The organism is Streptomyces sp. NBC_00075 (genome assembly GCF_045041225.1).
GTDB classification, from domain to species: domain Bacteria; phylum Actinomycetota; class Actinomycetes; order Streptomycetales; family Streptomycetaceae; genus Streptomyces; species Streptomyces adonidis.
Window position 1 is genome coordinate 7,747,164 of record NZ_CP108243.1, and the last position, 57,671, is coordinate 7,804,834.

Here is a 57,671-nt window from a genome sequence, read left to right on the forward strand (position 1 = left end):
TGCGGCTCCGCCGCGCGGGCGCGACCAGCCACAACGCACCCGCACCCAACACCCAACCGCCTGACCCGAGCTCCTAGTCGGTACTCATCCGACAGCCCGCGGCAGCCGCACGCTGAGCAGAGTCGTCAACACAATGCCCCCCAACTGCACCACCAGCGTCGTCACCAACGCATCCCCCATCCCCATCCCCGGAGCCAGCGAAAGAAACAACGTCCCCAACGTAGCCACCCCCAACGCCAGAGCCGACTGCTGAGTCGTGATCATGACCCCGCTCCCCACACCCGCCCGCGCAGGCTCGATCTCCGACAGGATGATGCGGAACAGCACAGGCAACTGAAGCGCCTGCCCCGCCCCCGCAACCGCCGCCCCCGGCAACAACTCCACCAGCCCCAGATCCGGCCAGGACCGCCACGCCGCGACGGCGATGAGACCCACCCCCACCCCCTGGATCAGCCCACCGACCGTGACGACCCGCGTGCCGTACCGGGTCACCAGCCGAGGCCCAGCGAGGGACACACAGAAGAACGCCACCGCCATCGGCGCCAGCGCCAACCCCGCCTGCACAGGCCCCAGCCCCGCACCCCGCTGTAGAGCCACCGCGATCACGAACATGAACCCGCTGAAGCCGATCGAGAACGGCACGATCATCACCAGCCCCCGCCGCAACGACGTCAGCGCGAAGAGGGTCGGCGGCACGAGCGGAGTACGCCCCTTGCGGTCCGCGCCGCGCTCGACCGCGTAGAACGCCGCCGCCGCGAACGGGAACGCGGCCAGCGACAGCCAGGTCCACAGCGGCCACCCCGCCGCCCGGCCCTCGGTGAGCGGTGCGAGCAGCGTGATCAGGGACACCGCGAGGAGGAACGTGCCGGGCACGTCCACCGGCTCGGGGTGCTGCGAGCGGGTCTCCGGGACCGTCCGGGCCGCCAGGACCAGACCGAGCAGCACGACCGGCACGTTCACCAGGAACACCGAGCGCCAGCCGGTGCCCGCGCCAAAAAGAAAAGACAAAGGAGTGGCGGCGACGAGTACGCCGCCCAGGATCTGGCCCGCCACCATCGACAGGCCCGCTGTGGCCCCGTACAGGCCCATCGCCCTCGCGCGGCGCGGCCCCGCCGTCGCCGACTGGATCGTCGCGAGCACCTGCGGCAGCATCGCCGCCGACGCCGCGCCCTGCGCGATCCGGGCCGCCACCAGCGTCCAGGCGGTCGGCGCGAGCCCGCAGGCCAGCGAGGTGATGCCGAAGGCCACCATGCCGCCGATGAAGAGCCGACGTCGGCCGAAGAGGTCGCCGAGCCGCCCGCCGAGGACGAGCAGGACGGCGTACGCGACCCCGTACCCGGCGACCACCAGTTCGAGGACGGACTCGCTCGCCGCGAGGTCCCGGCCGATGGTGGGCAGGGCGACGTTGACGATGAAGAAGTCGATCAGGGGGAGTGCCGCACCGAGCAGCACGGTGAACAGGCCGAGCCCGCCGAGTACGGGTGACCCGGCGGGGGAGCGGACGGAGGCGGTGGGTGAGGTGCTTGTTTCGGTCACGTCGACCAGCGTCCGCCTCTCCTGAGAGGGGTACCAGAGTGTCTTTATCCTGGTAGTAGGAGTACCTGGAAACAGGGTCCGTGCGGAGAGAGAGTGGAAAGGTGACCACCATCGCCCAGGAAACCATCGCTCGGCAACAGCAGGAGCAGCACCGGCAGGGGCAGCGGCCGGGCGGGCGCGGCTCGGAGATCCGGCGCCATGAACTCGCCGTCTTCCTGCGCAGCCGCCGCGAGCGCATCACCCCCGAGCAGGTCGGCCTGCCGCGCGGCAGGCGCCGCCGTACGCCGGGTCTGCGCCGCGAGGAGGTCGCCCAGCTCTCCGCCGTGGGCGTGACCTGGTACACCTGGCTCGAACAGGCCCGCGCCATCCAGGTCTCCGAACAGGTGCTCGACGCCCTGGCCCGCACCCTCCTCCTCGACCCGAGCGAACGCGCCCACCTCTTCCAGCTGGCCGGAGCCGTCGACCCCACGCCCGCCGCGAGCTGCCCGACGATCACCCCCGCCATCCGTGAACTCCTGCGCGCCCTCGACCCCATCCCGGCCTGCATCCAGAACAGCCGGTACGACATCCAGGGGTACAACCGCACGTACAGCCGGCTCATGGGCGACCTGGACGCCGTACCGCCCGAGGACCGCAACCTGCTGCTGCTCGTCTGCACGAACGAGGAGTGGCGGCAGTCGGTCGTCCTGCTCGAAGAGACACTGCGCGTGATGGCGGCCAAGCTCCGGGTCCAGCAGGCGGCCCATCTCGGCGACCCCGCCTGGAAGTTGATGCTGAGGCGGCTGCGCGCGGAGTCCCCGGAGTTCTGCGAGATCTGGGAGCGGTACGAGGTGATCAACGTCCGCGGCAAGACCAAGCAGTTCCGCAATCCGTACGTCGGTCTGCTCACCGTCGACCACACGGACCTGTGGCTCGCCCCGGAGCTGGGCACCCGCCTGGTGACGATGGTCCCGTCGGACGCGGAGACGCGCGAACGCCTGGAGAAGCTGTACGAGATGTTCGCGGACGGGGAGTAGTCGCGAGGGGACGGAAGCTGATCCATTCCGGTCGGGCATCCGATCGCGAATGGTCAATTCCGTTCGTAATGAGGGGCGTTGGTGGTGGCGGCGGTGGTGCGCGCAGGCGTGTCCCTACCGTCGTACTGAGTGGATCATCAGCACCTGGGGAGGCGCCCTCGATGACGGAGCACGGACCTGAGCACGCACACGCAACTGCCCGAAGCGTCCCCGTGGAGGCGTTGCGACCGGGTGACCATGCCTGCCTGGACGTGCCCGACGCGCAGGCCCACTGGCAGGTCCTGACCGCCTACACCCGCACCGGACTGACCCGGGGCGAGCGGGTGATGGTCGTCCTCGACCCGGCCGACGTGAGCGACGACGACGCCCTCGCCCGGCTCGACGGCGGCACCGGCCAGGCCGAAGACGCCTGGCGGAGCGGCCAGTTGGAGATCGTACGCAACACCGCCGTGTACGTCCCCGACGGCAGCTTCTCGAAGGAGCGCCAATTCCGGCTCTACTCGGACGAGTTGGAGCGGGCACGGACCGAGGGGCTGACCGGGCTGCGGGTCGGGGCCGACATGGCCTGGGGGCAGCGGACCGGCGTCAGCGACGACCAACTCGTCGACTACGAGGCGTTCATGGAGCCGCTGTTCGTGGATCCCCGCCTCACCGCGATGTGCTGGTACAGCCGGCACCAGTACACCGACCACCTGGTGGCCGCGATGCGGACGGTCCACCCACTCCAGGTGATGACCCACCTCGACGCGCTCGAAGTGACCCGCACCGACGGCGGCGCACGGATCGCGGGCTCGGCGGAGCCAGGCACCCGCGAGGAGTTCACAGCCACCCTCCGCGCCCTGCTGACCCGCCGCTCCGGCATCGGCTCGGCCCCCCTCCGGTACGAACTCGACCTGACCGACCTCTTCTACATGGAGGCCCACGCCGCCTGGCAGCTCATCGGCTTCGCCCGCGGCCTGCCCGACGGCGACACCCTCGACGTCCGCTGCGGCCCGATCCTGGAAGCGGTCCTGCGGGGCCTCGGCTCCGACGACGTGCGCCAGCTGAGGCTCCGCACAGAGACGGGCAGGGAGACGGAAACAGTCACCGGGAGGGCGGCCCACTGAACCAGGCCGCCACCTGACTCCGGCCCGCGAACCCCAACTTGCCAAGAATCCGCTGAACATGCCCCTCGGCCGTACGCCGAGAGATCACCAGCCGCTCGGCGATCTGCCGGTTGGTCATACCCAAGGCGATCAGACCAGCGACTTCCCACTCACGACGGGTGAGGCCGGTGTCGGGGGGTACGGGTGGTGCGGTGCGCACCGGGGGAGCGGCCCGCACGACGCGCCGGGCTGCCGGTGCGGGGCGCCCGCCTTCCGATCGGGCGCGCCCGTTTCCGGCGCGGGTGAGTCCGAGTCCTGTTGGGGCGTCCCCGGCTCCTGGTGCGGTGCGTCCGGTTCCTGATGTGCCGCGCTCGCTCCCTGCCGGGGCGCGCCCGCGTCCCACAGCGGTGCGCCGGGCTCCTGATGCGCCGCGCTCGTTTCCCGCTGAGGTGAGTCCGGGTCCTGCGGCGGCGCTCCCGGTTCCTGGTGTGGTGCGTCCGGTTCCTGGTGTGCCGCGCTTGTTCCCTGCCGAGGTGCGTCCGTCTCCCGCCGAGGCGCGTCGGGTTCCCGGTGCGCCGCGCTCGCTGCCCGATGTGTCGCGCCAGGGTTCCGCTGCGGCACGTCCGGCTCCTGGCGTTTCGCCCCCGGCTCGCGATGCGTCGCGCTCGTTCTCCGCCGAGGCGCGCCAGGGTTCCGCTGTGGTGTGTCCGGTTCCTGGTGAGGTGCCCCCGGCTCCTGGTGTGCCGAGCCCGTTCCCTGCCGGGGCGCGCCCGGGTTCCATTGTGGCGCGTCTGGCTCGCGATGCGCCACGCTCGCTCCCTCCTGAGGTGCGCCAGGGTTCCGCTGCGGTGCGTTCGGCTCCTGGTGAGGCGCTCCCGGCTCCTGGTGTGCTGAGCCCGTTCCCCGCCGAGGTGCGCTCGTTCTCCGCCGAGGTGCGTCTGAGTCCCGATGCGGTGCGCCCAGCACCCGATGCGCCGCGCCTGCTTCCCGTCGCGGCGCGCCCGGGTTCCGCTGCGGCGCGTCTGTTCTTTGCCGAGGCGCGCCTAAATTCCGCTGCTTCGGTGTCCGCCTCGCCCAGCGCGTACGTGAGTGCCTCCTCGGCCGACAGCTCGTAGCCCCGTCGGTGGGCGTCGCCGTCGTACCCGTACCGGTCGTTGTCGGGTGTCTCGTGGGCCTGGGGTTCGGTTGTCGGGAGGTGTGCCGACTGGCGTTGGCCGGCCAGTGGGTCGTGGCCGAGGTCGTACCAGATGCGGTGTGCCGCGCCCCGCAGCACGGCGGCCCGTTCGGCGTCGCCGTGGGCGGCGGTGGCGACGGCGAGTATCTCCAGGGCGCCGCCCACGGCGTGCGGCTCGCCGGTGACGTACGGCAGCCGCAGACAGCGGCGGGCGCTCTCGGCGGCGGCGTCGTGCTCGCCGAGGGCCCAGCGGGCGGTGGCGAGTGCGCCCAGGACGTACGAGCGCACCCACTGCTCGCCGTGCGCCTCGCACACGGCGAGGGCGTCCAGGCACAGCGGGACGGCGAGTTCGGGCCTGCCGTGGAAGGTGAGGGTCGTCGCCATCTCGACGCGGCTGAGGACATGGAAGGAGAGCAGCGGTGCCGTGTCGTTCCCGGTGTGTTCGGCGAGGATCTCGGCGAGTGGTCTGACGTCCGGTATCTCGTGCGGGGCCAGGGTCGGGGTGTGCGGGGTGCCGGCCAGGAGGACGGCGTTCGTACGGCTGCGGACCAGCGGGATCAGGGCCGCGGCCCAGTGCGCCCGGGTCAGCTCGGGCGACGGGCGCCCGCCCTCGCGCAGGGCGAGCCGCTGCCACCAGTGCCGCAGTTCCGCCCAGGCGCCGCGCGCGATCCAGTAGAACCACAGGCTGCCGACCAGACGCTGCCCGCGCGGGGCCTCGCCGGGGGTGGTGAGACAGAAGTCGAGCGCCGCCCGCAGATTGTCGTGCTCGGCACGCAGCCCGGCCAGGGTGCCCGGCTGGTCCGGCCCGAACCAACGCCGCTCGTGCTCCTCCGCGACCCGCACGAAGTGCGCGCACAACCGACGCCGCGTGTCCTCGGCCCCTCCGAGCGCCTCCAGCCGCTCCAGCCCGTACTCACGAAGCAGGGCAAGCATCCGATACCGGCTGCCGGTCCCGTCTCCCCCCTCCTCCCTGACCAGCACGGACTTCTCCACCAGCCCGGTCACGGCGGCCAGCACAGCGACTCGGGCGTTCCCTGCTCCGGCCCCGACAGCGCCCACTCCGGCCCCGGCAGCCCCCACTTCGGCTCCGTCGCGGGCCGGTGCCCTGCCGCCCATGCGGGCTGTCCCCGCCCGGGGCGGCCCTCCAAGCGGGCCGCCCGTGTCCGGGCGGGCTGCCCGGCCTGTGACGTGGTCCGTGTCGGCTGGGCCGGATGTGCCGTCGGCGTGGTCCGTGTCGGCTGGGCCGGATGTGCCGTCGGCGTGGTCCGTGTCGGCTGGGCCGGATGTGCCGTCGGCGTGGTCCGTGTCGGCTGGGCCGGATGTGCCGTCGGCGTGGTCCGTGTCGGCTGGGCCGGATGTGCCGTCGGCGTGGTCCGTGTCGGCTGGGCCGGATGTGCCGTCGGCGTGGTCCGTGTCGGCTGGGCCGGATGTGCCGTCGGCGTGGTCCGTGTCTGCCGGGCCGGACCTGCCACCGGCGTGCCCCGCTCCCGTCGGATCGGCTCCGGCCCCGGAACGGCACTCCTTCCTCCCGCCCGACCGCCCCGCGAAGGACTCGCACACCGCCTCCGCCCCCGCCAGGTCGAAGCTGCCGGTGAAGACCGACAGGTGGGACCAGGCGAGTTGCTCCTCAGGGGTGCAGAGGTCGTAGCTCCAGTCCACCGCCGAGCGGAGGGTCTGGTGGCGGGGCGGTGCGGTCGGGCTGCCGGACGTGAGGAGGCGGTAGCGGTCGCCCAGGCGTTCGCCGAGACGCTCGTCCAGTTGCTCCACACCCAGCGCGTGCATCCGTACGGCCGCCAGTTCGATCGCCAGCGGGAGGCCGTCCAGGCGGTGGCAGAGACGGGCCACCGCCGCCCGGTTGTGGTCGGTGATCTCGAAACCGGGCGCCACCGCCGCCGCCCGGTCGGCGAACAGGCGCAGTGCGGGGAAGTCCGTCCCGGGGAGGTCGTCCCCGGGGGCCGGGGTGGCCAGCGGGGCCACCGGGAGCAGCCGCTCCTCGGGGAGACCGAGCCGGTGGCGGCTGGTGGCCAGGACGCCGACCCCCTCCGTCGCCGAAAGCACGGCGGCCACCACCGAGGCACACGCCTCCGCCACGTGCTCGCAGTTGTCCATGACCAGCAGCAGTCGCCGGGTACGCAGATGCTCGACGACCGTCTCCAGCGGAGCCCGGCCCGCCTCGTCCCGGATGCCGAGCGCGTCCGCCACCGCGTGCGGCACCAGCGTGCCGTCCTGTACGGCGGCCAGCGGCACCAGCCACACCCCGTCCGGGAAACCCCGTACCGCCCCCTCCGCCACCCGTCCCGCGAGCCGGGTCTTGCCCACCCCGCCGGGACCGGTGAGCGTCAGCAGCCTGGTGGCCGCCAACAGCCGCCTGGCCTGCGTCAGTTCATGGCGCCGGCCCACAAAACTCGTTCCCGTGACGGGAAATCCGACCGTCCGCCGCGACCCGGCTGCCCCCAAGATCGGCCACGCCCTCTTCGAGTTCGTCGAGTTGATGGTGCCCTTGCGTCTTCCCCAACGGTGATCATCAGCAATGGGTTACAACAACGGCTCACATCGAGGTGCGCGCCCCCGCGGAGCCCCGCAAGCCCTTCTCCCCGCCCCCACCCTCACGGGCCCCACCTTCACCGGCCCCACTCCCGCTGCCGCCGCCCTCGATCTCCAGGCGCTCCGCCGTCCGCTCGGCGGTCCGCCGGGCCCAGCCGCCGGTCGTGACGGCACCCAGGACCAGTACGGCCAGACCGCAGCCCGCGATGATCCACCAGCCGGGCCGCGCCGCGGCGGCGAACACCTCCTCGTACGGACCCGATCCGATGCCCGACGCCAGCGCCGCGCCGATCACCGCCACCCCGAGCGTGCCGCCGGTCTGCCGGCTGGTCGAGGCGATCGCGGCGGCCACCCCGGCCTGGGAACGGGGCATGCCCGAGACGGCCGTGTTGGTGATGGGCGCGTTGACGAAGCCGAAGCCGAGGCCGAACAGGAAGTACCCGATCACCAGCGTCACGTTCGACGTCTCCCCGTCGAACCCCGCGAACAGGACCCCGCTCGCCGTCATCGTGACCCCCGCCGTGAGCAGCGAGAACCGTGGACCCCGGCTGCCGACCAGCCGCCCCGATATCGGCGCGCACACGAAGCACATCACCGCCATCGGCAGCATCCACAGACCGGCGTGCAGCGCGGACAGCCCCCGCACGTTCTGTAGATACAGCGTCGACAGGAACAGGAACCCGCTCAGCGCGGCGAACGCGCTCACCGCGACCACGGTCGCCCCACTGAACGGCACCGACCGGAAGAACCGCAGGTCGATGAGGGGTTCGGTGCGCCGGGGCTCGTAGTACAGCAGCCCGAGCAGTGCGGCCAGGGCGACCGCCCCGAAGGCGAGCGTGTGGGTGACGGGCGAGTTGGGCGCCTCGATGATCGCGTACGTCAGCGAGCCGAGCAGCGCGATGACCAGGACCTGGCCGACCGGGTCCGGACGGCGGGCCTTCGGCGCCCGGGACTCGGGGACGTACCGCCAGGTCAGCAGGAGCGCGACGAGGCCCACCGGCAGGTTGAGCCAGAAGATCGAACGCCAGCCGACGGAGTCCACGAGCAGGCCGCCGACGATCGGGCCGGCGGCCATGGATATCCCGACCACCCCGCCCCACACCCCGATCGCCCGGGCCCGCTCGCGCGGGTCGGTGAAGGTGTTGGTGATGATCGACATGGCGACCGGGTTGAGCATCGAGCCGCCGATCGCCTGGATCATGCGGAACACGATGAGCGAGTCGAGGTTCGGGGCGAGCGAGCAGAGCACCGAGCCGAGGGTGAACAGCACAAGGCCGGTCTTGAAGACCCGGCGACGGCCGATCCGGTCGGCGGTCGAGCCCGCCAGCATCAGCAGCGAGGCCAGCACCAGCGTGTACGCGTCGAGCGCCCACTGCATACCGGCCACGCTCGCGCCCAGGTCCTTCTCCATGGAAGGCAGCGCGACATTGAGCACGGTGACGTCGAGGCTGACGATCAGCAGGCTCATACAGCAGATCGCCAGCACCAGCATGCGGCGGCGAGGACTCAGCTCGGACATGCGAACCATAGTACGGCTAACTAACGACTTTGGCTGTACTCCATTCGGTGCGAGAGAATGACCCAATGTCCACGCCCACGACCTTGCTCGCCGGCCCGCTCTCCGTCGGCCCGCACACCGTCACGCCGCCCGTCGTCCTCGCCCCCATGGCCGGGATCACGAACGCCCCCTTCCGCACCCTGTGCAGGGAGTTCAGCGGCGGCAAGGGCCTGTTCGTCAGCGAGATGATCACGACCCGGGCGCTGGTCGAGCGCAACGAGAAGACCATGCAGCTGATCCACTTCGACGCGACGGAGAAGCCGCGCTCGATCCAGCTGTACGGCGTGGACCCGGCGACCGTCGGCAAGGCCGTCCGCATGATCGCGGAGGAGGGCCTGGCCGACCACATCGACCTCAACTTCGGCTGCCCGGTCCCGAAGGTGACGAGGAAGGGCGGCGGGTCCGCCCTCCCGTACAAGCGGAACCTGCTCCGCGCGATCCTGCGCGAGGCGGTGTCCGGCGCCGGGGACATCCCGGTCACGATGAAGATGCGCAAGGGCATCGACGACGACCACATCACCTACCTCGACGCCGGCCGGATCGCGGTCGAGGAGGGCGTGACGGCCATCGCCCTGCACGGCCGCACCGCCGCCCAGCACTACGGCGGCACGGCGGACTGGGACGCGATCGCCCGCCTCAAGGAGCACGTGCCGGAGATCCCCGTACTCGGCAACGGCGACATCTGGTCGGCGGAGGACGCGCTGCGGATGGTCCGGGAGACGGGCTGCGACGGGGTCGTGGTCGGCCGCGGGTGCCTCGGCCGCCCGTGGCTGTTCGCGGACCTGGTGGCGGCCTTCGAGGGCCGTACGGAGGCCATCGCCCGCCCGACGCTCCGCGAGGTCGCCGACATCATGGTCCGGCACGCCACGCTGCTCGGCGAGTGGATCGGGGACGAGGCGCGCGGGGTCATCGACTTCCGCAAGCATGTCGCCTGGTACCTGAAGGGTTTCGCGGTGGGCAGCGAGATGCGGAAGCGTCTTGCGATCACGTCGTCGTTGGCGGAACTCCGGTCTGGGCTGGACGAGTTGGACCTCGACCAGGCCTGGCCCCTGGGCGCCGACGGTCCTCGGGGGCGTACGTCCGGCAACAACCGGGTGGTGTTGCCGGACGGGTGGCTGAAGGATCCGTATGACTGCGCGGGTGTGAGTGAAGACGCGGAGTTGGATACGTCCGGGGGATGAGTTCTTTGTCCGCGGGTGCGCTGTGGCTGGTCGCGCAGTTCCCCGCGCCCCTTTGGGGCGCTCCTCCAGCCCGTCCGGCGTTTGAGGACGAGGCCGTTCAGGCCGACAGCGGGGGTCTGGGGGCGCAGCCCCCAGAAGGATGGGACGGGTAGGGGCGGCGGGGGCGAGAAACACCCCACGCCGGCTCAGCCCGCTCACGGATGGGGCGTCGAGCCGTACGCCGTGAGGAACTTGTCCCGGAAGGAACTCATCTTCCAGACCGGGGCGTCGTGGGCCGGGCGCAGGCCGTCCGTCCAGTTCCAGTCGGCGATCTTGTCGAGGATCTTCGGGTCCTTGGCCACGACCGACACCGGGACGTCGCGGCTGGCGTTGCTGCCGCTGACCCGGGACATGGGCTGGTGGTCGCCGAGGAAGACGAGGACGGTGTCGTCGGTGCCGTAGCGGGTGAGCCAGTCGACGAGGCTGGTCACCGAGTACTGGATCGACTTGCCGTACTCCTGCTTGGCCGCGGTGCCGTCGTACAGCACGTCCTTCGGGTCCTTGCCCGCCTTCTGGATCGAGTCGAACACCGAGCCGTCACCGAGCTGGTCCTGCGGGACGGTCTTCGGAAGGGGCGCCCAGGGCTGGTGACTCGAGGTGAGGATGATCTCGGACATCAGCGGCTTGGCGCTCTTCTTGCCGTGCTCCAGGCGCTGGAAGGCCTCCAGCGTGTACTGGTCCGGCATGGTCGACCAGCTGAACTTCGGTCCCTGGTAGCCGAGATCCTTGGACGAGTAGTTCTTCTCCAGGCCGTAGAACTTCGACTCCGGCCAGCCCTTCTGTACGCCCGGCATCACACCGACCGTCCGCCAGTCGCCGGTGCGCCGGAAGACCTCGGGGAGGGTGAGACGGTCGCTGTTGACCAGGGTGTTGTAGCGCTGCTGGTTGTTGATCCACAGGCCCGACAGGAACGTGGAGTGGCCGAGCCAGCTGTTGCCGCCGAACGTGGCCGACGTCAGCCAGCCGCTCTTCGCGGCGAAACCGGCGTCCGTCAGGGCCTGCGTGCTGTCCGCGAGCGTCTGGTCGACGCCGGGCGACATGATCGGGTCCTCGATCGCGCTGCGGCCGTAGCTCTCGATGAACGTGAAGATGACGTCCTTGCCGCGCAGGTCCGGCACCAGCTGGTCACCGGGCGTCTTGGCGAAGGGGTCGTTCTTGGCGAACTTCTCGAACGCCGCCTCGTCGCGGAAGGTGTCGCTCGCCCGCCGCAGATGCACCTTCACGACGCCGGCGGTGTGGTCCGAGGCGATCGGCACTCCGCCGATGCTGAGGCCGAGGGACATGCAGGTGATCCATACGGTGCCGGCTATGAGCGTGGCCTTGGTGGCGACGGTGTTGTTGCGGGCCAGGAGGTTGCTGAGCCGTACGCAGGCGAGGGCCGTCCCGATGGGCAGGAGCAGCGTCAGCAGGATCACGAGGAGGGTGACGACGATCGAGCCCGTCGTACCGATGGCGTCGGAGATGTACGACTGGGCGTCGTCCAGCAGCACCCAGTCCAGCACGACGTTGAAGTGCCGGCCCAGGAACTCGACGAACCCCATGTCCAGCAGGTTCAGCACGGTCAGCGCACCGAGGAACACGCCGATGCACGCCGCCGTGATCACCCGGGGCCGGCGCGGCATCGCGAGCAGCACGACGGCCGCGACGATCGCCTCCGCGGGGAGTCGCAGGAACTCCGTGATCCGGAAGTTGCCCACGGTGTTCGGCATTTGGAGGGCGAACAGTACGAGGAGTACGGAGAGGGCGGTTGCCGCCCGACTGAGATTCCGGGCGGTGGTGGGACGCCGGGTTCGCCAGTTGGGCTTGGTGGGCTGGGCCGGCTTCTCGGCTGAGTCCGAGTCCGAGTCAGGGTCGGTTGAAGTGGCCGAGTCCGCCGGTAGTGGTCGGCTGTCCGCCGTGGGGGCTTCTCGCGCAGTTCCCCGCGCCCCTTCGGGGCCCGTCTCCGTGACCGGGGTTTCCTCAGCAGGCGTCGCCTCAGCCGCCGTATCCGTCGATGGGTTGATGCGCGTGAACAGAGGCACCCCGAAGGTCCTTCCGTGTGGAGCCCGTGCAGGAGCGGCGGACCCGGGCGCGGGAGCCTGGGTCCGCCACCATCCCGTACGGCGGGCCCTCGGCCTCCGTTCAGCCTCCGCGTCCAAGCACCCGGCAAACACCGGGCAAACGCCTCACCAAGCGACCGGACTCACACTCCCTCAGGCGCCCCCGACCGCCGTGAGCAGCGCCAACGGGGCCGCCGCCGAGCGGGATTCGCGTACGCACGCGTGTGGGTACGGCACCGGCTCCCCGTGGGTGTCGCGGCCGTAACCGGCGAGGACCTCGGGGAGACGGTGACCGGTGGCGGTCGCCGCGTCGACGAGGGCGTGGGCGACCGTACGGGCCTCGTCGTGCAGGCCGTACCGCGAGAGGCCCAGCGTGATCAGGGCGTTGTCGTGCGGCCAGACCGAACCCCGGTGGTAGGACAGGGGGTGGTAGGCCGACTGGCCCGCCGCCAGCGTCCGTACGCCCCAGCCCGAGAAGAAGTCCGGCTCCAGCAAGCGGCGGCCGACCTTCTCTCCGTACTCCTTGTCGAGGAGTCCCGACCAGAGCAGATGGCCCGCGTCCGAGGCCAGCGCGTCCACCTGGTTGCCCTCGCCGTCGAGCGCCAGCGCCGGGAAGGAGTGCTCCGGCATCCAGAAGTCCCGCTGGAAACGGTCCCGGAGGTCGCCCGCCGCCTGTTCCAGGAGGGCGGCGTACGTCTCGTCCTCCCACACCGTGCGCGCGATCCACGCCGTGCGGCGCAGCGCGTCGTACGCGTACCCCTGGGCCCCCGCCGCCATCACCGGGCCGCTTGCGCGGGTGCCGTCGGCCGAGCAGATGGCGCCGGGGGAGTCCTTCCAGTTCTGGTTGGCGAGGCCGCCCTGGTCGGCCCGGTACACCAGATAGCCGCGTGACGTCAGGCCGCCGTGGTCCAGCATCCAGCCGATCGCCGCGCGGGCGTTCGCCTCCAGACGGCGGGCCAACGTCGTGTCGCCGGTCTGTTCGACGTACGCGCCCAGGAGGACCAGGAACAGCGGTGTCGCGTCCACCGAGCCGTAGTAACGCCCGTACGGCACCTGCCCGAAGTGCGCCAGCTCGCCGTGCCGTACCTCGTGCACGATCTTGCCCGGCTGGGCGACGGAGTCCGGGCCGACCTCCGTTGCCTGGGTCGCGGCGAGCGCGGGCAGTGTGGCGGCGGCCAGTTGGGGGCGGTACGGGAGCGCGAAGAGGGAAGTGAGGAGTGCGTCTCGGCCCAGGAGGGTCAGGAACCAGGGGGCTCCTGCCGCCGGTACGCGCAACTCCTCGCCGTCCGGGCCCGTCGCGGGGACCTGGAGTGCCGCCAGGTCGGAGAGACCGCGTGCGCAGGCCGCCGCCAACTCCGGCCAGCCGGTGGGGAAAGCGACGCCCTCGACGAACTCACCTTCGAGGGCCAGGAGTTGGTCGTTCGCGGCGGCGGGGGACGCGGGGACCTGCGGTTCCTGGGTCGCGCCGTGCGGGCGGGCCGCCACGCGCAGCGCCAGCTCCGCCGAACCGTGCGGCTCCAACTCCAGTGTCCAGACCAGGCGTCGGGCGCCGGTGCCGGTCTCCTCGACGCCGTCGGGGGCGGGCTCCGCCGTGACCGTCGTACAGGAGCGCCACTCACCGCGCCGGTAGCTGAACTCGACGCCGTCGTCCAGGATTTCGCGCTTGCGGACGGCGCCGGACTTGACGTACGTACGGTGGTCGGAGCGCAGCTCGAACTGGTCCGTGAAGTCGGCGTCCGCCGTGACCGCGATCCGGACCGTCGTCGGCGTCGGACGGTTGCTGGTCACCCGCAGCGCCTCCACGAACCCGCCGTCCCCGACGGCCTGTTCACGGAAGAGCGTGTACGCGGGCGGCTCCTGCCGGCCTCCGCGCGGTACGAGCACACAGCGCGCGGTGTCCCCGTCGGCGACCGGGCTGAGCGTCTCGGGCACGGCGCCGTCGACGGTGAGCTGCCAACGGCTCAAGTGCCGTGCGTCGCGTACGAATAACCCGTCGGGGTGGCTGCCGCCGCGTACACCGCTGATGTCCCCGCCGTCGCCGACGGCCGCGAACGTCCCGCCGTGCACGAGCAGATGATGCCGGTCCGTCATCGCCGTTCCCCTCCCTTGTCACTCATGTCGCTCATGTCGAACGCGCCGACGGCACTTATGTCGGCGATGGGCTGCTGGTGGAGCAGATCGAGAGTCAGCGCGGCCGTCCAGCCGAAGTCGAGCGCCCCGCAGGCCTCTGAGGTGAACGGATCCACGTACTCCGCGAAGTCGGTGGCGTCGGCGGTCTCCAGCAGCGCCGTACGCAGCGCGTCGGCGTGCGCCCGCTCGCCGTGCTGCCGCAGCCCGCGCTCCACCAGCCACCCGGTGTTGAACCAGGCAGGACCGCGCCAGTAGCGGTGCGGGTCGAAGGCCTCGCCGAGCAGGTCGTAGGACGGTACGAGGCGGGCGGCGCCGCCGAGTTCGAAGTGCGGCCCGCGCGCCGTACGGACGAGGGTGTCGGCGATGTCCCGGGGGAGCGTGGGGAGGAGGAGCGGGATGAGGCCGGAGACGCTCCGCTCGGGGATGAGCGAGCCGTCCCGTACGTCGCGGCAGAAGAACATGCCCTCCGCCGGGTCCCACAGCCGCTCCACCAGCGCCGCCGTCAGCCGTTCCGCGCGCGCGTGCCGGGCCGTCCCCGTCGCGCCCAGCTCGCGGGCGATCCGGGCCAGCGCGTGCTCGGAGGCGATCAGCAGCGCGTTGAAGGAGGGGTCCTCGACGGCGAACTCGCTCGCGCCGTCCTCATAACCCCCGTCCCTGTAGTCCGTCGCCAGCCGTACGTACCGTCCGTAGTCCAGGTCCGTCGGGCGGTCCTCGGCGGCGCCGTGGTCGAGGTCGGCGCGGCGGAAGGAGCGGGCCGGGGCCGGGGTGATGCGGCTCAGCGGGGCGTCCCAGCAGGGGCTGTTGTCCATACCCTGTTCCCAGGGGTGCACGACCGACGCCAGGCCGCCCCCGCCCAGGTCACGGCGGTGCAGCAGATAGCGGTGCCAGGCGGCGAGCCGCGGGTAGGCGCGGGCGAGGAAGCCGCGCGAGCGGGACAGCCCGGGGTCGGCCTGGTGCACCAGCCAGACGGCCAGCGCGTGCACCGGTGGCTGCACGATGCCGGACGTCTGTACGGTGCGCGGGGCGCCCGCAGCGCGCCCCGCGGTCGAGGAGCGCCAGAAGTCGGGGCTCGGGAAGTACGCGTCGAGCGGGACGGAGGGGTTGAAGACGATGTGCGGGATGCGTCCGTCGTCCCACTGGGCCGACAGCAGCGTCTCCAGCTCCGTCTGCGCGCGCAGGGGTGAGAGGTGGCGCAGGCCGATCGCGATGAACGCGGAGTCCCAGGACCACTGGTGCGGATACAGACCGCGCGAGGGGACCGTCGAGCTGCCGGTCCAGTTGGCCTCCAGTACGTCCGCCGCTCTGACGTGCAGGGAATGTGTCGTAACGTCCGGTTCGTATACGACGGAGTGCGTCGCGGCGCGGGCGGTCAACTGGGCAGTGCGATCCACTCGGGGCTCCCCGAAGACGTTCGGCCTGACCAGTTCGGTCGCGGCCACCTTAGAGTTACGTCTATTTAACACGCAGAACTCAATATGTAATGCAAGCTTGAGAAACACAAGGGGGTGCGCATGAGTGGTCGTGCTCAGACGAGCGCGGGCGATCTGCTCGAACTGGTACGCAGTGGGCGCGCCACGACTCGCGGTGCCCTGCAACAAGTGACGGGTCTCTCACGTGCGACCGTCGGCCACCGTCTGGACCGGCTGTTCCGCGCGGGCTGGCTGCGCGAGGGAGCCTCGGGCCCGGTCGACTCGCCGCTCGGCGGACGCCCCTCGATCACTCTGGAGTTCGACGACGCCCACGCCGTCGTCCTCACCGCCGACCTCGACACCCGTCACGCCCGCGCCGCCGTACTCACCCTCACGGGTGAGCTCCTCGCGGAACACTCGGGTGTGCTGGCCGTCGACGACGGCCCCGACGCCGTACTCGGCGAGATCGGCCGCTGGTTCGCGGAACTCCTCACGAAGGCGGGCCACGGCCCGTCCGAGGTCTGCGGCATCGGCCTCGCGGTACCGGGCCCGGTCGACACGGACGCCGGCCGCGTCGTCCAGCCGCCGATCATGCCCGGCTGGGACGGCTACGACATACGTGCCCGCCTGGCCCGCGCCCTCGCGGAACAGACGGGGGAACCGGCCGCCGCGAACGTCCCGGTCCTGGTCGACAACGACGCCAACCTCATGGCGTACGGCGAACAGCGCACCGGATATCCGGGCTGCTCGGCCTTCGTCCTGGTCAAGGTCTCGACCGGTATCGGCGCGGGTGTGGTGGTGGGCGGTTCGGTCTTCCGGGGCATCGACGGCGGCGCCGGGGACATCGGGCACATCCGGGTTCCGCAGGGCGCCGAGGCGCTGTGCCGGTGCGGGTCGTACGGGTGTCTGGCCGCCATCGCGAGCGGTGGCGCCGTCGCGCGCCGGCTGGCCGAGACCGGGGTGCCGGCGGCGTCGGGCTCGGACGTACGGGACCTGCTCGCGGCCGGGCATCCGGAGGCCGTCGCGCTCGCGCGGGAGGCGGGCCGGAGCGTGGGGGACGTACTGGCGACGGTGGTGACGCTGCTCAACCCCGGCGTGCTGATGATCGCCGGCGACCTGGCAGGCACACCGTTCCTGACCGGCGTACGGGAGTTGTTGTACCAGCGGGCGCTGCCGCGCTCGACCGCTCATCTGGACGTGGTGACGTCGAGGCTGGGGGAGCGGGCGGGGCTGGTGGGGGCCGGGGCGATGGTCGTCGAGTACCTGTACGCACCTGAGCGGGTGGAGGAGCGCTTGGCGGCGCTCGGCGTGTGAACCGCGTCAACGGCTGAAGGTGCCTGTGACGGGGGTGTTTCCCTTTTGGGTCGGCGTCCGCATGGTGAAATCCCGTCGCTGGATCGTGCGTGATTCTCGCCACCCTTGATAGGGGTTGCGCTCAGATGAGCGGATCATGGGCGACTGCACTTCTCAAAGGGTGGCACTGAGTGCCACCCTTTGATCGTTCATCGATAAAACTCAGACGTGTTGCCTGCTGCTCATGTGAGCGACAAAATGGGCATGTGCCTGCCGTTGTGTTCAAGAAGTGAAAACATGACGCTTCCACTGCTTGCCAAGCCTTGACTTTGGATCTGCTGGCGGACGGCTGGTTACAGGCGCATGACACGCAAGTGGACGTACCCAGACGCCTTCGATCTGGGTATGTTCCTCGCCGTCAGGGCAGCCACCGCGTCCCGAGGGAGTCGAGACCCGTGTCGGAAAACAAAGAACCCCACGTAGTCAAGTTCGTTTACGACTTCACCGAGGGAAACAAGGACCTCAAGGACCTCCTTGGTGGCAAGGGTGCGAACCTCGCCGAGATGACCAACCTGGGACTCCCCGTTCCTCCCGGCTTCACCATCACGACCGAAGCCTGCAAGACCTACCTCGACAGCGGCGACGAGCCGGCGGCACTGCGTGACGAGGTGAGCGCGCATCTCGCGGCCCTCGAAGAGGCCATGGGCAAGAAGCTCGGCCAGGCCGACAACCCCCTCCTCGTGTCCGTCCGTTCCGGGGCGAAGTTCTCGATGCCGGGCATGATGGACACGGTGCTGAACATCGGGCTCTCCGACAAGTCGGTGCAGGGCCTCGCCAAGCAGGCCGGCGACGAGCGCTTCGCGTGGGACTCGTACCGCCGTCTCATCCAGATGTTCGGGAAGACGGTCCTCGGGGTCGAGGGCGAGCTGTTCGAGGACGCGCTGGACGCGGCGAAGACGGCGAAGAAGGTCACGGTCGACACGGAGCTGGAGGCCGCGGACCTCAAGAAGCTCGTCACCAAGTTCAAGAGGATCGTCAAGACCGAGGCGGGCCGCGACTTCCCGCAGGACCCGCGCGAGCAGATGGACCTCGCGATCCACGCGGTCTTCGACTCCTGGAACACCGACCGTGCGAAGCTCTACCGCCGCCAGGAGCGCATCCCGCACGACCTCGGTACGGCGGTCAACGTCTGTTCGATGGTCTTCGGCAACCTGGGCCCCGACTCGGGCACGGGCGTCGCGTTCACCCGCGACCCGGCCTCCGGCCACCAGGGCGTGTACGGCGACTACCTACAGAACGCGCAGGGCGAGGACGTGGTCGCGGGCATCCGCAACACGGTCCCGCTCGCCGAGCTGGAGCAGATCGACAAGAAGTCGTACGACCAGCTGATGAAGATCATGGACACGCTGGAGAACCACTACAAGGATCTCTGCGACATCGAGTTCACCATCGAGCGCGGCCAGTTGTGGATGCTCCAGACGCGCGTCGGCAAGCGCACGGCGGGCGCGGCCTTCCGTATCGCGACGCAGCTGGTCGACCAGGGCCTGATCGACGAGGCGGAGGCGCTCCAGCGCGTCAACGGCGCCCAGCTGGCCCAGCTGATGTTCCCGCGCTTCGACGAGGAGTCGAAGGTCGCGCAGGTCGGCCGTGGCATCGCCGCCTCCCCGGGCGCGGCGGTCGGCAAGGCGGTGTTCGACTCGTACACCGCGGTCAAGTGGTCGCGTTCGGGCGAGAAGGTCATCCTGGTCCGCCGGGAGACCAACCCCGACGACCTCGACGGCATGATCGCGGCGGAGGGAATCCTGACGTCGCGGGGTGGCAAGACGTCCCACGCGGCGGTGGTGGCCCGGGGCATGGGCAAGACGTGTGTGTGCGGCGCGGAGGAGCTGGAGGTCGACACCAAGAGGCGCCGGATGACGGTGCCGGGCGGTCATGTCGTCGAGGAGGGCGACCTGATCTCGATCGACGGTTCGAGCGGCAAGGTCTACCTGGGCGAGGTCCCGGTGGTCCCCTCCCCGGTGGTGGAGTACTTCGAGGGCCGGATGCACGCGGGCGCCAACGACGCCGACGAACTGGTCGAGGCGGTCCACCGGATCATGGCCTTCGCGGACCGGAAGCGTCGCCTGCGGGTCCGGGCCAACGCGGACAACGCCGAGGACGCCATGCGGGCGCGGCGGTTCGGCGCGCAGGGCATCGGCCTCTGCCGTACGGAACACATGTTCCTCGGCGACCGGCGCGAGCTGGTGGAACGCCTGATCCTGGCCGACACGGACACCGAGCGCGAGGAGTCCCTGAAGGCGCTTCTCCCGCTCCAGAAGCAGGACTTCGTAGAACTGTTCTCGGCGATGGACGGCCTCCCGGTGACGGTCCGTCTCCTGGACCCCCCGCTGCACGAGTTCCTGCCGGACATCACGGAGCTGTCGGTACGAGTAGCCCTGGCCGAGTCCCGCAAGGACCCGCACGAGAACGAACTGCGCCTGCTCCAGGCGGTGCACCGGCTGCACGAGCAGAACCCCATGCTGGGCCTGCGCGGGGTACGCCTCGGCCTGGTCATCCCCGGCCTGTTCACGATGCAGGTCCGTGCCATCGCGGAGGCCGCGGCCGAACGCAAGAACGCGAAGGGCGACCCGCGCGCGGAGATCATGATCCCGCTCGTCGGCACCGTCCAGGAGCTGGAGATCGTCCGCGAGGAGGCCGACCAGGTCATCGCCGAGGTAGAGGCGGCGACGGGCACGAAGCTGAAGCTCGCCATCGGCACGATGATCGAGCTGCCGCGAGCCGCCCTGACGGCGGGCCAGATCGCGGAAGCGGCGGAGTTCTTCAGCTTCGGCACGAACGACCTGACCCAGACGGTCTGGGGCTTCAGCCGCGACGACGTCGAGGCCTCCTTCTTCACGGCGTACCTGGAGAAGGGCATCTTCGGCGTCTCCCCGTTCGAGACGATCGACCGCGACGGCGTTGGCGCGTTGGTCAAGTCCGCAGTGGAGGCGGGCCGCGCGACCCGCCCCGACCTGAAACTCGGCGTCTGCGGCGAACACGGCGGCGACCCGGAGTCGGTCCACTTCTTCCACGAGGTCGGCCTGGACTACGTCAGCTGCTCACCGTTCCGGATTCCGGTGGCGCGGCTGGAGGCGGGGCGGGCGGCGTCCTCTTCGGCGGGGAGTGATCACCGGTAGGCCACAGGGCCCGTGTGCGCGGGCCTGTTGATCTCCGGGGCTGTCGTCGGTCAACCCGACCCTCGCGACCGACGGTGGCTCCGGTGTACGAGAAGAGGCGGCACCCCTGTGCGGGGGGTGCCGCCTCTTTGCGTGGCGGACGCGGTCCGTGCCGCGTCACGGTTCGACGGGGCCCGTGGCTGCCGGGGCGGTGTCGGACGGTTCGGTCGGGCGGCGTTGGGCGGGGAGGCCGGGGGATTCGGTGAGGTGGTGCTGGATGCGGGCGTGGCGGAACTGGTGGACGGGGCCCACCTGGCGCAGGACACCCAGTCGGTGGGCGTCCGTCAGGAAGGACTGCAAGCGCCAGGGCAGCCGGGTGCGGGCGGCGAGGACCAGTCTGGCCGCGAGGTAGTGCGGCCAGGAGGCGGCGGCCAGGGCCAGGACCACTCCCAGCAGGCCGACGGAGACGCAGTGTGGTTGTACGGCCGCTTCCATGACCGTGGGGAAGCCGGGTGGTACGGGCCTGTTGAGGAAGAGGGTCACGGCGGCGGCGAGGACGCTCAGCAGCAGAGCGGCGTAGGCGCCGTGGAGCAGAGTGATCCGGCGGTCGCCCCGGATCGACGACGGGGGTGTGGTGACGTCGTTGACGGTCACCGAGTTCCTGGTCCACTGAAGGGCGGCCAGTCCGATGCCCACGACGAGGCCGATCGGGAGACTCGCGCCCCAGACGGCGGCCAAGGCCGGGCGCTCGTCGTCGAAGAGCCAGTAGACGTTGAACGCCGCGCCGACGAGGAGGGCGACCCCGCAGGTACGGGCGGCGGCGTGGAGGAGCCGGCGGCGCCAGCGGCGGGTGGTGAAGGACGCCCGGCTGGGGGACGACGGCGGCACGGGCGGGCCGGTGGTCAGGAGGACGACCAGGAACACGAACGTCCCGTCGAACAGGCCGTCCAGCAGGTCGGAGGGCACGTCTGCGAGCCCCAGGTCACCGACCGTCGCGTACCAGGTCTCCAGGACCACAGCGCCGGCCAGGGCCCCGCACACCGCCGTGACGCATGCCGTCGGGATGCCCCGGCGAGGCAGGGCCGACGCCACGCACACCATGCAGAACGCCATGGCGGCGAACGTGGAGACGTAGTCCGCACCGGGGAACGGCGCGTTGTCCGTCAGCCCCTCGCTGAACTTCTCGGCCGTGGTCCACAGCAGCGGCACGGCGCTCGCGACCGCCGCCGCCAGGCTCCACAGGAGCGCCCGGCTCCAGGTTCTGGTCAGTACGGGTACCGAGCGGTACAGCTGCCACCAGGCAAGGTCGTGCGTGCCCTGCGCGGTCAGACACCGGGCGAGGTGGGTGAGGTAGCGCTGGGCCCGGTCCGGGTCCCAACGGCGGCTGCCGGGGTCGGCGGCGTGGGCGCGCCCGTAGAGCGCCGGGACGAGTCTGTCGAGGAGGTGGTGCTCGACGGCGGCGGAGGTGGGGAAGCGGGCGGGGTCGGCGAGTTCCGCAGGATCGGCGCCGGCCGCGTCGGCGTACACCGACCGGGCCAGGACGACCATCAGCGGGCTGGTCAGGGCCTGGGCCACCGGGCCTTCGGGGTGGTCCCGCAGATGGTCGGCGAGGATCGTCCAGCGGTGGCCGCGGCCGGGCGGGGCGGCGAGCCGCAGCAGGGCGACCGCGTCGTCGTGGCGGACCGGCGCGGGCTCGATCACGGCGCTGCCCGCCAGCACGCCGGCCTGTGCCACGGCACTGACGTAGTTGGCGGTACGGCAGGTCAGCACCAGCGGGGCGTCCGTGGCGAAGCCGTGGTTCAGTGCCGTGAGAACCGCGGCCTGGCCGGCGGCCGGGAGTTCGTCCAGTCCGTCGAGTACGGGCAGGATCCGGCCGTCGGCCAGCAGATCCCGTACGGCCGTCGGCCCGTAGGCCTCTGTGTCGGCCAACGCCGAGCAGTCCGCCGTGATCCTGCGGCGCAGCCATTCTCCCGGGCCTTCCCGCGCGGGGTCGAACGACGCGAGCGAGAGCAGGACCGGCACCGGGTCGCCCTCCGCGCGGGAACGCAGCAGCCCGAGCGTCAGCAGGACGGCGAAGGTGCTCTTCCCCGACCCGGCCGCACCGATGACGACGAGCCGACGGCGCGGCAGCGCACGAAACGCGCGGGCCAGGTTCTCCGGTTCGTCCGCCCGGCAGTCGACGGGGTCACCCACCAGCTCCCGATGATCCCCCACACCGGGCAGCAAGCTGTCGGACCAGGCCACCGGGAGCGGCGCCGGATCGAACAGCTGGCGCAGCGTGGCTTCTTCCTCCCACTGGCGCAGCACCAGGCGTGCCAGATCCTTCGCGGCCTCGTCCACCTGGTCGGCGCCGCTGTGGGCCCGCCCGTTGCGCCGGGCCCACGCCGCCAGCAGCGCGATCACGCCGACGGAGCCCAGCACGGAGGCGGCGTTCCCCGCATCCGAGACACCCTTCAGCCACCACAGCAGACCGAGCCCGGCCACCAGCCCGGCGCCCAGCACCCACACCAAACCCCAGCGCCACCGCACCCATGCCCCCGTCGTCCACGCACGACCTGCCCCGCACGAAGAGCAACGACCCACCACCTACGCCGGTCACCGGCGGTGGCCGGGGCTTGGGGCACAAGGCGCAAACGCCGTCGCGTGTGAGCGGGCGCATGAGCCTTGCGCCGCCAGGCATCAACGGGGGAGTTGTCCAGTGGCCGTTGGGTTCTCACCCGGCGCGAGTCAGGAGATGGCTCGGAGCGTGCCGTGTCGGGACTGGTGGGCGAGCTGGTCCACGGCCTCGGCGGTCTGGTCGTCCGCCGGCAGGAAGATGATCAACTGCTGTGCTTCCGCGGTGAATTCGAGTGTCTCGCGGAGCAGCCGGAGGTTGTGTCCGGCCGGATGGTCGATGCGGAGGACGCCGCGCTGTGGGACCACGTGCCGGTTCAGGCGCCGGGTCAGGTCGGGGCCGGCCAGGGGTGTGAGGTCCGAGCGGAACCACTCGGAGTTCTCGGCGGAGGGGGCGAGCCACAGGTCGAAGGCCTGCTCGTCGGCGACCTCGTCCCAGTCGGAGAAGAAGGTGTGGGCGCGGGGGTCGGTGAAGACGTACCGGGTGAGGTTCGGGGACTCGGTGTCGAGCAGGCCGCTCGCGTTCATCACCGCGTCGTACGCGGGAGTGTGGGCGAGGATGTCGCCCAGCCGGTTGGTCACCACGGCGATGCCTGGTTCCAGGAGGCGGAGTGTCCGCAGGACCGCGTCCCGTACCTGCCGGGACGGGGGTTCGGGGCGAGGGTGCATGACGCATTCCCCGCCGGAGATCTTCGTGAGGTAGCGCAGATGGGCGCGCTCGGACGGGGAGAGGCTGAGGGCGTCGGCGAGGGCGTTGACCACCGCCACCGAGGGATTGCGGTCACGGCCCTGCTCGATACGGGTCAGGTACTCGACGCTGATGCCCGCGCGCGCCGCGAGATCCTGGCGTCGTAGCCCCGGTGAGCGGCGGCGGCCCCGGTCCGGCAGGCCGAGTGTCCCCGGCTGGATGCTGTCGCGCTTGGCCCGGATGAAGTCCCCCAGCGGCGTACCCATGCCTTCGAGGATAGGGCGGGCCCGGCCGGTCGCGATGGGCTCAGGCTGGCCCTGCGGGGGCCAGCCTGAGCCCGGTCTGGCTGCGGCCCGGGGGCGCCCCGATCGTGGTGGCCATGGACAACAACGTGGACAACAACCAGGACAGCAGCACGCACAACAACCCGCACAGGCTGGTGATCGTCGTCGGGAGCGTCCGGGAGGGACGGTTCGGGCCCGTCGTCGCCTCCTGGGTCGCCGAACAGGCCCGTCTGCACGGCGGGTTCGACGTGGAGGTCGTCGATCTGGCCGGTTTCGAGATCCCGCTGTCACTGCCCGCGGCCTCGCCGAAGTACGCCGGCGACGACTACCCGCGCCCGGCCGGGATGCGGCCGCTGACCGCCGCGCTGGAGAGCGCGGACGCGTTCGTCGTGGTCACGCCCGAGTACAACCACAGCTATCCCGCCTCCCTGAAGGCGGCCGTCGACTGGCACTTCACCCAGTGGACGGCCAAGCCCGTCGCCTTCGTCAGCTACGGGGGCGCGGCGGGCGGCCGTCACGCGGTCCTGCACCTGGAGAACGTGCTGACCGAACTGCACGCCGTGACCATCCGCGACGGCCTCGCCTTCCCGAACTACTTCACCGCGTGGCAGGACGGTCGTCCGGTCGACCCCGAGACTCCCCGGTACGCCAAGACGTTGCTGGAGCAGCTGGCCTGGTGGGCGGGCGCGCTCAGGACCGCACGGGCGGCCACTCCCTACCCGGCATAAAGGCTGGGGCCGGCGGCCGTCAGTGGCCGTCCACGAACGTCACCGTCTCCGCGAGCGGTGCCCGGCCCGTGCGCGGCTGGTCCACCGTGGCGTCCTCGAAGCCGATCGACATGCCGCAGAAGAGCAGCAGCTCCTGCGGCGGTGACACGACCTCCGCGACGGTCCTGTGGTACTTCGCCCACGCCATCTGCGTACAGCTGTGCAGCCCCTCGGCGCGCAGCAGCAGCATCACCGTCTGGAGGTACATGCCGACGTCGGACCACTGGGCCGGGCCCATGTCGCGGTCGATGTAGCAGAACAGGGCGGCGGGCGCGCCGAAGCAGTCCCAGTTCGCGGAGGCCGCTCGCTGGCGTGCCTCCAGGTCGCCGCGCGGGATGCCGAGTGCGCCGTAGCGCTGCTCGCCGAAGGCGGAACGGCGGTCGCGGTAGGGGGACTTCAGGTCGGGCGGGTACTGCTCGTACTCCGGCTCGTCCCAGGGGTCGCCCGAGGCCACGCGTTCGCCGGCGCGCTTCTTGAGTTCGGCCAGGGGCGCGTCGGTCGCCACGTAGACGTGCCACGGCTGGAGGTTCGACGCGGACGGGGCCCAGGCCGCGTCGGCCAAGACGCGCTCCAACACCTCCCTCGGGACCGGCCGGTCGGTGAATCCGCGTACCGCTCGTCGGCTGCTGACCGCCTCATGGACGTCCATGATCGTCTGCCTCTCGTTTGCTCGACGTGTTCAGCTCCGTTGCGATCGCGACGGTATCATTCGATACCTTTCTTGTGTTTAACTATGGGTGAGAACAAGTCACATCGCCTATCCGCAGGAGAAAGTCATGGCCACGCTGCTGCACATCGACTCGTCCGTGTTCCCGGGCGAGGCGTCCTCGTCCCGTTCGGTCGCGGCCGCCTTCCGGGAGGTCTGGGAGGAGCAGCACCCCGGCGGCACGGTGATCTACCGCGACCTCGCCGTCGACCCGGTCCCGCACATCACCGCCGACGCCTGGAGCGCCGGTTTCGCCGCGCCGGCCGCGCGTACGCCGGAGCAGGCCGCCGCGTTCGCCGTGCGCGAGACGCTCATCGGGGAACTGGAGGGGGCGGACGCCGTCCTGATCGGCGCCCCCATGCACAACTTCTCGATCCCGTCGACCCTCAAGGCGTGGGTGGACAACGTGTACATGGTCGGCCGCACCGCCGGCGAGACCCCGTCCGCCAAGGGCACCCCGGCCGTCGTCGTCGCCAGCCGGGGCGGCTCCTACGCGCCCGGCACGCCGCGCGAGGGCTTCGAGTTCGTACAGAACTACCTGGAGGCCGTCCTCCGCGACACCTTCGGCCTGGACCTCGAGTTCATCGTCCCGGAACTCACCCTGTCCACCCGCGTCCCGGCCATGTCCGACCTGATCCCGCTGTACGAGGCCTCCCGCGAGCGCGCCTTCGAGGAGGCCGCGAAGAAGGCCAAGGAGGTCGCGGAGCGCGTCGCCGCCTAGTAGTGCTTCGTTAGGTTCTGGTTCTGCGTCGGCGTGTGGTGAGGGGGCGGCCGCAGGTGGTGCAGGTGCCGCTCCAGCACCGCAGCAGGTCCTGTAACGCGTCGAGGACTTGGTAGAGGGTCAGGCTTTCGTGCGGGCTTTTGGGTCGTAGCGCCGCAGAGTGAGGAAGGCCTGGGCGGCGGTGACGAGGGTGACGTGGTGGTGCCAGCCGCGCCAGGTGCGGCCCTCGAAGTGGTCCAGTCCCAGACCGTGTTTGAGTTCGCGGTAGTCGTGCTCGATGCGCCAGCGCATCTTGGCGAAGCGCACGAGATCGACGATCGGTGTGGTGGCGGGCAGATTGGTCATCCAGTAGCCGGTGGGTTCTGGCGCCGTATCGGGCTGTTCGACCAGCAGGGTCCGCAGCGGCAGCTCGCCGTTCCACCGGCTGCGTCCGCCGGCGTGTTCCTGCGCGGTGCGGGTGGCTTCCTTGCCCGAGGGCCGCACCTCGAGCACGGCAAAGCGTGAGGTCATCGGTCCTTTGCTGCCCTGGCGCCAGGTGACGGTTTCGAAGCAGGTGCCCGCATCGATCAGTTGATGCAGGGGGCGGGCGGGCTCGCGGTAGCGGGGCAGCGTGGGCGGGCCCAGGCCCTGGTAGGGAGGCAGATGCGGCGCGGCAGCGGCCGGGCGGGCGATCTCCTTGGGCTCGACGGCCATGACGTAGGACCAGCCACGTTCCTCCAGGGCCAGGCGGAAGGAGACACTGCGGCCATAGCCGCAGTCGGCCACGATCACCGGCACCGACCCCAGCCAGCCCGCCAGCCTCTCCAGCAGCCCCAGAGCCAGACGGGGCTTGGTCACATGCCCGACCTCCTCGGGCACGCCCGCAGCCGTGCGGCGCCGGCTGTCGTGGGCCCATTCCTCGGGCAGGAACAGCTCCCATTCCAGTGGGCAGGAAGCAAGATCGGTGGCCGCGTGCACACTGACGGCGACCTGGCAGTTGGCCCGCTTGCCCAACGCCCCGCAGTACTGCCGGGCCACCCCGACCGAGGACCGCCCGCACTTGGGAAACGACACATCGTCGATGACCCACACCTCGGGCCTGACCACCTGGACCAGCCGCTCGGCGATCCGCCGCCGCACCGGCGTCCACTGCCACGGCGACTGGCTGACGAACTGCTGCAAGGCCTGCATGTTCCCGTCCGGCAGCCGCTGGGCCATCGGCTGGATCGACTTGCGCCGGCCATCCAGCATCAGCCCGCGCAGATAGCACTCGCCCTTGGCCCGCTGATCCTTGCGCGGCACCGAGGCGAACACATCGGCCACGAACAGCCCTAACGAGGCCCGCAATCGGTTCACTTCATGCGTGTCCACCTAACCAACATGCTCTTGATCAGCGACAACGACTAGACCTAACGAAGCACTACTAGGCCATGTCGGCCGGATCACCGCAGACGGGCTCGCCCTCGGCGTCATGCCGAGGGCGAGCCCGTCTGCGGTGGCGACGGTGGTCAGGAGCCGGCCGCCGCGTCCCACAGGTCGCAGTGGTGCGCCTTCCCGGTCCCGGAGGTGGCCGCGTTGCCGCCCCGCGAGGCCGTGCGCAGCTGAAGCACGGTGCCCGGGGCTGACTTCTGGTCCGGCATGACGGGCCGGCCGGGGGCGCTCGGGGCCGAGCCGTGGATGAAGGACGCCCAGTAGGCGGTCATCTGGTCGGCGAGCGCGCGCTGTTCGGTGTCGAGGCGGGCGCCGATGCCGTACGGCTTGAACAGGTAGTTCAGTTCGGCCGCGTGCGTGGCGCCGAAGTCGAAGTCGGCGTCCTGGGGGAGTGACGCGAACAGGGGCGAGGTGCGGTCGGCGAACTCGTACGAGTAGACACGGCCGCGCTGGGCCAGGCGGGTGTCGGCCCGCAGGGCGGGGCAGGCGAAGAGGAAGTCGCCGTAGGCCGCGGCATAGGCGTAGCCGGGGCGCTCGTAGGCGCCGAGCGGGTAGCGGGCCAGGGCCCTGGCGCCGATCGTGTCACCGAAGGCCGAGGTCAGCGCCTTGGGGTAGGCGTCCGCGGTCAGCGCGTTGCCCCAGCGGTCGAAGCTGTCGTACGCGAAGACCAGACCCTCGTCGCTGGTGGCGCCGTTCATCACGGGGACGCGGGAGGCCCGGCCGGAGGTGAACGCCTCGGCGGGCTGCACGGGCAGTTCACGGCCCCCGACGGTCGCATTCCAGGTCTCGGGGCCGGTGCCGTTCTGGGCGTCGAGGATCGCCTTGGCCGGCTTGGCCCGCAGACAGGCCGCCGCGGTGGCGGCGTCGGTGCAGCCGAGCTTCTTGGCGAAGGCCAGCCCGGTGCTCTCGGCCTGGGCGCGGGTGCTGCCCCCGCAGTCGAAGTAGGCGCCGCTCTCGATGATCGCCGCCCGGAACAGGCCCCGGCCGGCGGGGGAGGCGAGCTGGGCGCAGACCGCGCTGCCGCCGGCCGACTGACCGGCCAGCGTGACCCGGCCGGCGTCTCCGCCGAAGGCCCCGATGTTCGAGCGCACCCAGCGCAGCGCCTGCTGCTGGTCGAGGAGCGCGAAGTTGCCGGTCGTACCGGGCAGGGTCAGGAAGCCGAAGGCGCCGATCCGGTAGTCGACCGTCACCACGATGCTGTTCGTACGGCGGGCGAAGGTGTCGGGGACGATGTCGCGGGCGTCCCCGCCGATGTTGGCGCCGCCGTGGATCCAGACCAGGACGGGCAGCCCGGCCGCGCGCGAGGCCGTGCGTGAGGTGGCGGGCGGTGTGTAGACGTTGACGTCCAGGCAGTCCTCGGTGGTGTGCTGGGTGCTGTATCCGGGGGCCCAGTAGGTGTTCTGCGCGCAGTAGTCGCCGTATTCGGTGGCGTCCCGGACGCCGCGCCAGTCGGCCGGGCGGCGGGGGGCCTGCCAGCGCAGGGCGCCGGTGGGCGACTGGGCGTAGGGGATGCCGAGGAACTGCCGTCCCTCGGTGGTGGCGGCCCCGCGCACCACGCCGTTGGCGGTGCGGACGAGGAGGGAGTGGGCGGCGCCTGCCGTGGATCCGGGATGACCGACGGGGCTCGCCTGTGCGGAGGTGAACGCGACCGCCAGGGCGGTGACGGTGACGGGGATCAGAGTCCGGCGCACCGCGCGCAGGAGTCTTCGGGCATGGGACATAGGGTCTCCCGGGAATGGGCGGCCCGGCGGGACGACTCGGGCACCATGGAGACTAGGGGCAAAGTGCCATAGGTGACTAGTGGCATATGTTTCAACGAGGGAAAGGTGGCGAAGCCGGCACATGAAGCTGGAGCACGTACTGCTCGGAATGGTGGCCATGCGTCCCTGCACGGGGTACGACCTGAAGCGGTGGCTGGACAGCGAGATGGGCCGCATGGTCCGCCTGCGCACCCAGCAGAGCCAGGTCTACCGAACGCTCAACCGCATGTGCGCCGACGGCTGGGTCAGCTTCACCGTGCAGCACAACGAAGGCCGCCCCGACGCCAAGGTGTACGTCGCCACCGACGCCGGCGAGCGTGAACTGCGCGACCGCCTGGCCGTGCCGTACGCGCCGTCGCCCGACTTCAGCGACCCCGAGTTCCTGATCCGCTGCACCCTCGCGATCTTCCTGGAACCGGAGGAGCACGTCCGGCTCGTACAGATCGAACTCGACGCCCGCCGGGCCCAGTTGGACCGGTTCCGGGCCCGGGAGATCCGTGAGGAGCCCTGGCTGTCCGGGATCGACCGGGCCCGGATGTCACAGATCCTGGATCACGTCCACGACTACAAGGACCGGGCTCTGGAAACACACGTGCGCTGGCTGGAACAGGTGCTGGCCGAACTCGCCGGGACCAGTCACTGATCCTCGCCTACGCCTCGCCGCCCGAGGGGTGTGCGAACCGGGTCAGGAGGTCCGCCAGCTGCTCGGCCTCGCCGGCCCCCAGCTCCGCGACCATGCGCTCGGCCAGCGGCTGCGCCGCCACATGGGCCGCGTCGAAGAGTTCGACGCCCTGGGGCGTGATCTCCACCGCCCGTACCCGCCGGTCGCCCGGGACGGACTTCCGTACGGCCAGTCCCTTGCGCTCCAGGTCGTCCACGACCCGCATGATCCCCGCCTTGTCCGAGCCCGTCGCCGCCACCAGGTCCCGCTGGACCGTGGGGCCGCGGTCGGCCAGCACGATCAGCACGGCGAAGTGCCGCAGCTCGATGCCGAGCGGCCGGAGCGCCTCCTCCATCACCGAGGCGGCCCGCCAGTGCGCCCGGCGCAGCAACAGACCGAGCGCGAAAGGCGAGGCGTCCCCGGGGCGGTCGGTCACCCGTGAGGGGGAGGAGGCGGTTCCGTGGGGAGCATCGGCGGTCATGGGGTCACATTACAGCCAATCGGCTCATTCGATACGGTCTCGTTTGAAATGAAATGACTGGCGGGAAGGATGGGGTCGGCGGGTGGGACCGGCTGGTGTGATCGGTGAGGTGGACAGGTCACCGATCGCGTCCCCTCCCCTCCCCTCCCCTCCTCCCTCAACAGCAGTCCGGCAGCGCACCTCCGCTCGTGCCGCAATGAGGCGGCCACGTTCAAGGAGCACCGACGTGAGACAACAGCACCCCGCAGCCCTGCTACTGGCGGCCGCCGCCCTGGTCGTCACGGCGATCCCGGTCTCGTCGGCCGTCGCCGAGCCCGGCGCCTCGGCCACCGCCGTCAGCGGTACGCGGCCCTATCTCGACTCCCGCCTGCCGGTGAAGCAGCGGGTCGCCGATCTGCTGGGCCGGATGACCCTCGCGGAGAAGGTCGGCCAGATGACGCAGGCCGAGCGGGGGTCGGTCGAGAGCGACAAGACGCAGATCACCAGCCTCGCCCTGGGGTCGCTGCTGTCCGGTGGCGGCTCGGTCCCCACGCCCAACACCCCCGAGGCGTGGGCGGACATGGTCGACGGCTACCAGTCGCACGCGCTCGCGAGCCGGCTGCGCATCCCGATCCTGTACGGCGTCGACTCCGTGCACGGCCACGGCAACCTGGTCGGCGCCACGATCTTCCCGCACAACATCGGCATGGGTGCCACCCGTGACACCGCGCTCGTCCGCGAGGCGGCGCACATCACCGCCACCGAGACCCGCGCCACCGGCCCGCAGTGGGTGTTCGCGCCCTGTGTCTGTGTCACCCGCGACGAACGCTGGGGCCGCTCCTACGAGAGCTTCGGCGAGGATCCGCGGCTCGTCTCCCGGATGACCACCGCCGTCGAGGGTTTGCAGGGCGGCAGCACCAAGGATCTCGCCCGGAACGACCGCGTCCTGGCCACCGTCAAGCACTACGCGGGCGACGGCGACACCACCTACGGCACGTCGACCACCGGCGACTACATCATCGACCGCGGCATCACGAGGACCAGCCACAGGCGCTTCGCCGAGATCGACCTGGCCCCCTATGTGACCGCCGTCCAGGTGCACGACGTCGGCAGCGTCATGCCCTCGTACTCCTCGGTCCAGTGGACCGACGTGCCCGGCAGCGAGCCGATCAGGATGAGCGCCCACAAGGAACTGCTCACCGACGTCCTGAAGCAGAAGATCGGCTTCGACGGCTTCCTCATCAGCGACTGGGACGCCATCGGCGAGATCCCCGGCGACTTCGCCACCCAGGTCCGCACCTCCGTCAACGCGGGCATGGACATGTTCATGCAGCCGTACAACGCGCCCCAGTTCATCCAGGCCCTCACCGCCGAGGTGCAGGCCGGGCGGGTCAAGACGTCCCGGATCGACGACGCGGCCTCCCGCATCCTGAAGGCCAAGTTCGAACTCGGCCTGTTCGAGCACCCGTACACCGACCGCTCGCACATCGACACCATCGGCTCGGCCGCCCACCGCTCCGTGGCCCGCCGTGCGGTCGCCGAGTCCCAGGTGCTGCTGAAGAACGACGGCAAGGCGCTGCCGCTCAAGCCCTCGCAGCGGCTCTACGTCGCCGGTGTCAACGCCGATGACCTCGGCAACCAGGCCGGCGGCTGGACCGTCACCTGGCAGGGGCAGTCCGGCAACACCGCCTTCCCCGGCACCACCATCCTCCAGGGCATCCGGAAGACCGCGAAGAACGTCACCTACAGCGCGGACGCCAGTGCCCCCACCGCCGGTCACGACGTCGGCGTCGTCGTCATCGGCGAGACCCCCTACGCCGAGGGCGTCGGCGACGTGGGTGTCGGCGGCCACACACTGAACCTCTCCGCGACCGACCAGGCGAACATCGACCGCGTCTGCTCGGCCATCAGAACCTGTGTCGTCCTCGACGTGGCAGGGCGCACCCAGATCGTCACCGACCAACTGCCCAAGGCCGACGCCTTCGTGATGTCCTGGCTCCCCGGCAGCGAGGGCGACGGAGTCGCGGACGTCCTCTTCGGCAAGCGCCCCTTCACCGGGAAACTCCCCGTCAGCTGGCCCCGCAGCGAGGCCCAGGAACCGATCAACGTCGGCGACCGGAACTACGACCCGCTCTTCCCCTACGGATACGGCCTGACGACCCCTTAGGAGTGGATCTAGGAGTAGATCATCGGACATCCGCGTCTGAGTGAGTGCTGTGCCGCACGGAGGTACAGCGCCACGTAGAAGGACGCGTCCAGATCCTCGCTCCAGGGGCCCGGCGCGGCGGCGGACAGTTCCTTCGCCGCGCCGTCCAGGAACCAGCAGGTCAGCTCCAGGTTGTCGCACATCTCCGGGACCTCGGACAGCGGCAGCGCGACCGCCGCCGCCAGCTTCTCGGCGATCACCAGCACCTGCGGGGCGCCGGCTATCACCGTCGACTCGGAGTACGACGACTCGACCGGCAGCTCGATCTCCTCGTCCAGGGACACCGGCACCAGCACGGACCAGCCGCAGAGCAGCTCTGTCTCCGCGTCCGAGAGCCGCGCCCGGCACAGTGCCAGGAAGCTCTCCATCGACGGGACCATCTTCTCCTCGAAGGACTGGCCCGAGCCGCGCACGAACTCCGCCGCCACCGGCACGGACTCGTACGGTGGCAGCCCACGCCGGACCAACTCCGTGTTCAGCCCCGCGGCGATCTCCGCGTGCCCCTCCTCGTCCTCGTCCTCACTGAACCACTCCTCCGCACCGACATCGACCAGGTAAATGCCCATGACCGCAACGTACTGCGCACCACTGACAACGCCGGTGCGCAGTACGAAACGTATGAACGTATGACCGGCGGCTATGACCGGAACGGGCCCGTCACCTCGTACGTGATCCCGCCCGAGGAACTGCCGCTCGTGCCGCGCTGGCTGGAGAAGTACAGACGGCTGCCGTTCGGGGAGAACGCCGGGCCCGTGATCTCCGAGGCCGGCTGGCCGTCGACGCGCAGGAACGGGGCGATCACGTCGTCCGGTGTGATCACACAGATCTCCATGTTGCCGCCGTCCTCGGCCACGAACAGGTCGCCGGAGGAGGTGCCGGTGATGTTGTCGACGCCGGTCAGCGGCGCCGTGCCCGAGGTGACGAGGGAGTCGTCGTACGCCAACTCATAAGTGCTCGTAAGGAGGTTGAGCTGCCAGACCCGGTTGTCGCCCTTCGTGGTGAACCAGACCTTGTCGTCGGCGTAGTAGCAACCTTCGCCGCCGTTGAAGGACTTGGAGCCGGAGACCTGGGTGCGCGTGGTCGTCGGGGAGCCGTCCGGGTCGGGGACCGTCGTCCAGGTGTACGAGCCCGAGGTCGCCGTACCGGCCACCAGGACCTGGAGGGTGCCAGCCGACAGATCGCCCCAGGTCGTGGGAACGAAGCGGTAGAAGCGGCCGTTCGTCTCGTCCTCCGTGAGGTAGACGACCTTGCGCACCGGGTCAGCTGCCGCCGCCTCGTGCTTGAAACGGCCCATCGCCGCACGCTGCGTCGCCGCGCTCGTGCCCCACGGGTCGGTCTCGTAGACGTACCCCAGCGACACCTCCTCGCAGGACAGCCAGGTGTTCCAAGGGGTGCGTCCGCCCGCGCAGTTCTGGCGGGTGCCGGAGAGGATGCGGTACGCGGAGGTGACGGCTCCGGTCGACGAGAACCTGACCGCGCTCGCGCCGCCCGACGGGTTGATCTCCGAGTTGGAGACGTAGATCCAGCCCGTCCCGTCGGCGTAACAGGCCCCGCCGTCAGGGGCGTTGTGCCAGGTGTACGACGTTCCGCTGACCGTCTGGCCCGAGCGGGCGATCACCCGGCTGGTGAAGCCGGCGGGCAGTCTGATGCCGTTGGCGTCGGCCGCGGCGAGCGCTCCGTACGGGCCGGTGCCCGGCTGGGCGGGGGCCGCGTGGGCGGCGCCGCGCCACAGGGTGCCGCCGAAGACGGCCGCCGAACCGCCGATGACGGCGGCGCGCAGAAGGGTACGGCGTTCCACGTGTGCGTTGACTCGTGCGTCCACTCTCGCTCCAAGGGGGGTGGCGTGACGTGCCGTGACGTCAGGGACCCTAGGGCGACGGGGTGGAATTGTCATGTACGCGCGATGTCTCGTCGGTGGTCGTACGGGACGCACCGGCCGCCGGGAGTTCGCCTCGAGGGAGGTGTCCGGCGGGGTTCGGTCCGGCGGGGTTCGTCCTACGCCCGCAGTGCCGACGTCTCCCGTCGTCGTACCCCCGCCCCCGAATCCCTGCCGCCGAACGCCTGCCCCTGCATGGCGTGTTGGGCCGACGGCAGCCGAACCACCGCGTCCAGGCCGCCCGTTGCCGCCGCCCGCAGGCTCGCCTCCCCGCCACTCGCCAGCGCGAGCCGCTGTACGAGGGCCAGGCCCAGGCCCGTACCGCCCTTGGGGGCGCCGGGCGCACGCCAGAAGCGGTCGAAGGCGCGGGCGCGTTGGTCCGCCGTCATGCCCGGGCCCTCGTCCGTGATGTGCAGGTCGATCCAAGTGGCCCGGTTCTCACGGTGGTTGAGATGGTTGAGGTGGGGACGGCGAGGGTGGAGCGGAGCGACGGAACGCAGTTCCATGGCCACCGTGCTGTTCGCGGGCGAGACCCGCAGGGCGTTCGACAGAAGATTGTCGACGATCTGCTCCACCGCCCCCGGCAGCGCCAGCGCCGGACCCACCGGTCCCGTGCCGCCCGTGAACAGGACCAGCGACACACCCTGTTGCTCGAACAGCGGGGCCCAGGTGCCGTGCCGCTCCGCGCAGACACCGGCCAGATCGACCGGGCCGGGCGGCGCCGCGTCCTCCTCCAGGCGGGCCATCGCGAGCAGCCCCTCGACCATCCGGGCCAGCCGGTCCGTCTCCGTCATCGCGGCGGTGAGACTGCCCCGGGCGTGCTGGGCGATGTCCGGCTCCAGGTTCTCCAGACGCAGCCGCAGCGCGGCCAGCGGGGTCTTCAGCTGATGCGAGGCCTCGCCCGCGAACGCCCGCTGCGAGGCGAGGAGATGGGCGAGCCGAGCGGCCGTACGGTTGAACGCGGCTGCCAGACTGCGGACTTCGGGCGGACCCGACGTCACCGCGACCGGCGTCGCCGCACCGCCGTCCGCCAACTCGTGTGTGGCCCGCTCCAGTTCACGGATCGGGCGCCCCGCCCAACGCGCGCACGCGAACGCCACGACGGCCACCGCCGCCAGCACCGCGAGCCCGACCGCGGCCAACAGCAGCCACACCTGGTGGACCCGGGACTGCACCATCTGTGTGGGCAGCGTGATCCGTACCGCGCCCTTCACCTGGCCGGCCCCGTGTCCGACCGGCGACGCCACGGACAGATACCGCACCCCGCCGATCGTGGACGTACTGACATGGGTCGTCGCCGTACCGTCGAGCGCGGCCGTCACCTCCGGGCGCGAGGTCAGCTCCTGCTGCTCGGCGCCCGTCAACTGGTGTGACGCGGCGATGAGTCGGCCGCTCGCGTCGACGATGAACACCTGGCCGCCGATCCGGCGTGCGCAGTGCGCGGCGCGGGCCGCCAGCTCGTCCGGACGCCCCGACGCCAGGGACAGCGCGGCGTACGCCGACACCGACTCGGCCTCCTCGTTGGCGGAGTTGACGATCCGCTCCCGCTCGGCCCGTGAGTAGACGATGCCCAGCGGGATCTCCAGGCCGAGCAGGACGAGGGCGGCCAGACTGAGGTAACTCAGCAGCAGACGGCGGGTCATGAGGCCGCGGCCCTGGGTGCGCCCGGGGTGCGTACGGCGAGCCGGAAACCGACTCCGCGCAGCGTCTGGATCCACGCCGGGTCGCCCAACTTCCGCCGCAGCGTGGCGACATGGACGTCCAGGGTCTTGGTCGGCCCCTGGTAGTGGGTGTCCCAGACCCGGGTGAGGATCTCCCGCCGCGAGTACACGGCCCCCGGGTCCTCGGAGAGCAGCGCCAGCAGCTCGAACTCCTTGGGCGTGAGCGCGACGGGCACCTCGCCGACCCACACCTGACGGGTGCGGCGGTCGACGACGAGGGGACCGGGGGCGGGGGTGGCGGGGGCCGGCTCGGGTGTGTGGGGCGCGTCCTGCGAGACGTACGAGGCATGCGAGGTGTGCGAGTTGTGCGAGGCGTACGAGTCGAAGGATTCGTACGCCTCGTACGAGGTCGGTGGGGGAGCGGGAGGCGTGTACGCGGGAGCCTCGTACGTGACAGCCGGTTCCTGAGCTGTCGGGTACGGGTCGTGCGCGTAGGGATCAGGACGTCGCACGCGCCGGGTCACCGCCCGTACCCGGGCGACCAGTTCGCGCAGGCTGAAAGGTTTCGCCAGGTAGTCGTCGGCGCCCAGTTCCAGGCCCAGCACCCGGTCGGCCTCCTCGCCGCGTGCGCTGAGGATGATGATCGGGACCTCGGAGGTCTGACGGATGCCCCGGCACACGTCGATGCCGTCCATGTCCGGCAGGCCCAGGTCGAGCAGGACGACGTCGCCGTGCGGTCCTCTCAGGCCCTCGGACCCGGTGGCGACGTGCACGACCGTCAGCCCGAAGTTCCGCAGGCCCTCGGCCAGCGGTTCGGCGATCGTCTCGTCGTCCTCGATGAGCAGCACCCGTACGCCCATACGTCCTGTCTCCCACTCCCACGGCGTCCATGAATTCCTGAAGTAGACACGCTGTGATGACACGTTACAAGACGTCCGAATGCCGTGCCGAGCGAATCCAGGTCAATGTGAAAAGCCCCTCACGATAACCCGGTTCCGAAACCTGGCCTCGATTTAGTGTTCCTCTAACCTTCCGCTGGCCGTCCCCTGGGCAGCGCTCCTCTAGCGTTCTTGGTGGCAGGAGTAACCCCATGTCAAGCGCCATCTGGAGGGGTCATGAAGGCATTGCTGGACCGCGCCCGGTCGTTCAAGCGGCATGTGGATTTCGAGAGCGGCGAATACCGGAAACTGGCCCAGGGGCAATGTCCGGAGGCATTGTTCATCACCTGCTCGGACTCGCGGGTGATACCCGCACTGATCACCGGGGCACGGCCCGGCGAGATATTCGAGCTGCGGAATGCGGGCAATATCGTCCCGCCACACAGCGCGTACGGGGCGGCTTCCGGTGAGGCCGCCACCATCGAGTACGCACTGGAGGTGCTCGGCGTTCAGCATCTCGTCGTGTGTGGCCACTCCCACTGCGGGGCGATGGGCGCCCTGAAGTCCGGCGACGACCTGTCCGCGCTGCCCGGCGTGGACGCCTGGCTGGAGCTGGCCCGCCCTGAACTGGCCCCGGTGCTCACCAAGTCCTCCGACGACCCGGCGACACTGCCCGAGGTGGCGCAGCGGAACGTCGTCAACCAGCTTGCCGTGCTGGGCAGTTACCCGGTGGTGCGGCAACGGCTCGACTCGGGCCGGCTGCGGCTGCACGGCTGGTACTACGAGGTCGACACCGGCCGGGTGTACGAGCTGGACGAGGACGACCGCTTCCGGGTGCACGCGGCATGAGCGGCCAGCACGCCCGCCACGCACAGGGCACCCGTACGCGTCCGAAGGCACCGGTTCCCACCACCCCGTTGCGCAAGCCGACTTCGGCCCCGGGAGGTACCAAAGGCGGCGATGCCGGACGGGCCAAGGGCGGCGGCACCGGACGCACCGACCTCGCCACGGAGATCACCGCCTCCCTCGTCGTCTTCCTCGTGGCGCTGCCGCTCTGTATCGGTGTCGCCGTCGCGTCCGGGGTGCCCGCCGAACTCGGCATCATCTCCGGGGTCATCGGCGGGCTGGTCGTCGGGGCGGCCCGGGGCAGCACCCTCCAGGTCAGCGGGCCCGCCGCCGGACTCGCCGCCCTGGTCGCGGAGACCGTCCTGGAGTACGGCGTCGCCTCGCTCGGCGTGATCGTCCTCGGCTCCGGGATCCTCCAGATCATCCTCGGCCTCGTACGGCTCGGCCGGATGTTCCAGGCCATCTCGCTCGCCGTCGTCCAGGGCATGCTGGCCGGCATCGGACTCCCGCTGATCTTCAGCCAGTTGTACCCGATGTCCGACTCCAAAGCCCCCGGCACCCCGCTGGAGAACATCGCCGGCGTGCCCGGACTGCTCGCCGCCACCCTGGCCGACCGGCAGGCGATGACCGCGGCCCTGCTCGGCGTCGTCACCATCGTCCTCAGCTTCCTGTGGAAGAAGATGCCGGGCCCGGTGAAGAAGATCCCGGCCGCGCTGGTCGCCGTGGGCATCGGGATCGGTGTCGCGGCGCTGCCCGGCGTGGACGTGAAGACGCTCCAGGTGGGCAACCTGCTGGCCGCCGTGGACGTGCCGGGGCCCGAGCAGCTGGCGGGACTGGCCGACGTAGGAATCCTGACCGCGATCCTCACCTTCACCGTCATCGCCTCGGCGGAGAGCCTGTTCACGGCGGCGGCGGTCGATCGTATGCACAGTGGCCCGCGCACCCGCTACAACGCCGAACTCGTCGCCCAGGGCGCCGGGAACACGGTCGCCGGGCTCCTCGGCGCACTGCCCATCACAGCGGTGGTGGCACGCAGTTCGGCCAACGTGCAGGCGGGCGCGAAGACCCGTATCTCCCGTACGCTGCACGGCCTTTGGCTGCTCGCCTTCGCGCTGCTGCTGCCGCAGGTGCTCGCGCTGATCCCGATCTCGGTGCTCGCGGGAGTCCTCGTACACAGCGGCTGGAAGCTGTTCGCGCCCGAGGAGTTCCCGAAGATGTGGCGCCAGGACCGGGGCGAGTTCGCGGTCATGACGGTCACCACGCTGGTCATCGTGGCGACCGCGCTGCTCGAAGGAGTCCTCATCGGACTGGCCGCCGGGGTCGTCCTGGCCGCCCTGCGCATGTCCCGGACGGTCATCCGCCAGGACGTCGAAGGCGATGCCGACGTCGCCCAGGTCGTCATGGCGGGCAACGCGACCTTCCTGCGGTTGCCGCAGGTCATCGAGGCGCTGGAGGCGTCCGCCGCGTCGGGCAAGCCGCGCATCCGCCTCGACCTGACCGGCGTGACCCACCTGGACCACGCCTGCCGCAGCCAGGTCGAGGAGTTCACCGCGCAGCAGCGGGGCCTGGGCACAGAGGTGGAACTGCTGATGCCGGGCGCGGAGAAGCCCTCTCCCGAACCCATCGAGGGGAAGCTGATGCCGCCGGTCCCGGGCCCCGACGCCGAGTGGTTCTACCTGGACACGACCGCATATGGCCAGAACCCTACGGTGCGTGAACGCGGATCTTCACAACTCCCCGGCGGAGCGCATGAGTTCACCTACGTTGGTCCCGGATGATCAGCACCGGAACTCAGGAGGCCCCGCCGTGTCGGACGACGACCCCACCCCCACCCCCTCGACCGAGACCGGAACAGGTACGGGCGCCCGCCCCCGCACCCGTATCGACACCACCAAGCCGCACTCGGCCCGCTTCTGGAACTACTTCGTCGGCGGCAAGGACAACTACGAGGTCGACCGGGAGATCGGGGACCACATCAAGGAGATCTTCCCGGGTCTCGTCGACGTGGCCGTCACCAGCCGGCACTTCTTAGGCCGGGCCGTCCGCTACCTCGCCGACGAGCAGGGCGTACGTCAGTTCCTGGACGTCGGCACCGGCCTGCCGACCGCCGACAACACCCACGAGGTCGCCCAGCGCGCCGCCCCCGACGCCAGGATCGTGTACGTCGACAACGACCCCATCGTCCTGGCCCACGCGGACGCCCTGCTCGCCGGCACCCCCGAGGGCCGCACGGTCTATCTGAACGCCGACCTCTACGCCCCCGAGACCATCATCAAGGCGGCGTCCGAAACCCTCGACCTCTCCGAGCCGGTCGCCCTGATGATCCTCAACACCCTCGGCCACGTCGCCGACCACGACCAGGCCCGCGACCTGGTGGCCCGCCTGATGGCGGGCCTGCCGTCCGGCAGCCACCTGGTGATCAGCGACAGCACCGCCACCAGCGAGGGCATGATCGCCGCGTCCGAGGCGTACAACGCGAGCGGCGCCGTGCCGTACTACGTCCGCAGCATCGGCGAGATCGCCGCATTCTTCGGCGGCCTCGACCTGGTGGACCCGGGCGTGGTCCAGGTACCCGAGTGGCGCCCCGACCACCGGGACCCGGCCGCCCCCGCCTCGGCTGTCGACGCCTACTGCGGGGTGGGGCGCAAGCCCTGACATACGGGGCGTGGAACTGGCCATCGGGGCACTTCCGGCGCACTCTGGGACTCAGGCCTGGATCTACCGGGCACGACGAGATCCGCCGGACGCACCAATGGAGGGACCCGGACATGTCGGGCTGGAACACGCAGGACATCCCCGATCAGAGTGGTCGTACGGCCGTCGTCACCGGTGCCAACAGCGGGCTCGGGTACGTCACCGCGCGGGAGTTGGCGCGCAAGGGGGCCCGGGTGGTGCTCGCGTGCCGGAGCGAGGCGCGCGGGAACGAGGCGGTCGGGCGGCTGCTCGGTGAAGTGCCGGACGCCATCGCCGAGTTCTGGCGCCTTGACCTCGGAGACCTGGGCTCCGTACGGGAGTTCGCGGCCGGGCTGCCGTACGAGCGGATCGATCTCCTCGTCAACAACGCGGGCGTGATGGCGCTGCCGTACGGGACGACCGCCGACGGGTTCGAGACGCAGTTCGGGGTCAACCACCTCGGGCACTTCGCGCTCACCGGGCTGCTCTTCCCGGCGCTGCTCAGTACGCCCGGCGCCCGGATCGTGAACCTCTCCAGCGGTACCCACGCGTACGCCAACATCGACATCGACGACCTCAACAGCGAGCGCAAGTACCGGCGTTGGATCGCGTACGGGCGTTCCAAGACGGCCAACCTGCTCTTCACGCACGAGCTGGCGCGCAGGCTTTCCGCGATCGGTTCCGATGTCGTGGCCGCCGCCGCGCATCCCGGGTACGCCGCCACCAACCTCCAGACGGCCGCGCCGAAGATGCAGGGCCGCAAGAGCGCCGAGCGGTTCATGGAGATCGGCAACCGGTACTTCGCCCAGTCCGCCGACGCGGGCGCCCTGCCCACGCTGTACGCGGCCACCGCCCCCGACGTACGGCCCGACGCGTTCATCGGCCCCAGGTTCCTGGGCATGCGCGGCGCGCCCGCGAAGTCATGGCGGGCCTCCTGGACGCTCAACGACCGTGCGGGGGAACGGCTTTGGGCCGCCTCCGAGCAGCTCACCGGGGTGACGTACGAGGGCCTGAAGGCGTGAGGGGTGCCCCGGCCGATGGCTGGGGCACCCCTCACGATCACTACGTCCGTGCTTCAGGCGGTGCGTACCTCGTACACCGTCACACTCACCGTCTCGTCGTCCAGGCACTGGCCCGACCGCAGGTCGAAGCGCTGCTTCAGGAGCGGGGAGGCGACGAACGGGCGGCCCTGGTGGGTGCCGGTCAGGCCGCGGGAGAGGACGGCGGCGCCGCCGAACGGGTCGCGGTTGTCGATGGCGTACAGGGTGCCCGCGCGGTCGCGGAAGATGGCCGCCTGCCGGCCGTCCGGCAGCAGGGCCGCCACACCGCGGCCCGGGAGCAGGACGTTCAGGTCGCAGACCGTGAACCAGTCGTCGTTCAGGCGGAGTTGGATCTTCAGGTCGGTGGTCTCGGGTGCCAGGGTCATCGCTGGGCGGATCCTTCCAGGACGTCGTCGGCGGGGCGGAGGCCGATGGACAGCAGCGGCAGGTCGGGCTTGATCTGGTCGCGCTCGGGGACGAAGCCGACGACCGGGTCGGGGGTGTCCGGCGCGTTCACGAAGGACACGAACCGGGCGAGCTTCTCGGGGTCGTTGATGGTGTCGGCCCACTCGTCGCGGTAGTGCGCGACATGCGCGGTCATCAGCGACTCCAGCTCCTCGCAGATACCGAGCGAGTCCTCCACGACGACGTCGCGTACGTGGTCCAGGCCGCCGGGGATGCGCTCCAGCCAGGTCGACGTACGCTCCAGACGGTCCGCCGTACGGATGTAGAACATCAGGAACCGGTCGATGAGCCTGATGAGTTCGGCGTCGTTCAGGTCCTGGGCCAGCAGGTCCGCGTGGCGCGGGGTCGCGCCGCCGTTGCCGCCGACGTACAGGTTCCAGCCGCCCGAGGTGGCGATGATGCCGAAGTCCTTGGACTGGGCCTCGGCACACTCACGGGCGCAGCCCGACACCGCCGACTTCAGCTTGTGCGGAGACCGCAGCCCCCGGTAGCGCAGCTCCAGGTCGATCGCCATCCGCACGGAGTCCTGGACGCCGTAACGGCACCAGGTCTGGCCGACACAGGACTTCACCGTACGGAGGGACTTGCCGTAGGCGTGCCCCGACTCGAAGCCCGCGTCCACCAACCGGGTCCAGATCAGCGGGAGTTGCTCGACGCGCGCGCCGAACATGTCGATCCGCTGGCCGCCGGTGATCTTCGTGTAGAGGCCGAAGTCGCGGGCGATCTCGCCGATGACGATCAGCCCCTCGGGGGTGATCTCACCGCCGGGGATGCGGGGGACGACCGAGTACGAGCCGTTCTTCTGGAGGTTGGCGAGGAAGTGGTCGTTGGTGTCCTGGAGGGTGGCCTGCTCGCCGTCCAGGACGTAGACGTCGGCGCCGATCGTCGGGGCGAGGGAGGCGATGATCGAGGCCACGGCGGGCTTGCAGATCTCGCAGCCGTCACCGCCCCGGGCGTCCTCGCGGCCGTAACGGTCGAGCAGGTCCTGGTACTTGTTGATGCGCAGGGCGAGGACGATCTCGTACAGCTCCTCGCGGGTCTGCGAGAAGCAGCCGCACAGGCCCTTGTCGACGACGACGCCGCTGGCCTCCAGCTCGGCGGTGACGAGCTGGCCGAGCACCTTGACGCAACTCCCGCACGTCGTACCGGCCTTGGTGCACTTCTTGACCTCGGGCACGGTGGTGCAGTTGTGCTCGGTGACCGCGCCGCGGATCGTGCCCTTGCGGACGTTGTTGCAGGAGCAGATGATCGCGTCGTCCGGCAGCGCGGACGGGCCGAGCTGGACGGACTCCCCGGCACCGGCCGGCAGCACGAGGGACTCGGGCGAGACGGGCGGCACCGAACCGGTGAACGCCTTCAGCGTGCCGTAGGCCTCCGCGTCGCCGACGAGGATGCCGCCGAGCAGTGTGCCGTCGCGGCCGATGACGAGCTTCTTGTACAGGCCCGAGCGGGAGTCGGAGTAGACGACGTCCAGGCAGTCGGCGGTGGCGCCGTGCGCGTCGCCGAAGGACGCCACGTCCACGCCGAGGAGCTTGAGCTTGGTCGAGAGGTCGGCTCCCGTGAAGGACGCCTCGTCGGCGGCGATGGTCGCGGCGGCCGTCTCGGCCTGCTCGTAGCCCGGGGCGACCAGGCCGTACACCCGGCCGTCGGAGGCCAGCGCGCACTCGCCGATCGCGAAGACGTGCGGGTCGTTGACCGTACGGCACTGCTCGTCGACCGCGATGCCGCCGCGCTCACCGACCGACAGGCCGCAGTCGCGGGCGAGTTGGTCCCTCGGGCGGACACCGGCGCTGAACACCACCAGATCGGTGGCGAGTTCGGAACCGTCGGACAGCTTCATGCCCGTGACCGCGCCGTCCTCGTCGACGACGATCTCCTGCGTGCCCACACCGGTGTGGACGGACAGGCCCATCTCCTGGATGGTCCGCAGCAGCGCCGCGCCACCGCCGTCGTCGACCTGCACCGGCATCAGGCGCGGCGCGAACTCGACGATGTGGGAGGTGAGTCCGAGCCCCTTGAGCGCACCGGCAGCCTCCAGACCGAGCAGCCCGCCGCCGACCACGGCACCCGTCGTACGGGTACTGGCGTACTCCTCGATCGCGAGGAGATCCTCGATCGTGCGGTAGACGAAGCAGCCCTTGGCGTCCTTGTTGGGGACCGGCGGCACGAAGGGGTAGGAGCCGGTGGCGAGGACGAGGATGTCGTAGTCGACGACCATGCCCGAGCGGGCGGTCACGCGCTTCGCCTCGCGGTCGATGGTCTCCGCCGGGTCACCGACGTACAGCTCGATGCCCTCCTTCTCGATGAACTCCATGTCGGTCATCGAGAGGTCCTCGGGTGTCTTGCCCGAGAAGTACGAGGTCAGCGCCACGCGGTCGTATGCCGGACGTGGCTCCTCGCACAGCACGACCACGCGGTGCGCGGCGGTCAGACCACGGTCCGCGAGGGCTTCGAGGAAGCGCTGGCCGACCATGCCGTGGCCGACGAGGACGATCGTGGGGGTGGCCCCATCAGTGGCGGGCATTAGGAGCCTCCATCGTTGGTGAGCAGGTGGAGCAGCGGGCCGCCGTCGGTGGGGAGCGGCTCTGCTCCCTCCCAGGCGCGCGCGAGGGCGCCGACGGTGCCGAGTTCGCCGACGAGCACCCCGCCGACCAGCCGGTCGTCACGGACGACGACCTTGCGGTAGGTGCCCCGGGTGGCGTCGGCGAGCTGGATGACGTCGTCGCCGGGGCGGGGGGTGGTCTCGCCGAAGGCGGCGAGATCGAAGGGGTTGCCGACGCCCCCGTTGTTGCCGGTGTCGCCGGTTTCGGCGGTGAAGTCGGTGAGGGTGAGCCGGGTGAGGGCGCGGGTGCCGGTGTAACGGGCGCCGGAGTCGCCACCCTCGTTGCCCTCGTGGGCGATCAACTCGGCCAGGACTTCGGCCTGTTCGAGCGCGGGAGTGGCCAGACCGTAGACCGTCCCCTGGTGCTGGGCGCAGTCCCCGAGCGCCCGGATGTGCGGGTCGGAGGTGCGCAGTTCGTCGTCGACGAGGATGCCCTTGTGCACGGCGAGCCCCGCGTCGCGCGCGAGCCCGACCCGGGGGTGGACCCCGCAGGCCAGGACGACGAGGTCCGCGTCGAGGGCGTAGTGGTCGGCCAGTTCGACGGACCGGACCTTGCCGCCCACGCAGCGCACATTCCGTACCCGGCACTCGGTGTGCACCTCGACGCCCAGCTCCTTGAGGTGCCGCAGCACCAACTCCGAGGCTCCCGGGTCGAGCTGACGTTCCATCAGCCGTTCGCCCTGCTGGGCGAGCACGACCTGCGCACCGCGTACGGCGAGGGCGCGCGCGGCGGAGACCCCGAGGAGCCCGCCGCCGATGACGACGGCCCGAGCCCCCGGACGTACGTCCTTGGACAGCCCGAGACAGTCGTCCATGGTCCGGAACGCGTGGACGCCCAACGGGAGTTCGTGATCGGGAGTGAACAGCCCACGCAGGGGCGGGAGCACGGGGTTCGACCCGGTGGCGAGAACCAGTGTGTCGTATGCGATCGAGGACCCGTCGGAGCAGCGCACGATGCGCGCGGCACGGTCGACGGACTCGGCGCGGGCCCTGACCAGCCGGTCCGGCGACGGCAGGGCGATCACCTCGGGGGCGTACCGCCCGGCGAGGACTTCGGCGAGCAGCACCCTGTTGTACGGGCGGTGCTCCTCCTCGCCGACGAGCACGACGTCCGAGGCGGACATACCGAGCTCGCCGAGTCGCCGGGCGAGCCGTACGCCCGCGAGCCCGGCGCCGATCACCACCACACGCGTATTCGAGGTCATGTACGGCAGCGTGCGTTGCCGGTGTTACCCGGCCGCATCACGTCTGTTTCCCGGGGGGCACGCTTCCCTCAGCGGGGGCGCGGAGTGGGTGTGAGGGTTCGGTGGGCGTGCGGGGGATGCCTGTGAGGTGCGTGAACGATACGGCGGATGGGCGCCCGACCGCTACTGCCACCATCACCCCGGTTCCCACGGTGAGCTGCGGAACCTCTGAAGATCCTCAAGGTTCCGGAAATCCTTGGTGTCCGCACCTATCGCGTCCATAAGCTCGCGATCATGCCCGACATATCGCTGCCCCTGATCGCCGCCCTCTGCGCCGCCGCCCTCGCGGCCGGCTGGATCGACGCGGTCGTGGGCGGCGGCGGCCTGCTGATGATGCCGGTCCTGCTGCTGGGCCTGCCGGACACCTCGTCGGCGGCGCAGTACGCGCTCGGCACCAACAAGGCCATGGCGATCGTCGGCACCACGGGCGCGGCGGTGACGTACACGCGCAAGACGCCGGTGGACGTGCGCCTGGCGGTACGCGTCGGCCTGGCGGCGGTCGCCGGGTCGACGGCCGGGGCGTTCGTCGCCGCGGGCATGAGCACGGACACCCTGAAGCCGGTCATCATGGTCGTCCTGCTCGGCGTCGGCGCCTTCGTGATCTTCCGGCCCGCCTTCGGTACGGCCCCGGCGACCACCCCGGTCTCCGCGCGCCGCGTCCTCGCCGCGATCGGACTCGCCGGCCTGGGCATCGGCTTCTACGACGGTCTCATCGGCCCCGGCACGGGCACGTTCCTCGTCCTCGCGCTCACCGCGCTGCTCCACCTCGACCTGGTGACCGCCTCCGCCACCGCCAAGATCGTCAACTGCTGCACCAACGCCGGCGCCCTCGCGATCTTCGCCTGGCAGGGCACGGTGTACTGGCAGCTGGGCGCACTGCTGGCCGGGTTCAACCTGGTCGGCGGGACGGTCGGGGCGCACACGGCACTGAAGAAGGGGAGCGGGTTCGTACGGGTGGTGCTGCTGGTGGTGGTGTTCACGCTGGTGGCGAATCTGGCGTACCAGCAGTGGGTGGCGTAGGTGGCGGGTCCGGCCTGTCCTGCCTGTCCGACTCGTCCGTCCTGTCCGGCCGGGGGGCTCAGGAGAGCGGCGGCCAGTTGCGCAGGGCTGCGTCCGCCATCGTCTGGAGTTCGTCGCGGCCGATGCCGCTCGCGGCCTGCACGGAGATGCCGAAGGCCATGGTGGTGAGGTAGCGGGCCAGTAGCCCGGGATCGGCCTCCGGAGGCAGGTCGCCCTCGTCGACGGCTCGCTGCAACCGCTCCTGGATGGAGGCGCAGCCGTTGTTGCGCCAGTCGGCGAGGAGATCGCGGACCGCCTGTCCGGCGTCGCTTGCGGTCAGGGCACCCTGGACGCCCAGACAGCCGTGGGGGTGGGCCGGGCGGGTGCTGGTCCGGACGGCACCGGTCAGGATCGCGGTGGCGACGCCATGGGCGGTCGGCTCGTCCAGGGCCCGGGTCACGTAGGCGCTCGGGCCTTCGGTGTAGCGCTCCAGGGCCTTGCGGAACAGCTCCTCCTTGTTGCCGAAGGCCGCGTACATGCTGGTCGTGGAGATGCCCATCGCGCTGGTCAGGCTCGCCAGGCTGGCGCCTTCGTAGCCGTGCTCCCAGAAGAGCAGCATGGCGCGTTCGAGAGCCTCGTCGGCGTCGAAGCCGCGCGGTCGGCCGATCGGGCCGTTCTGTTTGCTCTGTCTGGTTACCACTCCCGCAGTCTACCCCTTCCGCATCGATCGATACGGAAGTGCTATGGTCGACTTCCGCATCGATCGATGCGGAACTCGAAGGAGGCTGTTCACATGGGACTGGGACAAGGACTCGGACTGCTTGAGGGGAAGACTGCTCTCGTCACCGGGGGCGGCACCGGAATCGGCCTGGCCAGTGCCGTACGGCTGGCCGCCGAGGGTGCGCATGTGTTCATCACCGGCCGGCGCAAGGCCGAACTCGACGCGGCCGTCGAGACGATCGGTGCTTCGGCGGCCACCGGGGTGATCGGCGACATCGCGGACCTGGCCGACCTGGACCGGCTCTACGAGACGATCGGCAGCCGGGGGCAGGGCCTCGACGTCCTGTTCGCGAACGCCTCCGTCGGCGAGTTCGTGACGCTCGATCAGGTCACTGAGGAGCACTTCGACACCCTCTTCGGGATCAACGTCCGGGGCACGCTGTTCACCGTCCAGAAGGCGCTGCCCCTGCTCAACGACGGTGCCTCGGTCATCCTGAACGGCTCCACCGCCGTGGACTCCGGCGCGGAGGCGTTCGGCGTGTACGCGGCGACCAAGGCCGCCACCCGGTCGTTCGCCCGGACCTGGGCCAACGAACTCAAGGGCCGCGGTATCCGGGTCAACGCCATCACGCCCGGCCCGACCGACACCCCTGGCGTGTCGGGGCTCGCCCCCGACGAGGAACAGGCCGCCGACCTCAAGCGCCAACTGGCCGCGCAGGTACCCCTGGGCCGGCTCGCGCGCCCGGAGGAGATCGCCGCCGCCGTGGCCTTCCTCGCCTCCGGGCAGAGCAGCTTCATCACCGGTTCGAGCCTGTACGCCGACGGCGGCCTGAACCAGATCTGATCGAAGTCGACGCTCAGCGGCCGCTGTTGAGGCTTCGGCCGCTGCCGGTCAGGTGGGCGAAGACGACGACGTTCCCCTCGTACCCCGCCCCGGGCGTGTAACCGCCGCCGCACGTGATGACGCGCAGCTCGGGCCGGGCGGCGGCGCCGTACACCTTCTCGTCCGGGAAGCGGTCCGCGTCGTACACCTCGACGGCGTCGACGGTGAAGCGGGCGGTGGTCCCGTCGCGCCGCTCGACCTCGATCGTGCCGCCCTTGCGCAGGGCGCCGAGTCGGTAGAAGACGGAGGGCCCGTCGGCGTTGTCGACATGCCCGGCGACGATCGCCGTGCCCGTCTCACCGGGGGCCGTCCCGGCCTCGTACCAGCCGGCGAGGTTCTCGCTCTCGGCGGGCGGTACGTCCAGGCTGCCGGTGGGGGTGAGGCCGAGGCCCATCAGCGGGGCGTCCACGCGGATGGCGGGGATGCGGATACGGAGGGGAGGGGAGGGCGGGAGCGCGGGGGACTCCGGTACGGCGGACTCGGGGCGGTGCGTCTCCGTACGGGCCTGGGCGGGGGAGGGCTGCGGCGGGGCGTGCGTCTCACCGCCGCTGCGCACCAGCCAGGCGCCGGAGAGGAGGGCGGCGAGGGTGAGGGCGGCTATGACGAGGTTGCTGAATCTGCGCACGTGGGCCTCCGCGCCGGTGACACCTGATGACCTGCTTTTCTGCTGGGGGTCCGGGGGCCCGCGGCGGAGCCGCTGGTGACACAGCCCCCGGGAGAATGCAGCACCCCGGCCCCCCCTCCGGGCCGCGAGGGGCGTCGGACCCGGAGGGGAGGGGGACATGCGGTACCGGCGGACGGACGGCGGAGGGTGTCCGTCAGATCCCGTCGCCTCTCGCCCGGCGATGCAGGAGCCAGGTACCGCCCGCGGCGGCGACGGCGAGAGCCGCCACACCGGCCGCGGTCTGCACGGGGTCGGGACCGAGCGCGCCACCGACCCCCGTCTTCACACTCCCCCTGGGACGCTCGGCGGGCGGCCGGGTCGAGGTGAGAGTGACGACGAGATCACCGCTCACCCGCCGCGCATCTCCCTTGCCGTCACACCGGGCGACGATCTCGTACGTCCCCGGCTGCGCGCCCGGAGGCACCCGGAACTGCCCGACGGCGACCTCCTTGTGCGTGGTGGGCGCGAGGACGAAGGCCCCGGCGCCCACCGCACTGGCGTCACCCGCAGCGGTACCGCCCGCACCGCAGGCCGTCGTGTTGACGGTGACCTGGGAACCGGGGGTGACGGTCGCCGGGTACACCTCGAGGGAACCGCCGGTCCCCGCGTGAGCGGGCCCGGCGAGGGCGACGGCGAGCGCGGTACCGGTCAGCAGACGGGCGGCGGCGGTACGTCGCATCGGGCTTGCTCCTCCGAGAGCTTGCGAACGGGGTGGTCTGCTTCCGAGGTAAGTGCCACGGGGCGGGGAGCGCTTCCTGAGGGCCCGTCAGAAATACGGTGAACGGGTGGCCGGAGGCCGCGGCAGGCGAGGGGTGCGTCGACATTCCGGCAGGTCATGGCCGTACAGCCGACGACTCGCGGAAAAGAACCCGATGGGCGGGGGCCGGGGGTGTGAACGGGTGACCGGAGCGACTGGAGTTCCGTACGGATGCGGGCCTTGACCTCAAGGAAGCTTGAGGTAAGAGGCTGTGCCGCATGCAGACACCCACGGAACGAACTGATCCCATCGAGCCGCCCGTACGTGTGACGGTGGTCGTGGGCAGCAACCGCGAGGGCCGCTTCGGCCCGGTGGTGGCCGCCTGGCTCCTGAACCGGATCGAGGACCGCGACGACCTGGTCACGGAGGTGGTGGACGTGGCGGACACGGCACTCCCGACGACCTTCGCGACCGACGCCGAGGCGAAGGCCCAGTTGGCGGGGATCACCCCGAAGCTGGCCTCGGCCGACGCGTTCGTCGTCCTGACCCCCGAGTACAACCACTCCTACCCGGCCGGCCTCAAGAACCTCATCGACTGGCACTACACGGAATGGCAGGCCAAACCGGTCGCCTTCGTCTCGTACGGCGGCGTCTCCGGAGGCCTCCGCGCGGTCGAACACCTCCGCCAGGTCTTCGCGGAACTCCACGCCACGACGGTCCGCGACACGGTGTCGTTCCACAACGCGGGCGCGTCCTTCGACGACGAGGGCCGCCTGAGGGACCCGTTCGGACCGGACGCGGCGGCGAAGACGATGCTGGACCAAGTGGTGTGGTGGGGACGGACGTTGAGGGAGGGGCGGGCGGTTCGGCCGTACGGGGGGTAGGGAGTTGAGGGTGGGGGGTGACGACGGAGACCGGGGCCGCGTGCCCCACGGCTTGACCAGCGATGACAATGCCGGTCATGGACACCGTCGTTGAGATCCACGTACCTCTTGAGGAGCCCTTCGGAGCACCCGAGGGCTCCTGCCCCTACCCCTGGGGGAGTGTTCGCGGTGGTGACGGAGGAGGGCGCGGAGGAGATCGGGGTGGCGCGGCGGGTGGAGTTGTAGGCGCTGTTCTCTCGCGTGCTGCCCAGCCTGCCTATTACCTGGTGCGGTACGTCCGGAGAAGGTCCGTACTCCCTCGACGACGAGCGGCCTGCTCCTCCTGAGCGGCCAGGGCTCCAGCCTCGCGCTGGTCGGCGCGTACATGCTCGCCGCTTCCCTGGCCGACCACCGGGACCACACCGCAGGCTTCGCCGCCTACGAACACAGCGCCCGAGAATTCGTGACCCTGAACCAGAACCAGGTGGGCACGGGCGACGCCACACTCTTCCCGACCATCGCCGAAGCCCTGGACCAACGCAACGACATACTCCGCAACCTCAGCACGATGCCCTCGACGTCACCTGCGGAGGGACGACCGGCCCACTCGGCCCTCACCCTGCCCGCTCTTAATTCGCTTGCCCTGCCCACGGGTTGACGCTGCAATGTGGCCTGGCCGGACATCATGAGTCGTGGTGGCGGTATCCCGAGGAGGCAGCGGTAACGATGGAGATCCGTCCCACGACCGACAAGGATCTCGACGTCTTCGTCGACACCGTCCATGCCGCGTTCGGCCTCTTCCCGGAACCCCCGGTCGAGGGCGGCGGGCGCTGGTGGTCGGCGCTCGAAACGGACCGCTGCCTGCTCGCCCTGACGGCGGACGGGCGGCCCGTCGGCACCGCAGCCACGTACCCCTTCGAGCTCACCCTGCCCGGTGAGAACCTCGTCCCGGTCGCCGGGGTGACCGCCGTCGGCGTCCTGCCCTCGCACCGGCGCCAGGGCGTGCTCAGCGCGATGATGCGGCATCAGCTCGCCGAGCTGCGGGCGCGCGGGGAGTTCCTCTCCGTACTACTGGCCTCCGAGGCCACGATCTACGGCAGGTTCGGCTACGGACCGGCGACCTACACGGCCCGTCTGACGGTGCCACGCCACAAGGCCGCCCTCACCGCTCCCCGGGCACACGCAGTGACCGACGCCCCGGCGACCGGCTCGGTCGAGGTGCTGCGCCGTGCCGAGTGCGGCGAGATCCTGGAGGAGGTCTACGACCGGTACCGCCGCGCCCAGCCCGGCGCGCTGTCCCGCCCGCATCGCTGGTGGGCCCTGCGCGCGGGGCAGCCCCCGATCTCGCCTGCGCCGCGCTACGTCGCCGTCCACCGGGACACCGACGGCGTCCCGGACGGGTACGCCAGCTACTCGCTCGAGTCCGGCACCCTGACGGTCGACGAGACCATCACCGCAGACGACGCCGTCTTCACGGCCCTGGCCCGGTTCGTCCTCGGACACGACCTGGTCTCCCAGGTCGTGTTCAAGCAGGTCCCGCCCGAGCACCCGCTGCGCTGGCAGTTCGCGGACTTCCGCGCCGCCGAGGTGAGCGGCGTCATGGACTGGCTCTGGGTGCGGCTGCTGGACATCCCGCGTGCGCTGACCGCGCGCGGCTGGTTCACGGACGGCGAGCTCGTCCTCGACGTCGACGACCCGTTCCTCGGCGAACACGGCCGCCACCTGCTGACCGTCCGGGACGGCAAGGCCGACTGCGTCCCCACGGACCGGGAACCCGACCTGTCCCTGGACGTACGCGACCTGGGCTCCGTCTACCTCGGCGGCACGACCCCGAGCACACTCGTACGCGCCGGACACATCCAGGCCCACCACCCGGGCGCGGCCACCCTCGCCGACACCCTCTTCCGCACCGACCGTTCCCCGCACTGCCTGCACTGGTTCTGACGGCGCGTCGGCCACGAGACCACAACGAGGGTGCAACGGGTGGGCGGCGACGCCGTTGCTCGACGCGGGGCGTGCCTACCATCCGGTGTACGGGGGTACACGCAGCGACCCCTCGGCGAGGGGGCCTCCGTGCAGTCGACCGTTTCGTGGCCGCTGGTCCGACGTCTCGCCGGCGCACTGGCAGCCTCCGCCGCCCTGACCACAACCTCGGGGTGCACGGTCCCGATCGATGCGGTCGCCGGGATCTCGGTGAACGCCGACGGTGATCTGCTCGGCGTCATGATGGTCTGCGGGCACCAGATCGACGGGGCGACTTTGTACGTGACCGACTCCGACAGCGAAGCGGACGTCGGTTCATGGACCGCCGCCCGCCCCCTCAAGGCCGGCCTCGCCACCTGGCCCCTCGATGCCCCTGCCGTCGGCTGGACGGCGACCACATCCCTCAAACCCCTCACCGCAAGGACGACTTACACCCTCTACGGCTGGACCGAGGACAACTCCTGGTCGTCGAGCAGCGTCTCCTTCACCCTGACCGACCTGGACCGGCTGACCCCGGGAACGGTCCGCTACGAGGGCGAGGAATCCGCGGTCACGGTCCCGGTGGCGGAGTTCAAGGCTAGGGCGTGCGAGGACGGTTAGGAACGCGCCCCCACGCCAGTCACCGCCCCCTCGCGAAACCCTGACCGCCCTGCGGCAAGATGGGCCTCATGAGCATCGTAAAGATCAACGTACTCACGGTTCCCGAAGAGCAGCGCGAGACGCTGGAGAAGCGGTTCGCGTCGCGGGCCGGGGCCGTCGAGGGGTCGGACGGGTTCGAGTGGTTCGAGCTGCTTCGGCCCGTCGAGGGCACCGACAGCTACCTGGTGTACACGCGCTGGCGCAGTGAAGAGGACTTCCAGGCCTGGATGGCGGGCCCGATGCAGTCGGCGCACCGTCCTGCCGGCGCCGGCGGGGAGCAGCCCAAGCCCGCCGCCTCCGCCTCGACCCTCTGGTCGTTCGACGTGGTCCAGCAGGCCGCCCCCAAGCAGGGCTGAGCCCTCCGTCGCGGCGCGCCGAGCCGCAGTGGCGGTAGTCGTACTCGGCGCGCCCCGACAACGGCGGTCAGGGCTTGCGTCCCACCCCGCCGTGCTGGCCGATCGCCAGAGCCGCCACCCCCGACGCGCTCGGCTCCGGTCGCCACAGCGGCACCGAGACGACCCCCGGCTCCACCAGGTCGAGGCCCTCGAAGTACGCCTCGATCTGCTCGACAGGCCGCAGGAAATACGGCACCGCGCCCGTCTCGTTGTACGCGTCCTGCGCCTGCTCGTAGGCCGGGTCCGTACCCCGCGAGCCCTCGTTCAGGGACAGGTAACTCCCCGACGGGAGGCCTGACATCAGGTCGCGGACGATTCCACGGGCCGCGTCGTAGTCCGTCACGTGACCCAGGATGCCGCTGAGGATCAGCGCTGTCGGGCGGGTGAGGTCGAGGGTCTTCGCCGCCGCCTCCAGGATGCGTTCCGTGTCGTACAGGTCCGCGTCCACGTAGTCCGTCGCGCCCTCGGGGGTCGACGTCAACAGGGCGCGGGCGTGGGTCAGGACCAGCGGGTCGTGGTCCACGTACACGATGCGCGCGTCGGGAGCGACCCCCTGCGCGACCTCGTGCGTGTTGTCCACCGTCGGCAGACCCGTGCCGACGTCCAGGAACTGGCGGATGCCCGCCTCCCCGGCCAGATGACGGATCGTCCGGCCCAGGAACGCGCGGCTGCTGCGCGCGATCGTGATGATGCCGGGGAACACGGCCGTGTACGCGTCACCGGCCGCCTCGTCCACGGGGTAGTTGTCCTTGCCGCCCAGCCAGTAGTTCCAGATGCGGGCGGAGTGCGGTACCGAGGTGTCGATCCTCTGCTCGGCTTCGGACATGGTGGCATCGTCTCCTCGGTGGCCGCGGACGCGTTTCGTACAGGGTTCAAGTTAAGGCCCAAGGTCAACGATACGTATCCCGATTCGCCAAGTCGGGCAACAAGCCGGTGGCCGCCCCGGCGATCTTGCGCCGGGGCGGCCACCGGCCGCGCACACACCCCTTGCTCAGCCCACCGACACCGCACTCCAGGCCGCGCCCACCGCCGCGTACTCCGTGCTGCTCGCCCCGTACAGATCCCGCGCCGCGTTCAGCGTCGCCGTGCGGGCGCCCGCGTAGTTCGTCGAGGACGTCATGTACGTCGTCAGCGCCTTGTACCAGATCGCGCCCAGCTTGGCCCGGCCGATGCCCGTGACCGAACTGCCGTTGCACGTGGGGGAGTTGTAGCTGACGCCGTTCAGTGTCTTCGCTCCGCTGCCCTCCGCCAGCAGATACGCGAAGTGGTTGGCGACACCCGAGGAGTAGTGGACGTCGAGGTTCCCGACGCTGGAACTCCAGCAGTTGACCGAGTTCCCGTCCTTCGACGGCTCGTCCATGTACCGCAGGGCCGAGCGGCCGAAGCCCGACTTGACGATCTTCTCGCCGATCAAGTAGTCCCCGAGATCGGTGGAGTTGGCCGCGTTGAACTCCACCAGCGTGCCGAAGATGTCGGACGTCGCCTCGTTCAGGCCGCCCGGCTCGCCCGAGTACGTCAGGTCCGCCGTCGCCGAGGTCACCCCGTGCGTCATCTCGTGCCCGGCCACGTCCAGCGAGACCAGCGGACCGAACGTCGTACCGTCACCGTCGCCGTAGGTCATGCAGAAGCAAGTGTCGTCCCAGAACGCGTTGTTGTAGCTGCTGCCGTAGTGCACACGGTTGAACGAGCCGACCCCGTCGCCCTTGATGCCGCTGCGCCCGAACGTGTCCTTGTAGTAGTCCCACGTCTCGTCGGTGCCGTACTGCGCGTCCACCGCCGCCGAGGCCCGGTCCGCCGTCGTCCCCGTGCCCCAGTGGTTGTCCGTGTCCGTGAAGAGCGTCGCGGGCGCACGGATGATGCAGATCCCGAGAATGCACAGGTCGGTGCCGTTCTCGGCATCGCCCGTGTACGTGTTGCCGCGCGTCGCGTCCTTCAACTGGTACGTCGATCCGGAGACCGTCGTCTCCAGCGGGACCGTGCCGCCGTACAGGGACTGGCCGTCACCCGTCGCCGTCTCGATGCTGTCCCAGGCGTCGATCTGGGCGCCGGTCGTCGCGTCGGTCACCACGGTCCGGGCGACCGGGTTGCCGGCCGAGTCCTGCGCCACCGCGTTCGTCCGCCAGGCGAGCTTCGGGGCGCCGTGCAGGGCGTCAACGACCAGCTCCTGCTTGGTCGTTATCTTCTTCAGCAGCTCGCCCACGTTCACCGCGCGCAGCGCCGCCGTCGCCAGGTCCGCCGCCCTCGGGGCCGACACCGCCGGGCGGATCGTGGACAGGGATATCGGGCGGGTCGTGGCGCGGCTCGCACCTCGGTAGGTGCCGTCGGGGGTCAGATGGACCACGAAGTCGCCGCCCAGGACCGGAAGTTGACGGTACGTCCGGTCGTAACGGACGTGCTGGCTGCCGTCCTTGTCGACGATGACGTCCCGAACTGTCGTGCCCTGTACGGAAGTCAGGCCCAGGTGAGCGGCCTGGTCCACGAGTGCGGCGACCGCGTTCCTGATCGCGGTGTCCCGGGTCGGTCTGTCGGCCGCGCCGGCGGTGGGGGAGAGCGCGGCGGCCAGCAGGGCGGCGGTGGTGGTGGCCACGCCGGCCGCGGCGAGACGGGAGGTCATCGGTCTCCTTGGGTGGGGGGCGGCGGTGATCGCTCAGGTTTAAGGGGCCATGACATGTGGTGTCCAGACCACGTACGCCTTCACCTCGACTTATGGCGAGAATCGTTTCCCCGTCTACACGAATGAGAGAGCGCCAGGTGAGACTTCCCTTCTTCGTCTACGGCACCCTCCGCCCCGGCGAGATCAATCACGACCGGTACCTGCGCGGCCGTGTCCGGTCCGAGGAACCGGGGCGGCTCGCGGGCGCCGTGCTGTACGACGGGCCCGGATACCCGTACGCCGTCGAGGAGTTGGGGGGAGTGGTGTGGGGAGAGTTGGTCGAGGCGTTGCCGGAGGCGTACGGCGGGCTCCTGCATGCCCTCGACGAGTTGGAGGAGTTCGTGCAGGGCGATCCGCGCAGCCTCTACCTGCGCGTCCTGCGGGAAGTGACACGCGCCGACGGGACCGCCGTGGACGCCTGGGTGTACGTCGCCGCCCCCGCCGTGGCCACCCGGCTGCGGGCGCACGGCAGACGCATCGAGGGCGGAGACTGGCACGCGCGCCGCTGAAGCCGAAGGGCGAAAGGCAACGGGGCTGGTCCGGTCGGGCGACCGCCCTGTGCGCCAGCCCGCCCCGCCCGCCCGCCCACACCTACCCTCCGCCCATGAACGACAGTGACATCACCGGCAGGACCGACCTCAGCCGACGCCGTGCCCTCGCGCTCACCGGCGTGACCGCCGGGGCGGGACTGGGCCTCGCGCTCACCTCGTGCTCCTCGGACTCCGACTCGGACACCTCCGCGGCCGCCGCCTCCCCGACGCCCTCCGCGTCCGCGGCCGCCGTCCCGGGCGACGTCTGCGTGCTCAACTCCAGTGTCACGGAGGGGCCTTACTACCTCGAGGACCAGCTCTTCCGGAAGGACATCACGGAGGGCAAGAAGGGCGTACCGCTCACGGTGAAGCTGACGGTCCGTGACCAGACCGAGGACTGCGGTCCGGTGGTGGGCGCGGCCGTCGAGATCTGGCACTGCGACGCCTGGGGTTACTACTCCGGGTACACCACCACCAGCCCGGGCGGCACCTCCGTGCCCTCCGAGAGCGAGGACACCAGCGGCGCGAACGACAAGACCTTCCTGCGCGGCTTCCAGACCACGAACGCCGACGGGATCGTCGAGTTCACGACGATCTACCCCGGCTGGTACACCCCGCGCACCACGCACATCCACGTCAAGGTGCACACCGGCGGCAAGAAGGCCGACAATACCTACGAGGGCGGCAAGGTCAACTGGACCGGCCAGCTCTTCTTCGAGGACAAGTACGGCGACGAGGTCTACAAGGTCACGCCGTACAGCCAACACGTCGGTACCTTCACCAAGTTGGACGACGACATGGTCTACGGCGGAGGCGGCGCCAAGGACGGTCTGATGACCCTCACCGGCGACATCTCCAAGGGCTTCACCGGCACCCTCACCGTCGGCATCGACCCCGACAAGGAGAACACCGGCGCGGGCACGGG

Annotated in this window: 45 protein-coding genes and 1 pseudogene (1 of these 46 only partly in view); 22 read left to right on the plus strand and 24 right to left on the minus strand. The window is 70.6% G+C overall.

Features of this window, described 5'->3' with window-relative positions; genetic code table 11:
* Positions 1 to 84: 84 nt before the first annotated feature.
* Positions 85 to 1,536, minus strand: coding sequence for an MFS transporter (locus OG787_RS33965; protein ID WP_405537758.1), 1,452 nt, complete (start codon positions 1,534 to 1,536; stop codon positions 85 to 87).
* Positions 1,537 to 1,637: 101 nt separating this feature from the next.
* Between OG787_RS33965 and OG787_RS33970 the strand changes: the two genes are divergently transcribed.
* On the plus strand, positions 1,638 to 2,552 hold the full coding sequence (locus tag OG787_RS33970; protein WP_405537760.1) for a helix-turn-helix transcriptional regulator: 915 nt from the start codon (positions 1,638 to 1,640) through the stop codon (positions 2,550 to 2,552).
* Positions 2,553 to 2,713: 161 nt separating this feature from the next.
* Positions 2,714 to 3,658, plus strand: a complete 945-nt coding sequence (locus OG787_RS33975; protein WP_369034156.1) for an MEDS domain-containing protein — start codon at positions 2,714 to 2,716, stop codon at positions 3,656 to 3,658.
* Here OG787_RS33975 and OG787_RS33980 read toward each other — a convergent pair.
* Together OG787_RS33980 and OG787_RS33985 are read right to left on the minus strand one after the other, a co-directional pair.
* Positions 3,636 to 7,211 (minus strand): LuxR C-terminal-related transcriptional regulator, encoded by a 3,576-nt coding sequence (locus OG787_RS33980; RefSeq protein ID WP_405537761.1) that lies wholly within the window; start codon positions 7,209 to 7,211, stop codon positions 3,636 to 3,638. The genes OG787_RS33975 and OG787_RS33980 overlap by 23 nt on opposite strands.
* A 148-nt stretch (positions 7,212 to 7,359) precedes the next feature.
* A complete protein-coding gene (locus OG787_RS33985) occupies positions 7,360 to 8,874 on the minus strand; it encodes an MFS transporter (RefSeq protein ID WP_405537763.1) in 1,515 nt (504 codons plus the stop codon).
* Positions 8,875 to 8,939: 65 nt separating this feature from the next.
* On the opposite strand from OG787_RS33985, the gene dusB reads away from it, so the two are divergent.
* Complete coding sequence (gene dusB / locus OG787_RS33990; protein ID WP_369034153.1) at positions 8,940 to 10,094, plus strand: tRNA dihydrouridine synthase DusB; 1,155 nt, start codon at positions 8,940 to 8,942, stop codon at positions 10,092 to 10,094.
* A gap of 194 nt (positions 10,095 to 10,288) precedes the next feature.
* On the opposite strand, the gene OG787_RS33995 is transcribed toward dusB, so the two are convergent.
* The 3 genes from OG787_RS33995 to OG787_RS34005 all read right to left on the minus strand — a co-directional run bounded on the left by OG787_RS33995 (position 10,289) and on the right by OG787_RS34005 (position 15,693).
* Entirely contained in the window at positions 10,289 to 12,154 is a 1,866-nt protein-coding gene (locus OG787_RS33995) for a CDP-alcohol phosphatidyltransferase (protein ID WP_405537765.1), read from the minus strand.
* Positions 12,155 to 12,325: 171 nt separating this feature from the next.
* Complete coding sequence (locus OG787_RS34000) at positions 12,326 to 14,263, minus strand: glycogen debranching N-terminal domain-containing protein (RefSeq protein ID WP_369034151.1); 1,938 nt, start codon at positions 14,261 to 14,263, stop codon at positions 12,326 to 12,328.
* The gene (locus OG787_RS34005) at positions 14,260 to 15,693 is read right to left on the minus strand and encodes an amylo-alpha-1,6-glucosidase (RefSeq protein WP_369034150.1); all 1,434 of its coding nucleotides are present in this window, start codon (positions 15,691 to 15,693) and stop codon (positions 14,260 to 14,262) included. Before OG787_RS34005 ends, OG787_RS34000 begins: the two co-directional genes overlap by 4 nt.
* A gap of 120 nt (positions 15,694 to 15,813) precedes the next feature.
* Between OG787_RS34005 and OG787_RS34010 the strand changes: the two genes are divergently transcribed.
* Both OG787_RS34010 and ppdK read left to right on the plus strand, forming a co-directional pair.
* Positions 15,814 to 17,025, plus strand: coding sequence for an ROK family protein (locus OG787_RS34010; RefSeq protein WP_405537767.1), 1,212 nt, complete (start codon positions 15,814 to 15,816; stop codon positions 17,023 to 17,025).
* Positions 17,026 to 17,459: 434 nt separating this feature from the next.
* The gene (gene ppdK / locus OG787_RS34015; RefSeq protein WP_369034148.1) at positions 17,460 to 20,180 is read left to right on the plus strand and encodes a pyruvate, phosphate dikinase; all 2,721 of its coding nucleotides are present in this window, start codon (positions 17,460 to 17,462) and stop codon (positions 20,178 to 20,180) included.
* Between the two features lie 156 nt (positions 20,181 to 20,336).
* Here the strand turns inward: ppdK and OG787_RS34020 are convergent, their stop codons facing one another.
* Both OG787_RS34020 and OG787_RS34025 read right to left on the minus strand, forming a co-directional pair.
* On the minus strand, positions 20,337 to 22,688 hold the full coding sequence (locus OG787_RS34020) for an NACHT domain-containing protein (RefSeq protein ID WP_405537768.1): 2,352 nt from the start codon (positions 22,686 to 22,688) through the stop codon (positions 20,337 to 20,339).
* A gap of 198 nt (positions 22,689 to 22,886) precedes the next feature.
* Entirely contained in the window at positions 22,887 to 23,726 is an 840-nt protein-coding gene (locus OG787_RS34025; protein WP_369034146.1) for a helix-turn-helix domain-containing protein, read from the minus strand.
* Between the two features lie 113 nt (positions 23,727 to 23,839).
* On the opposite strand from OG787_RS34025, the gene OG787_RS34030 reads away from it, so the two are divergent.
* Positions 23,840 to 24,472 carry an NADPH-dependent FMN reductase gene (locus OG787_RS34030; RefSeq protein WP_405537769.1) on the plus strand — a complete coding sequence of 211 codons (633 nt, stop codon included), beginning with the start codon at positions 23,840 to 23,842 and terminating at the stop codon, positions 24,470 to 24,472.
* A 19-nt stretch (positions 24,473 to 24,491) separates the two neighbouring features.
* Here the strand turns inward: OG787_RS34030 and OG787_RS34035 are convergent, their stop codons facing one another.
* Positions 24,492 to 25,160, minus strand: a complete 669-nt coding sequence (locus OG787_RS34035; RefSeq protein WP_369034144.1) for a nitroreductase — start codon at positions 25,158 to 25,160, stop codon at positions 24,492 to 24,494.
* Positions 25,161 to 25,287: 127 nt separating this feature from the next.
* On the opposite strand from OG787_RS34035, the gene OG787_RS34040 reads away from it, so the two are divergent.
* Entirely contained in the window at positions 25,288 to 25,938 is a 651-nt protein-coding gene (locus OG787_RS34040) for an FMN-dependent NADH-azoreductase (protein ID WP_405537770.1), read from the plus strand.
* Positions 25,939 to 26,058: 120 nt separating this feature from the next.
* On the opposite strand, the gene OG787_RS34045 is transcribed toward OG787_RS34040, so the two are convergent.
* Together OG787_RS34045 and OG787_RS34050 are read right to left on the minus strand one after the other, a co-directional pair.
* Positions 26,059 to 27,288: an IS701 family transposase gene (locus OG787_RS34045; protein WP_405537190.1), complete on the minus strand. Its 1,230-nt coding sequence runs from the start codon at positions 27,286 to 27,288 to the stop codon at positions 26,059 to 26,061.
* Positions 27,289 to 27,425: 137 nt separating this feature from the next.
* Entirely contained in the window at positions 27,426 to 29,069 is a 1,644-nt protein-coding gene (locus OG787_RS34050) for a carboxylesterase/lipase family protein (protein ID WP_405537771.1), read from the minus strand.
* A 121-nt stretch (positions 29,070 to 29,190) separates the two neighbouring features.
* On the opposite strand from OG787_RS34050, the gene OG787_RS34055 reads away from it, so the two are divergent.
* Positions 29,191 to 29,751, plus strand: a complete 561-nt coding sequence (locus OG787_RS34055) for a PadR family transcriptional regulator (RefSeq protein ID WP_405537772.1) — start codon at positions 29,191 to 29,193, stop codon at positions 29,749 to 29,751.
* A gap of 7 nt (positions 29,752 to 29,758) precedes the next feature.
* On the opposite strand, the gene OG787_RS34060 is transcribed toward OG787_RS34055, so the two are convergent.
* Positions 29,759 to 30,250, minus strand: a complete 492-nt coding sequence (locus tag OG787_RS34060; protein WP_405537774.1) for a MarR family winged helix-turn-helix transcriptional regulator — start codon at positions 30,248 to 30,250, stop codon at positions 29,759 to 29,761.
* 226 nt (positions 30,251 to 30,476) lie between these two features.
* On the opposite strand from OG787_RS34060, the gene OG787_RS34065 reads away from it, so the two are divergent.
* Positions 30,477 to 32,396, plus strand: a complete 1,920-nt coding sequence (locus tag OG787_RS34065) for a glycoside hydrolase family 3 protein (RefSeq protein WP_405537776.1) — start codon at positions 30,477 to 30,479, stop codon at positions 32,394 to 32,396.
* An 8-nt stretch (positions 32,397 to 32,404) separates the two neighbouring features.
* Here the strand turns inward: OG787_RS34065 and OG787_RS34070 are convergent, their stop codons facing one another.
* From OG787_RS34070 to OG787_RS34085, 4 genes are all read right to left on the minus strand, one after another.
* Positions 32,405 to 33,001 (minus strand): hypothetical protein, encoded by a 597-nt coding sequence (locus OG787_RS34070; RefSeq protein WP_369034139.1) that lies wholly within the window; start codon positions 32,999 to 33,001, stop codon positions 32,405 to 32,407.
* A 71-nt stretch (positions 33,002 to 33,072) separates the two neighbouring features.
* Positions 33,073 to 34,233: an alkaline phosphatase PhoX gene (locus OG787_RS34075; protein ID WP_405540669.1), complete on the minus strand. Its 1,161-nt coding sequence runs from the start codon at positions 34,231 to 34,233 to the stop codon at positions 33,073 to 33,075.
* A 197-nt stretch (positions 34,234 to 34,430) separates the two neighbouring features.
* A complete protein-coding gene (locus OG787_RS34080) occupies positions 34,431 to 35,954 on the minus strand; it encodes a sensor histidine kinase (RefSeq protein ID WP_405537778.1) in 1,524 nt (507 codons plus the stop codon).
* On the minus strand, positions 35,951 to 36,832 hold the full coding sequence (locus OG787_RS34085) for a response regulator transcription factor (protein ID WP_405540670.1): 882 nt from the start codon (positions 36,830 to 36,832) through the stop codon (positions 35,951 to 35,953). The genes OG787_RS34080 and OG787_RS34085 overlap by 4 nt, the downstream gene beginning before the upstream one ends.
* Before the next feature lie 255 nt (positions 36,833 to 37,087).
* Here OG787_RS34085 and OG787_RS34090 point away from each other — a divergent pair, with 255 nt between their 5' ends.
* The 4 genes from OG787_RS34090 to OG787_RS34105 all read left to right on the plus strand — a co-directional run bounded on the left by OG787_RS34090 (position 37,088) and on the right by OG787_RS34105 (position 41,391).
* The gene (locus tag OG787_RS34090; RefSeq protein WP_369034137.1) at positions 37,088 to 37,699 is read left to right on the plus strand and encodes a carbonic anhydrase; all 612 of its coding nucleotides are present in this window, start codon (positions 37,088 to 37,090) and stop codon (positions 37,697 to 37,699) included.
* Positions 37,696 to 39,474, plus strand: coding sequence for a SulP family inorganic anion transporter (locus OG787_RS34095; RefSeq protein WP_405537779.1), 1,779 nt, complete (start codon positions 37,696 to 37,698; stop codon positions 39,472 to 39,474). The genes OG787_RS34090 and OG787_RS34095 overlap by 4 nt, the downstream gene beginning before the upstream one ends.
* Positions 39,475 to 39,502: 28 nt before the next feature.
* Complete coding sequence (locus tag OG787_RS34100; protein WP_405537780.1) at positions 39,503 to 40,351, plus strand: SAM-dependent methyltransferase; 849 nt, start codon at positions 39,503 to 39,505, stop codon at positions 40,349 to 40,351.
* Positions 40,352 to 40,464: 113 nt separating this feature from the next.
* The gene (locus OG787_RS34105; RefSeq protein WP_405537781.1) at positions 40,465 to 41,391 is read left to right on the plus strand and encodes an oxidoreductase; all 927 of its coding nucleotides are present in this window, start codon (positions 40,465 to 40,467) and stop codon (positions 41,389 to 41,391) included.
* A gap of 53 nt (positions 41,392 to 41,444) precedes the next feature.
* Here the strand turns inward: OG787_RS34105 and nirD are convergent, their stop codons facing one another.
* From nirD to OG787_RS34120, 3 genes are read right to left on the minus strand one after another with little or no spacing between them, the layout of a single operon-like run.
* Positions 41,445 to 41,795 carry a nitrite reductase small subunit NirD gene (gene nirD / locus OG787_RS34110; RefSeq protein ID WP_369034134.1) on the minus strand — a complete coding sequence of 117 codons (351 nt, stop codon included), beginning with the start codon at positions 41,793 to 41,795 and terminating at the stop codon, positions 41,445 to 41,447.
* Positions 41,792 to 44,398 carry a nitrite reductase large subunit NirB gene (gene nirB, locus OG787_RS34115; RefSeq protein WP_405537783.1) on the minus strand — a complete coding sequence of 869 codons (2,607 nt, stop codon included), beginning with the start codon at positions 44,396 to 44,398 and terminating at the stop codon, positions 41,792 to 41,794. The genes nirD and nirB overlap by 4 nt, the downstream gene beginning before the upstream one ends.
* Complete coding sequence (locus tag OG787_RS34120; protein ID WP_405537784.1) at positions 44,398 to 45,681, minus strand: NAD(P)/FAD-dependent oxidoreductase; 1,284 nt, start codon at positions 45,679 to 45,681, stop codon at positions 44,398 to 44,400. The genes nirB and OG787_RS34120 overlap by 1 nt, the downstream gene beginning before the upstream one ends.
* 273 nt (positions 45,682 to 45,954) lie before the next feature.
* Here OG787_RS34120 and OG787_RS34125 point away from each other — a divergent pair, with 273 nt between their 5' ends.
* Complete coding sequence (locus OG787_RS34125; RefSeq protein ID WP_235479289.1) at positions 45,955 to 46,740, plus strand: TSUP family transporter; 786 nt, start codon at positions 45,955 to 45,957, stop codon at positions 46,738 to 46,740.
* Between the two features lie 58 nt (positions 46,741 to 46,798).
* Here the strand turns inward: OG787_RS34125 and OG787_RS34130 are convergent, their stop codons facing one another.
* A complete protein-coding gene (locus OG787_RS34130) occupies positions 46,799 to 47,419 on the minus strand; it encodes a TetR/AcrR family transcriptional regulator (RefSeq protein ID WP_369034131.1) in 621 nt (206 codons plus the stop codon).
* 93 nt (positions 47,420 to 47,512) lie between these two features.
* Here OG787_RS34130 and OG787_RS34135 point away from each other — a divergent pair, with 93 nt between their 5' ends.
* Positions 47,513 to 48,283 carry an SDR family oxidoreductase gene (locus tag OG787_RS34135; protein ID WP_405537785.1) on the plus strand — a complete coding sequence of 257 codons (771 nt, stop codon included), beginning with the start codon at positions 47,513 to 47,515 and terminating at the stop codon, positions 48,281 to 48,283.
* A gap of 13 nt (positions 48,284 to 48,296) precedes the next feature.
* On the opposite strand, the gene OG787_RS34140 is transcribed toward OG787_RS34135, so the two are convergent.
* Positions 48,297 to 48,947, minus strand: coding sequence for a class F sortase (locus OG787_RS34140; RefSeq protein WP_369034129.1), 651 nt, complete (start codon positions 48,945 to 48,947; stop codon positions 48,297 to 48,299).
* 193 nt (positions 48,948 to 49,140) lie between these two features.
* On the minus strand, positions 49,141 to 49,665 hold the full coding sequence (locus tag OG787_RS34145; RefSeq protein ID WP_369034128.1) for a hypothetical protein: 525 nt from the start codon (positions 49,663 to 49,665) through the stop codon (positions 49,141 to 49,143).
* Between the two features lie 296 nt (positions 49,666 to 49,961).
* Here OG787_RS34145 and OG787_RS34150 point away from each other — a divergent pair, with 296 nt between their 5' ends.
* The 5 genes and pseudogenes from OG787_RS34150 (at position 49,962) to OG787_RS34170 (ending at position 53,524) form a co-directional block, all read left to right on the plus strand.
* Complete coding sequence (locus OG787_RS34150) at positions 49,962 to 50,567, plus strand: NADPH-dependent FMN reductase (protein WP_405537786.1); 606 nt, start codon at positions 49,962 to 49,964, stop codon at positions 50,565 to 50,567.
* Positions 50,568 to 50,889: 322 nt separating this feature from the next.
* Positions 50,890 to 51,204 (plus strand): annotated as a pseudogene (locus OG787_RS34155) (FAD-dependent oxidoreductase); the annotation flags it as partial.
* 68 nt (positions 51,205 to 51,272) lie between these two features.
* Complete coding sequence (locus OG787_RS34160; RefSeq protein WP_405537787.1) at positions 51,273 to 52,490, plus strand: GNAT family N-acetyltransferase; 1,218 nt, start codon at positions 51,273 to 51,275, stop codon at positions 52,488 to 52,490.
* A gap of 129 nt (positions 52,491 to 52,619) precedes the next feature.
* The gene (locus tag OG787_RS34165; RefSeq protein WP_405537788.1) at positions 52,620 to 53,129 is read left to right on the plus strand and encodes a hypothetical protein; all 510 of its coding nucleotides are present in this window, start codon (positions 52,620 to 52,622) and stop codon (positions 53,127 to 53,129) included.
* A 68-nt stretch (positions 53,130 to 53,197) separates the two neighbouring features.
* Positions 53,198 to 53,524 (plus strand): antibiotic biosynthesis monooxygenase, encoded by a 327-nt coding sequence (locus tag OG787_RS34170; RefSeq protein WP_369034124.1) that lies wholly within the window; start codon positions 53,198 to 53,200, stop codon positions 53,522 to 53,524.
* A 67-nt stretch (positions 53,525 to 53,591) separates the two neighbouring features.
* On the opposite strand, the gene OG787_RS34175 is transcribed toward OG787_RS34170, so the two are convergent.
* Complete coding sequence (locus OG787_RS34175) at positions 53,592 to 54,389, minus strand: SAM-dependent methyltransferase (protein WP_405537790.1); 798 nt, start codon at positions 54,387 to 54,389, stop codon at positions 53,592 to 53,594.
* 165 nt (positions 54,390 to 54,554) lie between these two features.
* Entirely contained in the window at positions 54,555 to 56,177 is a 1,623-nt protein-coding gene (locus OG787_RS34180; protein WP_405537791.1) for a M4 family metallopeptidase, read from the minus strand.
* A 137-nt stretch (positions 56,178 to 56,314) separates the two neighbouring features.
* On the opposite strand from OG787_RS34180, the gene OG787_RS34185 reads away from it, so the two are divergent.
* Together OG787_RS34185 and OG787_RS34190 are read left to right on the plus strand one after the other, a co-directional pair.
* Complete coding sequence (locus OG787_RS34185) at positions 56,315 to 56,725, plus strand: gamma-glutamylcyclotransferase family protein (RefSeq protein WP_369034121.1); 411 nt, start codon at positions 56,315 to 56,317, stop codon at positions 56,723 to 56,725.
* 95 nt (positions 56,726 to 56,820) lie between these two features.
* A protein-coding gene (locus OG787_RS34190) for an intradiol ring-cleavage dioxygenase (RefSeq protein ID WP_405537792.1) crosses the window boundary here: on the plus strand, positions 56,821 to 57,671 show its 5' portion. It continues 70 nt past the right edge of the window; 851 of the gene's 921 nt are visible here — the first part of the coding sequence; its start codon is at positions 56,821 to 56,823; the stop codon falls past the right edge of the window.

Excerpts from the sequence above, each read along its gene's own strand:
- OG787_RS33975 (WP_369034156.1), top strand. The coding sequence starts at position 2,714 with ATGACGGAGCACGGACCTGAGCACGCACACGCAACTGCCCGAAGCGTC.
- OG787_RS33985 (WP_405537763.1), bottom strand. The coding sequence starts at position 8,874 with ATGTCCGAGCTGAGTCCTCGCCGCCGCATGCTGGTGCTGGCGATCTGC.
- dusB (WP_369034153.1), top strand. The coding sequence starts at position 8,940 with ATGTCCACGCCCACGACCTTGCTCGCCGGCCCGCTCTCCGTCGGCCCG.
- OG787_RS34000 (WP_369034151.1), bottom strand. The coding sequence starts at position 14,263 with ATGACGGACCGGCATCATCTGCTCGTGCACGGCGGGACGTTCGCGGCC.
- OG787_RS34010 (WP_405537767.1), top strand. The coding sequence starts at position 15,814 with ATGAGTGGTCGTGCTCAGACGAGCGCGGGCGATCTGCTCGAACTGGTA.
- OG787_RS34025 (WP_369034146.1), bottom strand. The coding sequence starts at position 23,726 with ATGGGTACGCCGCTGGGGGACTTCATCCGGGCCAAGCGCGACAGCATC.
- OG787_RS34030 (WP_405537769.1), top strand. The coding sequence starts at position 23,840 with ATGGACAACAACGTGGACAACAACCAGGACAGCAGCACGCACAACAAC.
- OG787_RS34035 (WP_369034144.1), bottom strand. The coding sequence starts at position 25,160 with ATGGACGTCCATGAGGCGGTCAGCAGCCGACGAGCGGTACGCGGATTC.
- OG787_RS34040 (WP_405537770.1), top strand. The coding sequence starts at position 25,288 with ATGGCCACGCTGCTGCACATCGACTCGTCCGTGTTCCCGGGCGAGGCG.
- OG787_RS34050 (WP_405537771.1), bottom strand. The coding sequence starts at position 29,069 with ATGTCCCATGCCCGAAGACTCCTGCGCGCGGTGCGCCGGACTCTGATC.
- OG787_RS34055 (WP_405537772.1), top strand. The coding sequence starts at position 29,191 with ATGAAGCTGGAGCACGTACTGCTCGGAATGGTGGCCATGCGTCCCTGC.
- OG787_RS34060 (WP_405537774.1), bottom strand. The coding sequence starts at position 30,250 with ATGACCGCCGATGCTCCCCACGGAACCGCCTCCTCCCCCTCACGGGTG.
- OG787_RS34070 (WP_369034139.1), bottom strand. The coding sequence starts at position 33,001 with ATGGGCATTTACCTGGTCGATGTCGGTGCGGAGGAGTGGTTCAGTGAG.
- OG787_RS34080 (WP_405537778.1), bottom strand. The coding sequence starts at position 35,954 with ATGACCCGCCGTCTGCTGCTGAGTTACCTCAGTCTGGCCGCCCTCGTC.
- OG787_RS34085 (WP_405540670.1), bottom strand. The coding sequence starts at position 36,832 with ATGGGCGTACGGGTGCTGCTCATCGAGGACGACGAGACGATCGCCGAA.
- OG787_RS34090 (WP_369034137.1), top strand. The coding sequence starts at position 37,088 with ATGAAGGCATTGCTGGACCGCGCCCGGTCGTTCAAGCGGCATGTGGAT.
- OG787_RS34095 (WP_405537779.1), top strand. The coding sequence starts at position 37,696 with ATGAGCGGCCAGCACGCCCGCCACGCACAGGGCACCCGTACGCGTCCG.
- OG787_RS34105 (WP_405537781.1), top strand. The coding sequence starts at position 40,465 with ATGTCGGGCTGGAACACGCAGGACATCCCCGATCAGAGTGGTCGTACG.
- nirD (WP_369034134.1), bottom strand. The coding sequence starts at position 41,795 with ATGACCCTGGCACCCGAGACCACCGACCTGAAGATCCAACTCCGCCTG.
- nirB (WP_405537783.1), bottom strand. The coding sequence starts at position 44,398 with ATGCCCGCCACTGATGGGGCCACCCCCACGATCGTCCTCGTCGGCCAC.
- OG787_RS34120 (WP_405537784.1), bottom strand. The coding sequence starts at position 45,681 with ATGACCTCGAATACGCGTGTGGTGGTGATCGGCGCCGGGCTCGCGGGC.
- OG787_RS34125 (WP_235479289.1), top strand. The coding sequence starts at position 45,955 with ATGCCCGACATATCGCTGCCCCTGATCGCCGCCCTCTGCGCCGCCGCC.
- OG787_RS34135 (WP_405537785.1), top strand. The coding sequence starts at position 47,513 with ATGGGACTGGGACAAGGACTCGGACTGCTTGAGGGGAAGACTGCTCTC.
- OG787_RS34145 (WP_369034128.1), bottom strand. The coding sequence starts at position 49,665 with ATGCGACGTACCGCCGCCGCCCGTCTGCTGACCGGTACCGCGCTCGCC.
- OG787_RS34150 (WP_405537786.1), top strand. The coding sequence starts at position 49,962 with ATGCAGACACCCACGGAACGAACTGATCCCATCGAGCCGCCCGTACGT.
- OG787_RS34160 (WP_405537787.1), top strand. The coding sequence starts at position 51,273 with ATGGAGATCCGTCCCACGACCGACAAGGATCTCGACGTCTTCGTCGAC.
- OG787_RS34170 (WP_369034124.1), top strand. The coding sequence starts at position 53,198 with ATGAGCATCGTAAAGATCAACGTACTCACGGTTCCCGAAGAGCAGCGC.
- OG787_RS34175 (WP_405537790.1), bottom strand. The coding sequence starts at position 54,389 with ATGTCCGAAGCCGAGCAGAGGATCGACACCTCGGTACCGCACTCCGCC.
- OG787_RS34180 (WP_405537791.1), bottom strand. The coding sequence starts at position 56,177 with ATGACCTCCCGTCTCGCCGCGGCCGGCGTGGCCACCACCACCGCCGCC.